Source organism: Streptomyces sp. NPDC085900, assembly GCF_044540925.1.
GTDB classification, from domain to species: domain Bacteria; phylum Actinomycetota; class Actinomycetes; order Streptomycetales; family Streptomycetaceae; genus Streptomyces; species Streptomyces gilvifuscus.
This window is the reverse complement of record NZ_JBITSP010000003.1, coordinates 673,256-729,712: the sequence shown is the minus strand read 5'-3', so window position 1 is coordinate 729,712 and position 56,457 is coordinate 673,256. Positions and strand designations below refer to the sequence as shown.

Annotated in this window: 48 protein-coding genes and 1 riboswitch (2 of these 49 only partly in view); of the genes, 30 read left to right on the top strand and 18 right to left on the bottom strand. The window is 72.6% G+C overall.

Annotated elements, in window-relative coordinates; all coding sequences use genetic code 11:
- Positions 1-1,497, top strand: the 3' portion of a protein-coding gene (gene guaA / locus ACIGDI_RS12770) for a glutamine-hydrolyzing GMP synthase (protein WP_399894618.1). It extends 78 nt beyond the left edge of the window; 1,497 of the gene's 1,575 nt are visible here — the last part of the coding sequence; the start codon falls outside the window, past its left edge; its stop codon occupies positions 1,495-1,497.
- A 15-nt stretch (positions 1,498-1,512) separates the two neighbouring features.
- Here the strand turns inward: guaA and ACIGDI_RS12765 are convergent, their stop codons facing one another.
- Together ACIGDI_RS12765 and ACIGDI_RS12760 are read right to left on the bottom strand one after the other, a co-directional pair.
- On the bottom strand, positions 1,513-2,001 hold the full coding sequence (locus tag ACIGDI_RS12765) for a pyridoxamine 5'-phosphate oxidase family protein (protein WP_399894615.1): 489 nt from the start codon (positions 1,999-2,001) through the stop codon (positions 1,513-1,515).
- Between the two features lie 97 nt (positions 2,002-2,098).
- A complete protein-coding gene (locus ACIGDI_RS12760; RefSeq protein WP_399894612.1) occupies positions 2,099-2,725 on the bottom strand; it encodes a hypothetical protein in 627 nt (208 codons plus the stop codon).
- 168 nt (positions 2,726-2,893) lie between these two features.
- Between ACIGDI_RS12760 and ACIGDI_RS12755 the strand changes: the two genes are divergently transcribed.
- Positions 2,894-3,703: a class II aldolase/adducin family protein gene (locus tag ACIGDI_RS12755; RefSeq protein WP_272175300.1), complete on the top strand. Its 810-nt coding sequence runs from the start codon at positions 2,894-2,896 to the stop codon at positions 3,701-3,703.
- On the opposite strand, the gene ACIGDI_RS12750 is transcribed toward ACIGDI_RS12755, so the two are convergent.
- Positions 3,704-4,597 (bottom strand): DUF4429 domain-containing protein, encoded by an 894-nt coding sequence (locus ACIGDI_RS12750; RefSeq protein WP_399894609.1) that lies wholly within the window; start codon positions 4,595-4,597, stop codon positions 3,704-3,706.
- A gap of 192 nt (positions 4,598-4,789) precedes the next feature.
- Between ACIGDI_RS12750 and ACIGDI_RS12745 the strand changes: the two genes are divergently transcribed.
- Both ACIGDI_RS12745 and ACIGDI_RS12740 read left to right on the top strand, forming a co-directional pair.
- Positions 4,790-6,079 carry a hypothetical protein gene (locus tag ACIGDI_RS12745; protein ID WP_399894606.1) on the top strand — a complete coding sequence of 430 codons (1,290 nt, stop codon included), beginning with the start codon at positions 4,790-4,792 and terminating at the stop codon, positions 6,077-6,079.
- Between the two features lie 151 nt (positions 6,080-6,230).
- Positions 6,231-6,758 (top strand): DoxX family protein, encoded by a 528-nt coding sequence (locus ACIGDI_RS12740; protein ID WP_399894603.1) that lies wholly within the window; start codon positions 6,231-6,233, stop codon positions 6,756-6,758.
- 38 nt (positions 6,759-6,796) lie between these two features.
- Here ACIGDI_RS12740 and ACIGDI_RS12735 read toward each other — a convergent pair whose 3' ends face one another.
- Together ACIGDI_RS12735 and ACIGDI_RS12730 are read right to left on the bottom strand one after the other, a co-directional pair.
- Positions 6,797-7,048, bottom strand: a complete 252-nt coding sequence (locus tag ACIGDI_RS12735; protein WP_399894600.1) for a hypothetical protein — start codon at positions 7,046-7,048, stop codon at positions 6,797-6,799.
- The gene (locus ACIGDI_RS12730) at positions 7,035-8,489 is read right to left on the bottom strand and encodes a PspC domain-containing protein (protein ID WP_399894597.1); all 1,455 of its coding nucleotides are present in this window, start codon (positions 8,487-8,489) and stop codon (positions 7,035-7,037) included. The genes ACIGDI_RS12735 and ACIGDI_RS12730 overlap by 14 nt, the downstream gene beginning before the upstream one ends.
- Positions 8,490-8,632: 143 nt before the next feature.
- On the opposite strand from ACIGDI_RS12730, the gene ACIGDI_RS12725 reads away from it, so the two are divergent.
- Complete coding sequence (locus ACIGDI_RS12725; RefSeq protein WP_399894594.1) at positions 8,633-9,958, top strand: PspC domain-containing protein; 1,326 nt, start codon at positions 8,633-8,635, stop codon at positions 9,956-9,958.
- Positions 9,955-10,674, top strand: a complete 720-nt coding sequence (locus ACIGDI_RS12720; protein ID WP_200703517.1) for a response regulator transcription factor — start codon at positions 9,955-9,957, stop codon at positions 10,672-10,674. Before ACIGDI_RS12725 ends, ACIGDI_RS12720 begins: the two co-directional genes overlap by 4 nt.
- Before the next feature lie 3 nt (positions 10,675-10,677).
- Here the strand turns inward: ACIGDI_RS12720 and ACIGDI_RS12715 are convergent, their stop codons facing one another.
- On the bottom strand, positions 10,678-11,751 hold the full coding sequence (locus ACIGDI_RS12715) for an NlpC/P60 family protein (RefSeq protein WP_399894591.1): 1,074 nt from the start codon (positions 11,749-11,751) through the stop codon (positions 10,678-10,680).
- 407 nt (positions 11,752-12,158) lie between these two features.
- On the opposite strand from ACIGDI_RS12715, the gene ACIGDI_RS12710 reads away from it, so the two are divergent.
- Entirely contained in the window at positions 12,159-12,512 is a 354-nt protein-coding gene (locus ACIGDI_RS12710; protein ID WP_200703515.1) for a hypothetical protein, read from the top strand.
- A 72-nt stretch (positions 12,513-12,584) separates the two neighbouring features.
- On the opposite strand, the gene ACIGDI_RS12705 is transcribed toward ACIGDI_RS12710, so the two are convergent.
- Complete coding sequence (locus ACIGDI_RS12705) at positions 12,585-13,751, bottom strand: NlpC/P60 family protein (protein WP_399894588.1); 1,167 nt, start codon at positions 13,749-13,751, stop codon at positions 12,585-12,587.
- 8 nt (positions 13,752-13,759) lie between these two features.
- Positions 13,760-13,931, bottom strand: a riboswitch (cyclic di-AMP (ydaO/yuaA leader).
- A gap of 254 nt (positions 13,932-14,185) precedes the next feature.
- On the opposite strand from ACIGDI_RS12705, the gene pcrA reads away from it, so the two are divergent.
- Positions 14,186-16,669: a DNA helicase PcrA gene (gene pcrA, locus ACIGDI_RS12700; RefSeq protein WP_399894585.1), complete on the top strand. Its 2,484-nt coding sequence runs from the start codon at positions 14,186-14,188 to the stop codon at positions 16,667-16,669.
- Positions 16,670-16,727: 58 nt separating this feature from the next.
- Here the strand turns inward: pcrA and ACIGDI_RS12695 are convergent, their stop codons facing one another.
- Positions 16,728-18,233, bottom strand: coding sequence for a M23 family metallopeptidase (locus ACIGDI_RS12695; RefSeq protein ID WP_399895283.1), 1,506 nt, complete (start codon positions 18,231-18,233; stop codon positions 16,728-16,730).
- A gap of 225 nt (positions 18,234-18,458) precedes the next feature.
- Positions 18,459-19,322 carry a lipase family alpha/beta hydrolase gene (locus ACIGDI_RS12690; protein WP_399894581.1) on the bottom strand — a complete coding sequence of 288 codons (864 nt, stop codon included), beginning with the start codon at positions 19,320-19,322 and terminating at the stop codon, positions 18,459-18,461.
- Between the two features lie 374 nt (positions 19,323-19,696).
- On the opposite strand from ACIGDI_RS12690, the gene ACIGDI_RS12685 reads away from it, so the two are divergent.
- Positions 19,697-20,113: a cobalamin B12-binding domain-containing protein gene (locus ACIGDI_RS12685; protein ID WP_095753645.1), complete on the top strand. Its 417-nt coding sequence runs from the start codon at positions 19,697-19,699 to the stop codon at positions 20,111-20,113.
- Positions 20,114-20,202: 89 nt separating this feature from the next.
- Here ACIGDI_RS12685 and ACIGDI_RS12680 read toward each other — a convergent pair whose 3' ends face one another.
- Together ACIGDI_RS12680 and ACIGDI_RS12675 are read right to left on the bottom strand one after the other, a co-directional pair.
- Entirely contained in the window at positions 20,203-21,822 is a 1,620-nt protein-coding gene (locus ACIGDI_RS12680; protein WP_399894578.1) for a DUF5691 domain-containing protein, read from the bottom strand.
- A 256-nt stretch (positions 21,823-22,078) separates the two neighbouring features.
- Positions 22,079-23,428: an SWIM zinc finger family protein gene (locus ACIGDI_RS12675; protein ID WP_399894575.1), complete on the bottom strand. Its 1,350-nt coding sequence runs from the start codon at positions 23,426-23,428 to the stop codon at positions 22,079-22,081.
- A gap of 133 nt (positions 23,429-23,561) precedes the next feature.
- Here ACIGDI_RS12675 and ACIGDI_RS12670 point away from each other — a divergent pair, with 133 nt between their 5' ends.
- The 7 genes from ACIGDI_RS12670 to sucD all read left to right on the top strand — a co-directional run bounded on the left by ACIGDI_RS12670 (position 23,562) and on the right by sucD (position 34,847).
- Entirely contained in the window at positions 23,562-24,701 is a 1,140-nt protein-coding gene (locus ACIGDI_RS12670) for an AAA family ATPase (RefSeq protein WP_399894572.1), read from the top strand.
- A gap of 106 nt (positions 24,702-24,807) precedes the next feature.
- The gene (locus tag ACIGDI_RS12665) at positions 24,808-27,360 is read left to right on the top strand and encodes a DUF5682 family protein (protein WP_399894569.1); all 2,553 of its coding nucleotides are present in this window, start codon (positions 24,808-24,810) and stop codon (positions 27,358-27,360) included.
- Between the two features lie 160 nt (positions 27,361-27,520).
- Complete coding sequence (locus ACIGDI_RS12660) at positions 27,521-28,687, top strand: VWA domain-containing protein (RefSeq protein ID WP_399895280.1); 1,167 nt, start codon at positions 27,521-27,523, stop codon at positions 28,685-28,687.
- Between the two features lie 271 nt (positions 28,688-28,958).
- Positions 28,959-30,257, top strand: coding sequence for a hypothetical protein (locus ACIGDI_RS12655; protein WP_399894566.1), 1,299 nt, complete (start codon positions 28,959-28,961; stop codon positions 30,255-30,257).
- A gap of 174 nt (positions 30,258-30,431) precedes the next feature.
- Complete coding sequence (locus tag ACIGDI_RS12650) at positions 30,432-32,063, top strand: hypothetical protein (RefSeq protein WP_399894563.1); 1,632 nt, start codon at positions 30,432-30,434, stop codon at positions 32,061-32,063.
- Positions 32,064-32,765: 702 nt separating this feature from the next.
- Complete coding sequence (gene sucC, locus ACIGDI_RS12645; RefSeq protein ID WP_200705137.1) at positions 32,766-33,944, top strand: ADP-forming succinate--CoA ligase subunit beta; 1,179 nt, start codon at positions 32,766-32,768, stop codon at positions 33,942-33,944.
- A gap of 18 nt (positions 33,945-33,962) precedes the next feature.
- Positions 33,963-34,847 (top strand): succinate--CoA ligase subunit alpha, encoded by an 885-nt coding sequence (gene sucD / locus ACIGDI_RS12640; protein WP_142142024.1) that lies wholly within the window; start codon positions 33,963-33,965, stop codon positions 34,845-34,847.
- A gap of 101 nt (positions 34,848-34,948) precedes the next feature.
- On the opposite strand, the gene ACIGDI_RS12635 is transcribed toward sucD, so the two are convergent.
- On the bottom strand, positions 34,949-35,818 hold the full coding sequence (locus ACIGDI_RS12635; RefSeq protein ID WP_399895278.1) for an RNA polymerase subunit sigma-70: 870 nt from the start codon (positions 35,816-35,818) through the stop codon (positions 34,949-34,951).
- Positions 35,819-35,875: 57 nt separating this feature from the next.
- On the opposite strand from ACIGDI_RS12635, the gene ACIGDI_RS12630 reads away from it, so the two are divergent.
- Positions 35,876-37,606: a DUF6350 family protein gene (locus ACIGDI_RS12630; protein ID WP_399894560.1), complete on the top strand. Its 1,731-nt coding sequence runs from the start codon at positions 35,876-35,878 to the stop codon at positions 37,604-37,606.
- 17 nt (positions 37,607-37,623) lie between these two features.
- Here ACIGDI_RS12630 and ACIGDI_RS12625 read toward each other — a convergent pair whose 3' ends face one another.
- The gene (locus ACIGDI_RS12625) at positions 37,624-38,406 is read right to left on the bottom strand and encodes a hypothetical protein (protein WP_200705138.1); all 783 of its coding nucleotides are present in this window, start codon (positions 38,404-38,406) and stop codon (positions 37,624-37,626) included.
- Between the two features lie 326 nt (positions 38,407-38,732).
- Between ACIGDI_RS12625 and purN the strand changes: the two genes are divergently transcribed.
- Complete coding sequence (gene purN, locus ACIGDI_RS12620; protein ID WP_399894557.1) at positions 38,733-39,362, top strand: phosphoribosylglycinamide formyltransferase; 630 nt, start codon at positions 38,733-38,735, stop codon at positions 39,360-39,362.
- Positions 39,359-40,930, top strand: a complete 1,572-nt coding sequence (gene purH / locus ACIGDI_RS12615; RefSeq protein ID WP_399894554.1) for a bifunctional phosphoribosylaminoimidazolecarboxamide formyltransferase/IMP cyclohydrolase — start codon at positions 39,359-39,361, stop codon at positions 40,928-40,930. Before purN ends, purH begins: the two co-directional genes overlap by 4 nt.
- A 70-nt stretch (positions 40,931-41,000) precedes the next feature.
- Here the strand turns inward: purH and ACIGDI_RS12610 are convergent, their stop codons facing one another.
- The 3 genes from ACIGDI_RS12610 to ACIGDI_RS12600 all read right to left on the bottom strand — a co-directional run bounded on the left by ACIGDI_RS12610 (position 41,001) and on the right by ACIGDI_RS12600 (position 42,527).
- Positions 41,001-41,183, bottom strand: a complete 183-nt coding sequence (locus ACIGDI_RS12610; protein ID WP_399894551.1) for a hypothetical protein — start codon at positions 41,181-41,183, stop codon at positions 41,001-41,003.
- Between the two features lie 8 nt (positions 41,184-41,191).
- Positions 41,192-41,632 (bottom strand): hypothetical protein, encoded by a 441-nt coding sequence (locus ACIGDI_RS12605; protein WP_399894548.1) that lies wholly within the window; start codon positions 41,630-41,632, stop codon positions 41,192-41,194.
- A 166-nt stretch (positions 41,633-41,798) separates the two neighbouring features.
- Positions 41,799-42,527 (bottom strand): RDD family protein, encoded by a 729-nt coding sequence (locus ACIGDI_RS12600; RefSeq protein WP_384815234.1) that lies wholly within the window; start codon positions 42,525-42,527, stop codon positions 41,799-41,801.
- A gap of 246 nt (positions 42,528-42,773) precedes the next feature.
- Here ACIGDI_RS12600 and ACIGDI_RS12595 point away from each other — a divergent pair, with 246 nt between their 5' ends.
- The 6 genes from ACIGDI_RS12595 (at position 42,774) to ACIGDI_RS12570 (ending at position 48,900) form a co-directional block, all read left to right on the top strand.
- Positions 42,774-43,628, top strand: a complete 855-nt coding sequence (locus ACIGDI_RS12595) for a bifunctional methylenetetrahydrofolate dehydrogenase/methenyltetrahydrofolate cyclohydrolase (RefSeq protein ID WP_200705143.1) — start codon at positions 42,774-42,776, stop codon at positions 43,626-43,628.
- A 223-nt stretch (positions 43,629-43,851) separates the two neighbouring features.
- Entirely contained in the window at positions 43,852-44,289 is a 438-nt protein-coding gene (locus tag ACIGDI_RS12590; protein WP_399895275.1) for a DUF3017 domain-containing protein, read from the top strand.
- Positions 44,290-44,510: 221 nt separating this feature from the next.
- Complete coding sequence (locus ACIGDI_RS12585) at positions 44,511-44,972, top strand: helix-turn-helix domain-containing protein (RefSeq protein ID WP_399894543.1); 462 nt, start codon at positions 44,511-44,513, stop codon at positions 44,970-44,972.
- A 284-nt stretch (positions 44,973-45,256) separates the two neighbouring features.
- Entirely contained in the window at positions 45,257-46,462 is a 1,206-nt protein-coding gene (locus tag ACIGDI_RS12580) for a DUF2690 domain-containing protein (RefSeq protein ID WP_399894540.1), read from the top strand.
- 339 nt (positions 46,463-46,801) lie between these two features.
- Positions 46,802-47,791, top strand: a complete 990-nt coding sequence (locus ACIGDI_RS12575; protein ID WP_389076717.1) for a malate dehydrogenase — start codon at positions 46,802-46,804, stop codon at positions 47,789-47,791.
- A 152-nt stretch (positions 47,792-47,943) separates the two neighbouring features.
- Positions 47,944-48,900 carry a hypothetical protein gene (locus ACIGDI_RS12570; protein ID WP_399894537.1) on the top strand — a complete coding sequence of 319 codons (957 nt, stop codon included), beginning with the start codon at positions 47,944-47,946 and terminating at the stop codon, positions 48,898-48,900.
- Between the two features lie 32 nt (positions 48,901-48,932).
- On the opposite strand, the gene ACIGDI_RS12565 is transcribed toward ACIGDI_RS12570, so the two are convergent.
- Positions 48,933-50,330, bottom strand: coding sequence for an MFS transporter (locus ACIGDI_RS12565; protein ID WP_399894534.1), 1,398 nt, complete (start codon positions 50,328-50,330; stop codon positions 48,933-48,935).
- A gap of 92 nt (positions 50,331-50,422) precedes the next feature.
- On the opposite strand from ACIGDI_RS12565, the gene ACIGDI_RS12560 reads away from it, so the two are divergent.
- Entirely contained in the window at positions 50,423-51,379 is a 957-nt protein-coding gene (locus ACIGDI_RS12560; protein WP_399894531.1) for a LysR family transcriptional regulator, read from the top strand.
- On the opposite strand, the gene ACIGDI_RS12555 is transcribed toward ACIGDI_RS12560, so the two are convergent.
- The gene (locus ACIGDI_RS12555; RefSeq protein ID WP_399894528.1) at positions 51,365-52,279 is read right to left on the bottom strand and encodes a GNAT family N-acetyltransferase; all 915 of its coding nucleotides are present in this window, start codon (positions 52,277-52,279) and stop codon (positions 51,365-51,367) included. The two genes, ACIGDI_RS12560 and ACIGDI_RS12555, sit on opposite strands and share 15 nt — an antisense overlap.
- Positions 52,280-52,417: 138 nt before the next feature.
- On the opposite strand from ACIGDI_RS12555, the gene ACIGDI_RS12550 reads away from it, so the two are divergent.
- From ACIGDI_RS12550 to ACIGDI_RS12535, 4 genes are all read left to right on the top strand, one after another.
- The gene (locus ACIGDI_RS12550; RefSeq protein WP_399894525.1) at positions 52,418-54,172 is read left to right on the top strand and encodes a hypothetical protein; all 1,755 of its coding nucleotides are present in this window, start codon (positions 52,418-52,420) and stop codon (positions 54,170-54,172) included.
- The gene (locus ACIGDI_RS12545; protein WP_399894522.1) at positions 54,162-54,536 is read left to right on the top strand and encodes a hypothetical protein; all 375 of its coding nucleotides are present in this window, start codon (positions 54,162-54,164) and stop codon (positions 54,534-54,536) included. Before ACIGDI_RS12550 ends, ACIGDI_RS12545 begins: the two co-directional genes overlap by 11 nt.
- A gap of 11 nt (positions 54,537-54,547) precedes the next feature.
- Entirely contained in the window at positions 54,548-55,849 is a 1,302-nt protein-coding gene (locus ACIGDI_RS12540) for a hypothetical protein (protein ID WP_399894520.1), read from the top strand.
- Positions 55,850-56,078: 229 nt separating this feature from the next.
- Positions 56,079-56,457, top strand: partial view of an aldehyde dehydrogenase family protein gene (locus ACIGDI_RS12535; RefSeq protein ID WP_399894517.1) — the 5' end (the start) only. Its footprint extends 1,151 nt past the window's final position; the window shows 379 of its 1,530 coding nt (coding positions 1-379); its start codon is at positions 56,079-56,081; its stop codon lies beyond the right edge, outside the window.

The following is a 56,457-nucleotide window of genomic DNA, read 5'->3' as shown; positions in this document are numbered from 1 at the left end:
CGTCGCGTCCGCGAGGCCCGGGTCTACAGCGAGATCGTGCCGAGCACCATGCCGGTCGCGGAGATGCTCGCCAAGAACCCGGCGGCGATCATCCTCTCCGGCGGCCCCTCGTCCGTGTACGAGGAGGGCGCCCCCCGCCTCGACCGCGCGCTCTTCGAGGCCGGCGTCCCCGTCTTCGGCATGTGCTACGGCTTCCAGCTGATGGCCCAGTCCCTCGGCGGCACGGTCGACAACACCGGCGCCCGCGAGTACGGCCGGACCGACCTGCACGTGTCGAAGGCGTCCTCCACCCTCTTCGAGGGCACCCCGGCCGAGCAGCACGTGTGGATGTCGCACGGCGACGCCTGCTCCGCCGCCCCCGAGGGCTTCTCCGTCACGGCCTCCACGGACGTCGTCCCGGTCGCCGCCTTCGAGAACGACGAGAAGAAGCTCTACGGCGTCCAGTACCACCCCGAGGTCATGCACTCCACGCACGGCCAGCAGGTCCTGGAGCACTTCCTGTACCGGGGCGCGGGCCTGACCCCGTCGTGGACCACCGGCAACGTGATCGAGGAGCAGGTCGCCGCGATCCGCGAGCAGGTCGGCGACAGGCGCGCCATCTGCGGTCTGTCCGGCGGCGTGGATTCGGCGGTGGCGGCAGCCCTGGTCCAGAAGGCCATCGGCTCCCAGCTGACCTGCGTGTACGTCGACCACGGCCTGATGCGCAAGGGCGAGACCGAGCAGGTCGAGAAGGACTTCGTGGCGGCGACCGGCGTGCAGCTGAAGGTCGTGGACGCGGAGGAGCGGTTCCTGACCGCCCTGAAGGGCGTCTCGGACCCGGAGGAGAAGCGGAAGATCATCGGCCGCGAGTTCATCAGGGTCTTCGAGCAGGCCCAGGCGGAGATCATCGCGGACGAGGGCCCGGCGGTGGAGTTCCTGGTCCAGGGCACGCTCTACCCGGACGTCGTCGAGTCCGGCGGCGGCACCGGCACCGCGAACATCAAGTCCCACCACAACGTCGGCGGCCTGCCCGAGGACCTGGAGTTCCAGCTCATCGAGCCGCTGCGCAAGCTGTTCAAGGACGAGGTCCGGATGGTCGGCCAGGAGCTCGGCCTGCCGGAGGAGATCGTCCAGCGCCAGCCGTTCCCCGGCCCGGGCCTCGGCATCCGCATCGTCGGCGAGGTCACCAAGGAGCGGCTCGACCTCCTCCGGGAGGCCGACGCCATCGCCCGCGAGGAGCTGACCGCGGCCGGCCTCGACCGCGACATCTGGCAGTGCCCGGTGGTCCTGCTCGCGGACGTCCGCTCGGTCGGCGTCCAGGGCGACGGCCGCACCTACGGCCACCCGATCGTGCTGCGCCCGGTCTCCTCCGAGGACGCCATGACGGCCGACTGGTCGCGTCTGCCGTACGACGTCCTCGCGAAGATCTCCACCCGCATCACGAACGAGGTCAAGGACGTCAACCGCGTCGTCCTCGACGTCACCTCGAAGCCGCCGGGCACCATCGAGTGGGAGTGAGCCCCCTGACGGGGCTCAGGTGCGCTTGATCGTGCGCACCGGCTCGCCGGGCTTCCAGACCTGGACGACGAGGTACTTGTCGTCCTCGACGTAGGTCCGCACGACCTCCGTCAGCTCGGCGCGGAAGAGGTGGAACGGCTCCGGCGGTTCCACCTCTTCGCCGTACGCGGCCTTGGTCGCGGCGTCCTCGACCTCGACCGCCCGGCCGGCGATCCGGACGTCGCCGCCTCCCATGGTCTGGCCTTCCCCCGGGTTCGCCTGGAGCGCGAACCGCGGGTCGCGGCGCAGGTCCAGGGCCTTGAGCGAGTCCGGCATCATCCCCAGCCACAGCTCCCCGTTCAGGAAGCGCACCTCCAGCCCCGTGGTGCGCGGGGAGCCGTCCTTGCGCAGGGTGGCCAGGACATGGTGCGTGAAGGCCCCGAAGCGCGCCTCGACGGTCCTCGCGAGATCGGGCTCGGCGGCGGCGAAGTCCGCCCAGCCCGCTGTCGTACGACTCGTTGTCATACGACGAGTGTGGCGCCGATACCCGACATCTTCTGTCGGGTATCCGAGGCCACGCCGGACGGGGCGCCGAAGGTCACGCCGGACAGGGGACCGGAGGTCACGCCGGATAGGGGACCGGGCGGACGAAGCGCTCCCGCCCCGCCTCGTCCCGCACCGGCGTGCAGCCCGCCGCCGTCAGCTGCGCGGCCAGCTTCGCCCGGCGGGCCGTGTTCACGCGGAGGGAGCCGAACATGAACGCCGGCGTCAGGACCGCGAGGGGCAGCAGGACGGCGTAGAGCCCGGTCACCACCGCCAGCAGCAGGAACAGCACCCCCGCGCCCACCCCGATGGTGCGCAGCTGCACGGGGTTGCCGGCCTCGGTCATGGCGTCGTACCGGATGACCTTCGTGAGCAGGTCGACGTCCGGCTGCGCCTCGGGCACCGGCGTGAGCGAGTTCAGGTGCATGCCGGGCACCGCGCCACCCGCGCCGACCTGCGGGAACGCGGCCGCGTTGGCCGCCGCGCGCTGCTGCGCCCAGGCCTCGCCGGAGCGGACCAGGTACACGTGCAGCACCTTGTGGCGGCCGACGAGGCGGACGCCGACGTAACGGAAGCCGAAGCACTCGGCGACGTAGACGAGCGCGGCGAAGCTCTTCAGGTCGGAGAAGGGGTGGACCAGCTCGACCCGATCCTGGTTCGCCAGCTGGCGCACAAGGCTGGCGAGGTGGCGTTCGGCTGTGCTCATGAGGGGCTCCGGTGGCTGAAAAACTAAACTGAATCTGTGGTTCCGCACCCCAGACCCACGAGCACCCGAAACGGTTGCGCGCGTCATCTTTACAGAACATGACTGTTCTCCTGAGCTGACCGACGGTAACTTCCGCCCCGTAAAGCAACCCAGTGCTGGAGGAAGAACATGCACGGGACCCCCGGCGCCGGACCCACCCCGCCCCCGCCGCTCCCGACCGACCGGCTGCGGTTCGCGATGCCGCCCATGCACGACTCGGTCGACGACGAACGCCGGCACCGCAAGGAACGCCTCGCCGGCGCGCTGCGGATCTTCGGACGCCTCGGCTTCGAGGACGGGGTCTCCGGGCACATAACCGCCCGCGACCCCGAGTTCTCGGACTGCTTCTGGGTCAACCCCTTCGGCATGCCCTTCAAGCACGTCACCGTGAGCGACCTGGTGCTCGCCAACTCCGACGGCCAGGTCGTCGAGGGCCGCTACCACGTCAACCAGGCCGCGTTCACCGTGCACTCCCAGGTCCACGCCGCCCGCCCGGACGTCGTCGCCGTCGCCCACTGCCACTCGGTGAACGGCCGCGCCCTGTCCGCGCTCGGCGACCTCCTGGACCCCATCACCCAGGAGAGCTGCGCCTTCTACGAGGACCACGCCCTCTACGACGCCTACACCGGCGTCGCCGTCGACGCCGAGGAGGGCCGCCGCATCGCCACCGCGCTCGGCTCCCGCAAGGCGCTCGTCCTGCGCAACCACGGGCTGCTGACGGTCGGCGACTCCGTGGACGCCGCCGCCTGGTGGTTCGTGTCCATGGAACGCTCCGCCCAGGTCCAGCTCACCGCCAAGGCGGCCGGCCGGCCCCTGCTCATCGACCACAAACTGGCGGCGGCCACCCGCGAACAACTCGGCGGCGACCTGGTCGCATGGATCAACTACCAGCCGATGTGGCAGGACATCAGCCGCAGCGAACCCGACCTGCTGAGCTGACTACTGGGCCTGGAACCCCCGCAGTACGGCCGCCTTCGTCATCGCGAACTCCTCGTCCGTGAGCACCCCCTCCCGGTGGAGTTCGCCCAACTCCCGCAGCCTGCGCAGGAGTACGTCGTGGTGGTCGGCGGACGGCGGCACGGCGCCGGCGAGCCGCGGCCGGTCGGCCCGCTCGCCGACCCCCCGGGTGGAGGGGTGCGGCAGACGGGCGGTGACCGCGGTGGCGACCAGCGCGGTCAGCAGATCCCGGCGCGAGCTGCCCCACAGGTCCAGGGCGTACGGGTCCTTCTCCGGCGGCAGCTTGGAGAACACCGTCTCCCGCGTCACGAACCGCAGGAAACCGTCCTCGTAACCGGAGTTGGGCAGCCACTCGACCTGCACCAGATCGCCGAGGGCGATGATCCGCGGCCCCGTCGCCCGCTTGACCCGGTCCGAGGTGTCCGCCCAGTCGATGCGCACCTGGGTGCCGTCGAAGGAGACCGTCCCGTCGGAGGAGCGGACCGAGACCGGGACCGGAGGCCCCGGCAGCAGATACGCCTTGGTCGGCTCCTTGGGGATCTGGTCCAGCAGCAGCGCCCTGCGGATCTCCTCGGCGACGTACTCCGCGACCCCCGCCCGGTCGACGTCCACCACCAGGCGGTAGGGGTCGGCCGGGTCCGGCAGCCGTCCCCCCGTCGCCTGCAGCAGCGGATCCGCCCCCTCACGCAGCCGTACCCGCAGCCGCCCCCGCTTGCGTTCCGGCTCGAAGACCACGCCCGCGATCGCCTCCAGGGGCACGGAGACCTCGCCGTACGTCTGCCGGAACAGTGGCACGGAGCGGTGCAGGCCCGGCGTGATCCTGACCGTGGTGCCGTCGAAGGCCCAGGTCCCGTCCCGCTGGATGATCTCGGCCATAGGGAAATTCTCGCAGCCGGGTCAACACGGCGGCCCCCGCTTCACCCGCGCTGACCAGACCTGGCGGACGCGGGCCCGGCGGGGTAGGGCACAATTCGCTGTCATCACAGGGGAGTTGCAAGGCGGCGGACGACTGCTGGGCAGGGGCGCCGGTCGACAGGCGATGGGTCGTGCGGAAGGCGGGCGGCGGGCGTGGCGGTGCAGGAGGCGAGAGGGGGCGCGGAGACGGGCGCTCACGGCGGGGCGCACGCGGGTGGCTGCACCTGCGGGGACTGCCCGCACGGGGCGCGCGAGGGGCACCGGCGGGCGGTCGCCGAGTTCCTGCTCCTGCGCGACGGGTTCGCCGCCGGACAGGGCGTGCCCGCCGCCGTGGCCCACTCGGCCCAGGCCTCCCGCCAGTGGGTCTCGGAGGAGCTCACCCAGTCCGCGGAACTCGTCGCCGAACGGGGCCGCGCCGAGGGCGAGGCGTGGCTGGCCCGCCTGTGGCGGTACACCGCCGTCGCCGTGTGGGCGCTGGTACTGGTGCTGCTCCTGGTGCAGTCCCTGACGGCGATCGGCGCGGGCTGGACCTCCGCGCGCACGGCCGGGCTCCTGGCGGCCCTGCTCGTCGCCGCCGCGCTCACCGCCGCGTCCTGGTTCCACCGCGCCCGCGGCGGCGCCCTGGCCCCGGTGATCGGCGAGGACCACCGCCTGTCCACCTCGCGCACCGTGGCGGCGGCCTGGGTGCTCTTCGTCGCCTACGCCGTCCTCGTGCTGGCCGGCCGCCTCGCCGCCGCCTCCGACCACGCCGAGCGCGACGCCCTGGTCTCCGGCCTCGAACTCGCCCGCGGCGCCGGCGTGGTGACCGTCCTCGCCGTCGTGTGCGGCATCGCGGTCCTGGTGCGGCGCGTCGTCGGGCTGCGGGTCCTCGGCCAGCGGCTGCAGAAGGTACGGGCCGACCGGCCGAGGGCGGCCGACCTGCTGACCGACGACGCCGGGCGCGGCTCCTTCGCCGACATCCAGTACGTCGCGATCAGCGCCGTCGCCCTGCTGTTCTCGGCGGTACGGCTGGCCCGCCGCCCCGACCAGCTGCCCGACCTGCCGTGGGGCCTCGCCGTCGTGGTGCTGGTGTCGGCCGCGACCTACCTGGCCGGCAAGTACGCGGAGGGCGGCCGCCCGGTGATCCTCTCCGTGGTGCGCGCCCGGGAGGCCGGTGACCTGGACGGCCCGATCCGCACCGGCGACGACATCGAGATCCGCGGCGCGGGCTTCGTCCCGCCCGGGGCGCAGGGAGCCGACCGGCTGTCCCGGATGGTCGTGCGCATCGGCGCGGTCAACGTGCACGTCCCGCTCGTCCCGGTCACCGGCGGATTCAGCAACCCGACCGACGCGGTGCTCACGGTGCCGGTGCCGGCCGACGTGGAGCCCGGCCGGGTCGAGGTGCAGGTGGTGACGGCGGCCGGGGTGGAGACGAACCGGTATGCGATCGATGTGACCGACTGACGTCAATGTGGCCGACTGGCATCAATATGGCCGGTTCTGCCGACTCGTCGGGTCCTGGACGGAAAACTCCTCGAACAGTTTGAGCGCCTCCGGCCTTGCGTACGTATCGTCTGTCAAGGGGTCCCGGCCCGACGGGCGAGAGGCGACAGCGATGACTCACGGCATGCGCACGGACACGTACACCCCCCATCTCGGCGAAGAACGCGGCTGGCGGGACAACCTCGGCCGCTACGCCCTCCTTCCTCTGCGCGTCTTCCTCGGCGTCACCTTCATCTACGCCGGGTTGGACAAGCTCACGAACAGCGCCTTCATGAAGTCCTCGGGCGCGGGCTCGATCGGCGAGACGATGCGCTCCGTCCGTGACTCCTCGGCCATCCCGGCCCTGGTCGACCTGGCCCTGAAGAACCCCGTCGGCTTCGGCTACGCCATCGCCTTCGGCGAGCTGGCCGTCGGCATCGGCACCCTGATAGGCCTGCTGGCCCGTCTCGCGGCGCTCGGCGGCGCGCTGATCTCCTTCAGCCTGTGGATGACCGTCAGCTGGGCCAACGACCCGTACTACTACGGCAACGACCTCGCCTACCTGATGGCCTGGCTCCCCCTGGTCCTCGCGGGCGCGCCCATGTTCTCCCTGGACGCCGCCCTCCGCACCCGGCGACGCAGGCGGGCGGGAGGGTACTGACGGGTCGTTCTCCGTCGGTGGGCCGAGCAGGCGGAGCGCTACTGCGGCGTTTCCGCCCCCGTGCCCACCGGCGCCGTCTTCCCGCCGGCCGACACCGCCCGCCGCCGGCGTATGCCCCGGCCGATCAGTCCGACCACGCCGGCGAGGCACAGCCCGCCCACCACGAGCGGTATCAGCGCGAACCACGGCGTCTCCCAAGCCCCGCCCGCGTCCCCGGCGTAGACGACGCCCGCCAGGGCGAGGAAGCAGCCGGCGACCAGCCTTCCGGGCTGGAACTCATGACGCAGCACGGCTCACCTCCGCCTGGCCGAGGCCGACCTGGAGATCGAGGTCGAGGGTGCCGGCGTTCTTGCCGCCCTTGACCGGTGTCAGGGTCACGTCCTTGTGCTTGCCCGGCTGCACGTCCACGTCCTGCCTTCGGTCCCCCGGCAACTGGATGTCGCCCACGCCCACGTCGATCGACAGCCGCACGGTCACGTCCTTCGGCACGATCACCCACAGCCGGCCCGCCCCGACCTCGGCCCCCGTGCTCACCGTCTGTCCCTTCGTCAGCCGCAGCCGGCTCAGGTCCAGGGTGCCGACACCGCTGCCGAGGTGGTACCTGCCCTGCACCTCCGCCACGGCGGCCGGCTGCCAGGTCGTGCGCGTCCAGTGGGTGCCGATGTCCTTGGGCAGGGCGGCCGACGAGGCCAGCAGCGCCGCCGTGACGACGGCCAGGAAGACCGACCCCGCTCCCGTGCGCCCCAGGAACGCACTGACGGCTATGCCGAGGCCGAAGACGACGAGCGCCCAGGCGAGTCCGGTCTGCAGGCTGGTGCCGAGCGCGTGGTCGTGCCAGGTGGCGGCGGTGCCGAGGCTGCCCGCGAGGAGCGCGAGCAGGAAGATCCAGCCACCGATCCAGCGGGGGCCGCGCGGCTTCGGCGCCGGGACGCGCGCGGTGCGGGTGTCCGTGCGGTTGATCCAGGAGTTGCCGAGGCTGATGTTGACGGCCGCGGCGATGTCCCGGTCGCGGGATTCCCGGGGACCCCACAGATAGCCGGTGCCGCCGACGTGGGTGCCGTCCTTGACGATGGGCTCGCGCCACCAGGAGGGGTAGAAGGCGGGCACGGGCGGCGCCTGGGCCTCCGGCGGGGCGTCGGCGGCGGCCTGGGCGGCCAGCGGGTCCGGGTCGGGTGCCCCTCGCTGGCGCGACCAGTAGCCGGCGCCCGCCAGCAGCAGCGAGAGCACGACGGCGAAGGCCAGCACGCTGCCGTTCCTCAGCATGGTCAGGAACACTCCGCAGCCGACCAGCGCGAACAGCACCGCGGTCAGCGCCTGCCCGTCGACGCGGCCGGTGAGCAGCTTGCGGACCTCGTTCTCCTCGTCGTCCTCGAACGGGACGAGGAGCCACACGAAGCCGTAGAAGATCAGGCCGATGCCGCCGGTCGCGGAGAGCACGACGAGGGTGATCCGGAAGATCACCGGGTCCATGTCGCACTGCCGCCCGAGCCCGGAACACACTCCGGCGAGCATCTTGTACCGCCGGTCGCGGCGGAACCTCTCCGGGGCGCCGGAGTCCGCCGCCGCGCCGGGGGCCGTGCCGGTCTCCGTACCGCTGTCCGCCCCGGCTTCCGGGCCGGTGGCAGTCGGGGCGTGCGCGGCGGGCGCGGCATCCTGCGGCCCGGCGCCCGGGGAGGGGCGCGGGCCGGGGCCGGGTCCCGGACCCGTCGCGGCGCGCTCGTGATCTGTCATGGCTCCATGGTGACGGGCGGGCCGCCCCGGCGGGAGTCGGGACGACCCTGGACCGACCCTGATATCGCCCCCGAGCCGGCGCCCGGGAAGCGTTCGACGGGCCACGCCGCCGAAGATCAGGGGAGTCTCGGGGGCCGACCCTGATGTCCTCGTCCGCCGGCCGTGTGAGGATCGGTGGCATGCCGGAAGCCGCAGCGCCCCTCGTCGAACCGCGGCCGCCGCGCAAGCTCTACCGCAGCAGCGACGGACGCTGGCTGGGTGGCGTGGCGCGGGGGCTCGCCGGGCACCTCGGACTGCCCGTCATCTGGGTCCGGCTGGTCTTCGTCGGCCTGTTCATGGCGGACGGCCTCGGCGCTCTGCTGTACGCCGCGTTCTGGTTCTTCGTACCGCTGGGCGTCGGCGGCGTCGGCGGGCAGAAGCCCCCCGCGATCGTCAGTACCGAGACCTCGCCCGACGGCCGCCGGCGCCTCGTGGCCCGCAAGCCGGACCGGGGCCAGATCGTCGCGCTGCTCCTCATGGTCGTGGTGGCCCTGGTCTTCGTGGGCAACGTCAACCTGAGCGGGGGCGTCAAGGCCTACCTGTGGCCCGCCGTCCTCGTCGGCGCCGGCGTCGCACTGGTCTGGCGCCAGGCGGACAACGCCCGCCGGGCCCGCTGGGTCGAGGTCGGCAGCCGCCGCCGCACGCTGACCCTGCTGCGCGCCGCGGGCGGCGTCCTGCTCGTCACCGCCGGCGTCTCCGGCATCTTCGTCCTCCAGGGCTCCGCCGCCCACCTCGGCTCCGTCCTGCAGGCGGCCCTCGCGGTCCTGGTCGGGATAACGCTCCTCGCCGGGCCCTACCTCGTCCGCATGACCCAGGACCTGTCCGAGGAACGCCTGATGCGCATCCGCGCCCAGGAACGCGCCGAGGTCGCCGCCCACGTCCACGACTCCGTGCTGCACACCCTGACCCTGATCCAGCGCAACGCGGAGAACGCCGGCGAGGTGCGCCGCCTGGCCCGTGCCCAGGAACGCGACCTGCGGACCTGGCTGTACAAGCCGGAGGGCACCGGCAAGGACGAGGCCGACGAACCCGTTGGCCTCGCCGACGCCGTCCGGCGCAACGCCGCCGAGGTCGAGGACAAGCACGGCGTCCCCATCGAGGTCGTCGTCGTCGGCGACTGCCCGCTCGACGAGAGGATCGCCGCGCAGATGCAGGCCGCGCGTGAGGCGATGGTCAACGCCGCCAAGTACGGTGGCGAGGGAGGCGCGGTGCAGGTCTACGCCGAAGTGGAGGGGAAGAAGGTCTTCGTGTCCGTGCGGGACCGCGGACCCGGCTTCGACCTCGACTCGATACCCGCCGACCGCATGGGCGTCAGAGAATCGATCATCGGCCGCATGGAGCGCAACGGCGGCACGGCGCGGCTGCGCGCGGTGCCCGACGGCGGCACGGAGGTCGAGCTGGAGATGGAGAGGGCGGAGAAGACGTCATGAGCGATCCGACCGAGGCGAACGAGTCCGTGGAGCCGACCGGCGGGAGTGCCGGTGAGCGGCACGTGCGCGTGGTCCTCGTCGACGACCACCGCATGTTCCGTACCGGAGTACAGGCCGAGATCGGCCGTACCGACGAGACCGGCGTCGAGGTCGTCGGCGAGGCCGCGGACGTCGACCAGGCGGTCACGGTCATCACCGCGACCCGCCCCGAGGTCGTCCTCCTCGACGTCCACCTCCCGGGCGGCGGCGGCGTCGAAGTGCTGCGCCGCTGCGCCCCGTTGATGGCCGACGCCGAGCGGCCCGTCCGCTTCCTCGCCCTGTCCGTGTCGGACGCGGCGGAGGACGTGATCGGTGTGATCCGCGGCGGCGCCCGCGGCTACGTCACCAAGACGATCACCGGCACCGACCTCGTCAACTCCGTCTTCCGGGTCCAGGAGGGGGACGCCGTGTTCTCCCCGCGGCTGGCCGGCTTCGTCCTGGACGCCTTCGCCTCCACCGACGCCCCGCCGGTCGACGAGGACCTGGACCGTCTCACCCAGCGCGAGCGCGAGGTGCTGCGGCTGATCGCCCGCGGGTACGCCTACAAGGAGATCGCCAAGCAGCTGTTCATCTCGGTGAAGACGGTCGAGTCCCATGTCTCGGCGGTCCTGCGGAAGCTGCAGCTGTCGAACCGGCACGAGCTGACGCGGTGGGCGACGGCCCGGCGCCTGGTCTGACACTCACACCACCCGCGTCGCCCCCGCGAAGGGCATCTCGTCGATCGGCGCGATCCGCACCGGGGCCGAGGGGTTCGGGGCGTGGATCATCTGGCCGTTGCCGATGTAGATGCCGACGTGGCTGATGCCGGAGTAGAAGAACACCAGGTCGCCCGGGAGCAGTTCGGAACGGGAGACGCGGCGCCCGGCGTCGATCTGGGCGTACGTCGTGCGGGGGAGGGAGACGCCCGCGGAGCGGTACGCGGACTGGACCAGGCCGGAGCAGTCGAAGGCGTCCGGGCCGGTGGCGCCCCACACATAGGGGCTGCCGAGCTTGGAATAGGCGTACTGGACGGCGGCCGCGGCACGGGAGTCGGGCGCCTGGGCCGTGGCCGGGGCGGGGGCCTGGAGGCCGACGCGGCCTTCCGTGCCCGACCGGGACGCGCGGCCCGTACCGCCGCCGTCCAGCCCGAGCCGTGCGCGCTCCTCGGACGACAGGCCGGACAGCAGCCGCCGCGCCGCGTCCAGCTTGCCGGTGATCGTCTTCTTCTGCCGCGCCAGTTCGGCCTGCCGTGCCTTCAGCGAGGTCAGCTCGACGCGTGCGGTCCCGCGCAACTGCTGGATGTCCCGCAGCTGTTCGCGTACGTCCGCGACGGCCGCCGCCTGCCGGGTGCCGACCCGGTCGACGAACTCGGCGCCGTCCAGGTACCGGTCGGGATCGCTGGAGAGGACGAGCTGCAGCGCGGGGTCCAGCCCGCCGCCCCGGTACTGCGCCGCCGCGATCGAACCCAGCGCCTCCCGCGCCGAGTTGAGCTTCTCCGTCTTGCGTGCCGCCTCGTCCCGCAGGGTCGACAGACGGCGCTCGGCGGCCTGCGCCTTCTCCTTCGCGCCGTCGTACTTCTGGGTGGCGGTCTCGGCCTCCTGGTAGAGCCGGTCCACCTTCGCCTTGACCTGTGCCGGGGTCAGCCGCGGCTCGGCGTGTCCGGTCCCGTCGAAGGCCGTCGCGGTCGCGGCGCCCGCCAGGGCGATCGTGAAGGCCGTACGGGCGGTGCTGCCGCCCAGTGATGCTCGCCGACCGGGCTTGCGATGCGCTGCCACCTGGACTGCACGTCCTTTCGTACGACCACCCCGTCCGGGGCGGCTTACGCGTCCGGCGGCGGCTCGCACAGGGGGAGCGGCCGCCGCCGGACCTTCTCGGCGGTGGTGGCCGACTGCCGCCCCTGGCCCGGGCGGCGGTGGGGAGCCGGTCACCTGGGGAAGGACGCTAAACCTGGCTGTGTCGGTCCGGTAACGCGTTGTGCGGAAGTGCCGTGAGTGCGGCGCCGGGTGACCGGATGCGACCGTGATCCAGGCCCTGCCTCGTCGGGTTCACGCGGTGCGGTGACCGATGTGACGGTTCTCGGGTGCCCCCGGGGGGCGGGGTGCTATGGCGCATATATGCGGCCGACGGATGGAGGAGGGCCGGTGTCGGGTGCCCCTGGCGCCCCTGTCTAAGCTCCGGCCTCATGGACGTACTCATCCATCTCTTCGTCGGCCTGCACATCGTCGGCATCGCCGCGCTCCTCGGCGGCTTCCTCACCCAGATGAAGGCGATGGGGCAGGGCACGGCCCGCTTCGTCCCCGCCATGCTGCACGGGGCGCTGACCATGCTGGTCACCGGCGCGATCCTGGTCGGCCTCAACCAGGCCGACGACCACCACGTCAACAACGTCAAGATCGGCCTGAAGCTGGCCCTGCTGATCGTGATCCTCGGCCTGGTCTACGTGAAGCGGGACGAGGAGAAGGTGGACAAGAGCATGTTCGGGCTGGTGGGCGCGCTCACCACGGCGAACATCTTCATCGCGGTGCTGTGGACCTGACGCGGGCGAGTGGTGGCGCGATGGGGCGCACGGTGATTGCCGTGCGCCCCTGTTGTCGCTGACGCGCCGGGCTCACGCCGGTCTGACCACGCTGTGGATGATGGACTCGCCGCCGTAGTAGATCGACTCCTCGCGGACGTAAGCGCCCGGCTTCGGGGCGTGGATCATCATGCCGTTGCCGATGTAGATGCCGACGTGGCTGATGTCGTCGTAGAAGAAGATCAGGTCTCCCGGCTGGGCGTCGGTGAGGGAGACGGTGGTGCCGGCGTTCACCTGGTCGTAGGTGGTGCGCGGGAGCGTGACGCCGGCGGCCTTCCAGGCGGCCTGGGTGAGACCGGAGCAGTCGTAGGAGCCGGGGCCGGTGGCGCCCCAGACGTACGGCTTGCCGATCTGCGCGCGGGCGAACGAGATCGCCTTCGCGGCCTTGGTGGCGTACGAGGAGTCCGAGGTGCCCGTACCGGTACCGGTGCTGGTGCCGGACGTGGACGTGGAGCCGCTGTCCTGGGTCGCGGCCGCTGCCTCGGCCTGCGCGGCCGCCTGCTGCTTGGCCAGCTCGGCGGCCTTGCGGGCGGCCTCCTCCTGCTTCTGCTTCTCGATCTGAGCGAGCCGCGCCTTCTCCTGGGCCGTCAGCTTCGACAGCAGCTCGCGCGCGGAGCTGAGCTTGCGCTGCACCGTGGACTTGGCGGTCTGCAGGTCGCTCTGCGTCCGGGTGAGCGTCTCCAGACTCCGGGAGGCCTCTTCGCGCTTCTTCATCGTCGCCGACTGCTCGGCGAAGTAGTCGTCGACCGCGGTCTTCTGACGTGAGGTCAGCCGGCCCATCAGCTGCGTCTGGTCGAAGTAGTCCTGCGGGGAGTCGGCGAGCAGGAAGGTCGCCGTGTCGGGTGCGGCGGCCCCGGTGCGGTACTGGGCGGCGGCGAAGGAACCGAGCTGCTCGCGCTCCTGGTTGAGCTTCTGGGCGCGCTTGGCGACGTCGTCGAGGAGGGTGTCGACCTGCTTGCGCTGCTTGGTGGTCTTCTCCTTGGCCGCGTTGTACTTCTCGGTGGCCGACTCGGCCTGGCGGTAGAGGTCGTCGACCTTCTTCTCGACCTCCTCGAGGCTGGGCCGGCCGTCGGTGGAGGGTGTTGCGTCGGCCGTCTGGGACAGCAGTGCCACGGAGGTGAGGGCGGCCGTGGCGAGAGCGGGGGTGCGTATGCCTGGTACACGCGTTCCCGCGGGGCGCGACTTGCGGTGCGACGCCAAGGGAGGCGACTCCTTCCATGCTCCGCCTACCGAGTTAGCTGTCGGGTTCGGGCGGGTGGTTCGGAAGGGTTGCCCTACGGTCCGCTCCCCGCGAGGGGGTCGGGCCGATTCACCCCAAGGTCGGTTGGGTCCCCGGCTCCGGACGGCGCGGCGGCGCCCCGGACTCGGCGGAGGCCACGCGGCCCGGCGACGTTCGCCGGTGGGGGTCGTATGGCCTGCGCGGAACGGTAGCCAACTCGTGTGGCCTCTGTGAAGGATGATGTTCGATATGCCCGATACATTTTCGTGACCTTTGGTCAACCGGTCGCCGCTGGTCACAGACCGTGGCGGAGGGGTGCGGCAGCGTGTGCGGCGGTATCGGATCCGGTCCGGATCCGGCGATGTTCTCAGGGCGGCGGCGGGCTGTCAGTGGGGCCCCCTAGACTCGGAGAGCGATGAGCAGCCTCTTTGACGACAGCTTCCTGGCGGACCTCCAGGCCCCCCGCGGCCACGAGGAACCCCCGCCACCGCCCGAGGACGATCACGTACCGGAGCCCGTTCCGGACGATCTGTTCGGCGGGAAGTTCGACGTACCGCCGGACCGGGACTCCTACTACCGCGACGGCGCCCCGCGTCCGGCGATCGACCCGGCCGCGCTCCTCGACGGGCTGAACGAGAACCAGCGCGCGGCCGTCGTGCACGCCGGCACCCCCCTGCTCATCGTGGCCGGCGCCGGCTCCGGCAAGACCCGCGTGCTCACCCACCGCATCGCCCACCTCCTCGGCTCGCGGAACGTGCACCCCGGCCAGATCCTCGCGATCACCTTCACCAACAAGGCCGCCGGTGAGATGAAGGAGCGTGTCGAGCAGCTCGTCGGCCCACGCGCGAACGCGATGTGGGTGATGACCTTCCACAGCGCGTGCGTGCGCATCCTGCGCCGCGAGAGCAAGAAGCTCGGTTTCACGTCCTCGTTCTCGATCTACGACGCCGCCGACAGCAAGCGCCTGATGGCCCTGGTCTGCCGGGACCTGGAGCTCGACCCCAAGCGCTATCCGCCCAAGTCCTTCAGCGCCAAGATCAGCAACCTGAAGAACGAGCTGATCGACGAGGAGGACTTCGCCGCCCAGGCCACCGACGGCTTCGAGAAGACCCTCGCCCAGGCGTACGCCATGTACCAGTCGCGGCTGCGCGAGGCGAACGCCCTCGACTTCGATGACCTGATCATGACGACGGTCAACCTGCTGCGCGCCTTCCCGGACGTCGCCGAGCACTACCGCCGCCGCTTCCGGCACGTCCTGGTCGACGAGTACCAGGACACCAACCACGCGCAGTACGCGCTGGTGCGCGAGCTCGTGGGCACGGGCGCCCACGACGAGGACGTCCCGCCGAACGAGCACGACGTCCCGCCCGCCGAACTGTGCGTCGTCGGCGACGCCGACCAGTCGATCTACGCCTTCCGCGGCGCGACGATCCGCAACATCCTCCAGTTCGAGGAGGACTACCCGGACGCGACGACGATCCTGCTGGAGCAGAACTACCGCTCCACCCAGACGATCCTCTCCGCGGCCAACGCCGTCATCGAGCGCAACGAGTCCCGCCGCCCGAAGAACCTGTGGACCAACGCCGGCGCCGGCGCGCGCATCACCGGCTACGTCGCCGACACCGAGCACGACGAGGCGCAGTTCGTCGCCGACGAGATAGACCGTCTCACCGACGCGGGCGACGCGAAGGCCGGCGACGTCGCCGTCTTCTACCGCACCAACGCCCAGTCCCGTGTCTTCGAAGAGGTCTTCATCCGCGTCGGCCTGCCCTACAAGGTCGTCGGCGGCGTCCGCTTCTACGAGCGCAAGGAGGTCCGGGACGTCCTGGCCTACCTTCGGGTCCTCGCCAACCCCGAGGACTCGGTGCCGCTGCGCCGCATCCTCAACGTCCCCAAGCGCGGCATCGGCGAGCGCGCCGAAGCGATGATCGACGCCCTCTCCCAGCGCGAGAAGATCAGCTTCGCGCAGGCGCTGCGCCGCGTCGACGAGGCGTACGGCATGGCCGCGCGGTCCACCAACGCCGTCAAGAAGTTCAACACGCTGATGGAGGACCTCCGTACGATCGTCGACTCCGGCGCGGGCCCCGCGACCGTCCTGGAGGCGGTGCTCGAACGGACCGGCTACCTCGCCGAGTTGCAGGCCTCGACCGACCCGCAGGACGAGACCCGGATCGAGAACCTCCAGGAACTCGCCGCCGTCGCCCTGGAGTTCGAGCAGGAGACCGCGGAGGGCGAGGCCTCCGGCGGACTCTCCGACTTCCTGGAGCGGGTGGCCCTGGTCGCCGACTCGGACCAGATCCCGGACGAGGAGGAGGACGGCTCCGGAGTCATCACGCTGATGACCCTGCACACCGCCAAGGGCCTCGAGTTCCCGGTGGTCTTCCTCACCGGCATGGAGGACGGCGTCTTCCCGCACATGCGCGCCCTCGGCCAGGCCAAGGAGCTGGAGGAGGAGCGGCGGCTGGCGTACGTCGGCATCACGCGCGCGCGTGAGCGGCTCTACCTGACCCGCTCGTCCCTGCGCAGCGCCTGGGGCCAGCCGTCGTACAACCCGCCCTCCCGTTTCCTGGAGGAGATCCCGGCCCACCACGTCGACTGGAAGCGCACGGGCGCCACGGCACCCATGTCCTCCGGTCCCGCGTCCGGAGTGGCCGCATCCCTGTCGTCCTCCCGCTCGCGGTCCTCGGCGTCGGGCGCGTCGGGCTTCGCCACGCGCCGGACGTCCGAGAAGCCGGTGGTCTCCCTGGCCGTCGGCGACCGGGTCACGCACGACCAGTTCGGGCTCGGCACGGTCGTCGCGGTCAAGGGCACGGGTGGGAACGCGGAGGCGACGATCGACTTCGGCGACGCCAAGCCCAAGCGGCTGCTGCTGCGGTACGCGCCGGTCGAGAAGCTCTGACGCGAAACGGCCCCCGCTGCTCCTCAGGAGCGGGGGCTCGTACGGCGGCCGGTGGCGCCTACGTCGGGTTGAGACCGTGGCTGCGCAGCCACGGCAGCGGGTCTATGGCCGAACCGCCCGCCGGGTGCACCTCGAAGTGCAGGTGCGGGCCGGTGGAGTTGCCCGAGTTGCCGGAGTACGCGATCGGCTGGCCGGCCTTCACCGTCGTACCGGAGGCGACGCGGTAGGTGGAGAGGTGGCAGTACCACGTCTCCGTGCCGTCCTTCGCGGTCACGATCATCATGTTGCCGTAGGCGCTGTTCCACTGCGTGCGGACAGTGCCGTCGGTCGCGGCCATCACCGTCGTGCCGTAGGAGACCGGGAAGTCGATGCCGGTGTGCACGGACATCCAGTTGATGCCGGCCTGGCCGAAGTAGGCGCTCAGCCCGCGCTGGGCGACCGGCAGGGCGTACTTGGGCCGCAGCCGCTCCTTGCGGGCCGCCTCCGCGGCCGCCTTCTTCTTCTCGGCCTCCTGCTGCGCCTTGAGGTCGATGCGTTCCTGCGTCCGGCTCGCCCGGTCGGCGAAGTCGTCGGCGCCCGCGGACAGGCTCTCGAGCTGGGAGTCCAGCTTGTTGTTGGCGGCGGCCGGTTTCACCGGCTGCGCGGCCGAGGCGGTCGTCGAGGTGTCGTCGGAGGAGAAGGTGCCGACCGAGGCCGCCGCGATGCCCGCGACCCCCATCACACAGGCCGAGGGGACGGCGATGGTCAGCAGCGCCGAGCGCTTGGCGGGTGTACGGCGGCGGGAGCGGGACGCGTTCCGGGCGGCCGCGCGCGACGCCGGAGCGGGCGTCGTCTCTTCCTGGTCGTCCAGCAGGGGCGTTACGGCAGGCAGCTCGCCCGTGGCGGTCAACTCGCCGTCGTCCTGCGACTGTTCCTCGTACCCGTCCTGAGGGTGTTCCGCGTAGTCGTCCTGCGGGTGTTCCTCGTAGCTGTTCTGAGGGTGTTCCTCGTACGCGCCGTGCTCGACCTGGTCGAAGACGGCAGTGGCCTGCTGCCCGAACGGTTCGCCTGCCGCGGGTGTCCCGCCGTCGGAGTTCCACTGCGTGGCGTCGTACGCACCGGTGTCGAAGGCCTGAGTGCCCCACTCCCAGTGCTGGGTCTGGTCATTGGCGGCGCCGGCCTGGTCCGGCTGCAGCCAGGCGCTCGCGTCCCAGTGGCCGGAGGTGTCGTTCCCGGTGGCCTGCGGCGGGATGGCGGAGAGCTGCTGGTACTCGCCGGTCCAGGCGGTCGTCTCGTAGACGCCGGTGTCGTAGGCGGCGTGGTGCTGGGCCGCGTAGGCGTCGTAGTGCGGGGTCTGGTGATCGCCGGTGGACCAGTGGGCCGTGTCGTACGAACCGGTGGCGTCGCCGGGGAGGTTGCCGAAGAGGGGGTCCGCGGCGAAGGTCGTCGTCGCGTGCGCGCCGGTCTGGAAACCGCTCGCGTCGTAACCGCCGTAAGTGGTGAAGTCGCCGTACTGGGCTTCCTGGGTGCCGTACGACGCGTAGTGCGCCGAGGCGGCGTCGGAAGCCGGAGCCGGGGTGGTCATGGTCCCCGACGGGTGACGGTCGTTCACCAACTTCTCTTTCGCCTCGACAACAGGGGCTGCCAGAGCAGTGCGGCGACTGTACCCGGCGGTACGCGGGCGCGACAATCTTCAACTGGTTTCGGGCGCGCAGGAAACGGGCATTCGGCCGTGTTTCGGGGGAGTGCGGGCGCGGCTTTGGCCTTGTGTTCGAAGTGCGTTCGATCTCGGTCGGCTGTCAGCGGGCTCTCAGGCCACGGTCAGACCGCCGGAACGGGCGGCGGCTTCGTCTCCCGGCAGCTCCGTGTCGAGGGCCTGGCGTATCCCGGTGGCGACGGCGGGGTGCACGGGCAGGGCGAGATGCCCGACCCCGCTCACCTGCACGTTCTGCGCCATCAGATCGGGGTGGTCGATGCAGGCCGTCTCCAGCGGGTTCATCAGATGGTCCAGATCGCTCCAGAAACTGATGAAATGCGTACGGCAGCCCGGCGCGGGCCGCTTCAGCTCCTCGATCAGCTCCGAGCCCGGGCGCATCTGCCGCACGATCGGGTGCGCGTTCGCCAGCGGCACCACGCTGGTGCCGGAGTGCGGGGTGCCCAGGGTCACCAGCGTGCGGACCCGGCTGTCACCGCCGAGCCGCTGCACGTAGTACCGGGCGATCAGCCCGCCGAGGCTGTGCCCGACCACGTCGACCCGGTGGCTGCCGGTGCGCTCGCAGATCTCCTCTATGTGCCGGCCGAGCAGCTCGGCCGCGCTGCGGATGTCGCAGGTCAGCGGCGAGTAGTTGAGCGATTCGACGTGCTGCCTGCCGTTCTGGGCGAGGCTGCGGCGCAGCAGCACGAAGACCGAGCGGTTGTCGATGAAGCCGTGCAGGAGCACGACCGGCGGCCTGGTCCCCGTCGGCAGCTGCGCGGCGCCGTCGGGTGAGGGGAGCAATGCCGGTACGCGGCGTTCCTGGGTGATGCCGGAGGGATAGAGGAGGAGGTGACCGGCGAGGATCGCGAATTCCAGGGCGGTCGCCTTCAGCAGGGCCACGGAGAGTCCCGCCAGTCTGATGGGGAGCAACCGCTGGCAGAGCGGAAAAAAGGGCTGCAGTGCCCTGGTGACCTTCATGGCCGACCTCCTGTCGAGACACAGGAGTACGGCTCCGACCCCCGTGTGCCCTCATGGGAAGTCGCGGCGAAGTCGGTGATGCCCTCCGGGCAACACCGACGCACCGCACCGCCACGGCGCGCGGCCTGCGGCGCGGTGGTGCGGCGACCTCGTTGCGGCTCCCGTTGCGCCTGCTCCCGCTGCGGCCCTTGTGCCGCAAAGACTCGGAACGGTGCGCTGCGAACGTGTCCCACCGTGTGATTTCCCCCTCGGTCCGCACCGTGAAACGGCCGGTTGCGGGATGCTGGCGATAACGTTCGTTCACTTCCCCAGCCGATGTGGGTACGGCAGTACCTGTCGGTAGGGATGAATGCAGTCGCTTCATGGAGGCAGTGATGGGTGTGGCAGCCGGTCCGATCCGCGTGGTGGTGGCCAAGCCGGGGCTCGACGGCCACGATCGAGGGGCCAAGGTGATCGCGCGGGCGCTGCGCGACGCCGGTATGGAGGTCATCTACACCGGGCTCCACCAGACGCCCGAGCAGATCGTCGACACCGCGATCCAGGAGGACGCCGACGCGATCGGGCTGTCCATCCTGTCGGGCGCCCACAACACGCTCTTCGCCGCGGTGATCGACCTGCTCAAGGAGCGGGACGCGGAGGACATCCTCGTCTTCGGCGGCGGCATCATTCCCGAGGCGGACATTGCGCCGCTGAAGGAGAAGGGCGTCGCGGAGATCTTCACGCCGGGTGCGACGACGCAGTCGATCGTGGACTGGGTGCGCGCCAACGTGAGGCAGCCGGCGGGGGCGTAGACCGCCGTCGCGAGCCGCGGGTGGCTGGGGGTGGCCGGCCCCGGAAGCCGAGGGTGGCTGGGGGTGGCCGGTCCCGAAGACCTGCCGCCCTACGCCCCCAGCTCCTCCGCCATCGCCGCGCGCAGGCGCAACGTCGTACCCAGGCGCTGGAACGCCTCCGCCCAGTAGCCGCCCGCTCCCGGCGAGGAGTCCTCCGTCTCGGCCGGGACCGCCAGCAGGCCGTCGAGACGGCCGGCCTCGGAGGGGTCGAGGCAGCGCTCGGCCAGGCCCATCACTCCGCTGAAGCTCCATGGGTAACTCCCCGCGTCACGCGCGATGTTGAGTGCGTCGACCACCGCCCGCCCGAGCGGTGCGGACCACGGCACCGCGCACACCCCGAGCAGCTGGAACGCCTCGGACAGTCCGTGGGCCGCGATGAACCCGGCCACCCAGTCGGCCCGTTCGCCGGCGGTCAGTGTGCCGAGCAGCTTGGCGCGCTCGGCCAGGGACACCGCCCCCGGCCCGCCCGCCTCCGGCGCCGAGGGAACACCGAGCAGGGCTTGCGCCCACTCGGGGTCCCGCTGCCGTACGGCGGCCCGGCACCACGCCGCGTGCAGTTCGCCCTGCCAGTCGTCCGCCACCGGCAGGGCCACGATCTGTGCGGGTGTCCGCCCGCCGAGCCGGCCGGACCAGGTCGCGAGCGGTGCCGCCTCGACCAACTGCCCGAACCACCACGACCGTTCGCCCCGCCCCGCCGGAGCCTTCGCCACGACTCCGTCCCGCTCCATGCCCGCGTCGCACTCGTGCGGCGCTTCGACGGCGATCGTCGGTGTGTCCCCGGTGCGGTCGACGGCCACGCAGGCCCCGGCCCGGACCGCCATCCGCGCGGCGAGAGCCGATCCGGGCAGCGCCGAGAGCAACTCGGCGGCCGTCGCCCTGACGTTGCGGCTGCGGTCGGCCAACGCCTGCTCCAGGAACGGCTCGTCCTGCGGGCCGAGGCCCGTCCGCAGCGAGTCGAGGAACATCAGGCGGTCCTCGGCCCGCTCCGTCGGCCAGGTCGTCGCCAGCAGCTCACGCGCGGCGGCGGGCTCCCGGGCGCGCAGTGCGGACAGCAGGGCGACGCGTTCCGCGAACAGACCCTCCTGCCACAGCCGCCGGGTCCGCTCCTCGTCCTCGAGCCGCGGCAGCGCCGCGCCCCCGCCGGGGGCCGCTCGCAGGGCGAACCGCCAGTCCGGGTTGAGCCGGGCGAGCCACATCGCGCGCGGTCCGGCGAACGCCAGGGCCGCCGGCCGCAGGTCCGTACGCCCCCTGGCCGCGTCCAGCAGCGCGGGCAGCATCTGAGGGGGTGCGGCGAAGCCGCGGGCGTTCGCCGTCGCGAGCCACTGGGGCAGCAGCTCCATCAGGTCCGGTGCCGTGCCTCTGCGGCCGCCGCCCGTGCCGGGGCGGTCCGCGAGCAGCAGCGCCAGCCTGCGGGCCGCCGCCGCGGGCAGCGGGGGGCGCGGGTCCTCGGCGGCCGGCTCCGGCCGCGTGGCGGCGCGGGCCGGCAGCAGTCCGGCCCGCCGCCTGAGGGTCTGCACGGCCGCCGCGTCCAGCAGCGCCACCGGCGCTTCCCGTCCCGGCGTGCCGCCCGGCGGCGTACGCCGCTCGGTGCCGAGCAGCGCCACCGTCACGAGCTCCTCCCAGGCGCCCGGCGCGGGAGTATCCACAGCTGTGGATGTCCTGATCGTCATGCGCTTCCTCTCCGTGAGGCGCCCGGGAGTCGTTGAAGACTCACAGGAACCGGGTGTCCCGTCGGGCCGGACAAATGCATAGATCCGGTAAGAAAGGGGCCTGTGATTACTGTGAGTGGCGAGTGATGGGACGGTCTCCTGGGGTCTGTGATCGCAGTGGGCCTGTGGCGGGGCGGCCGCGGTGGACGCCGGTGGCGGGTGAGGTGCGTGCCGTCCCCCTCCGCCGCCGTACGGCGCCGCTGTCCGGCCGGGTGGCTCAGCACAGGGGCACCGCCTCGCCGGCCGCCTCGGACCAGGCCGTCAGCGGGGTGAAGCCGCGGTGACCGCACTCGCCGAAGACCGTCACGGGGGCTCCGCCCGAGAGGGCGACCAGGCGCCACAGGCCCGGGCGGGACCTGGCGGCGGGCGTGAGCGGCAGCGCCGTGTCCTCGTCGGCGTCCGTGAGCTGCCACGAGTCGCCGTCCGGCGTCGGTACGACCCGGTCCAGCGTCACCGGTACGGACTCCAGCCAGGGGTCGTCCCGCAGCGCCGAGCCGTACCGGGCGGCGGCCTGCGAGGTCGTCACCCCCCGCGGTCGTATCGCCGCCGGCGCCGGGGGTGCGAACTGCTCACCGAGCGCCGCCCGCGGCTGCCCGGTGCCCGGATAGGCCGACACCTCCGCGTCCAGAACCAGTCCCACCGGCAGCGCTAGCTCCGGGGCCCGGCCCGCGGCACCGTAGGACAGCAGCAGCACCGTGCGCTCCGAGTCGGCGCCGTGGAGCCAGATCCGGCGCGTCGTCAGCCGGGAGTCCGCCGTGTCGTGCTGCGCGAGGACCAGCCAGCGGTCGCGCAGCGGCGGACCGTCCGCGTTACCCGGCAGGCCCACGCGGGACCGGACCGTCGCCGCCAGCCCCTCCGGCAGCCGCTCACGACCCAGCCACCCCTGGTCCAGCAGGTGCAGCAGCGCGCACTCCTCCAGCAGACGCACCGGCCAGCCCGGCCCGGACGACGGGATCACCCCCAACTCCCGCACACGCGCCGCCAGTCCGGGCGCCTGCGCGTCCACCATGCGGGCCGCCGTCTCCTCCCACAGCCCGTACCCCGCCTGCTCCGCGCCCGCCAGACCGCCGCGCAACAGGTCCGCCAGGCGCTGTTCGAGCTCGGTCGCCCCCGCGGTGACCCGCTCGGCCCGGCGGTCCGCCCGGCGCCGCGCCGCCTCCGGATCAGTGGCGCCCGACGAACCGGCGGCTCCCGCCTCCCGCTTCTGCTCGGCGCGCTGCCTTCTCCCCTCTATCCACTGCACCGCCCAGTCCGGCGCCTGCCCGGCCGGCACCGCCTCGTCCTCCGCCCACAGCAGCAGCAACCCGAGCGCGTGCTTGCACGGGAACTTGCGGCTCGGACAACTGCACTTGTACGCCGGGCCCGCCGCGTCCGCGAGGTCGACGACCGTTTGATACGGCTTGCTGCCGCTGCCCCTGCACAGCCCCCACACCGTCCCCTCGTCACAGCTGCCCGTCTCGGACCACGGCCCCGTCGCCCCGAGTTTGCTGCCCGCTTTGCGTGACGCGGCGTCAGGCGCCAGCGCCAGCACCTGGTCCGCGCTCCAGCGCATCCCCTGCTGAGTCATGTCTTCGACGGTAGATCCCACCACTGACAATCGACCCCGCGAACACGTTTCCGCAGGTCAGAACGGATTGTCAGTGGCGTGGTGCACGGTTGGTGGCAGATCCGAACCGGCCGAGCTGGAGGGAGCCTCAGCCATGTCTGTGTCCGTGGAACCGACGACCGTCGAAGCGGCCGAAGCACGTGCGAAGGAGCCGGCCGAGGCGTTGCGGCCGCACGCCGAGGACGCCTTCGCCGGTGAACTCGCCGCGCTGGCCGCGCAGGACGACCGCCCGCGCCCGGTCCGCTGGAAGCTGTCGCCGTGGGCGGTGGCGACGTATCTGCTCGGCGGCACCCTGCCGGACGGCACCGTGATCACACCGAAGTACGTGGGCCCGCGCCGCATCGTCGAGGTGGCCGTCACCACGCTCGCCACCGACCGCGCACTGCTCCTGCTGGGCGTGCCCGGCACGGCCAAGACCTGGGTGTCGGAACACCTGGCGGCGGCGGTCAGCGGCGACTCGACGCTGCTCGTGCAGGGCACGGCGGGCACGCCGGAGGAGGCGATCCGCTACGGCTGGAACTACGCGCAGCTCCTGGCACACGGCCCGAGCCGCGACGCCCTGGTGCCGAGCCCGGTCATGCGGGCCATGGCGGAGGGGATGACGGCGCGGGTGGAGGAGCTGACCCGCATCCCGGCCGACGTGCAGGACACCCTCATCACCATCCTGTCCGAGAAGACGCTGCCGATACCGGAACTGGGGCAGGAGGTGCAGGCGGTCCGCGGCTTCAACCTGATCGCCACGGCCAACGACCGCGACCGCGGGGTCAACGACCTCTCCAGCGCCCTGCGCCGCCGCTTCAACACGGTGGTGCTGCCGCTGCCGGAGAGCGTCGAGGCCGAGGTCGACATCGTCTCGCGGCGCGTCGACCAGATCGGCCGCTCCCTCGACCTGCCGTCGGTGCCCGACGGCGTCGACGAGATCCGCCGCGTCGTGACGGTCTTCCGTGAACTGCGCGACGGCGTCACCTCCGACGGCCGGACCAAGGTCAAGTCCCCGAGCGGCACGCTGTCGACGGCCGAGGCGATCTCCGTCGTCACCAACGGGCTGGCCCTGGCGGCCCACTTCGGCGACGGCGTCCTGCGGGCCGGCGACGTCGCCGCGGGCATCCTCGGCGCCGTCGTCCGCGACCCCGCGGCCGACCGTGTCGTCTGGCGCGAGTACCTGGAGGCGGTCGTCCGCGAGCGGGACGGCTGGACGGACTTCTACCGGGCCTGCCGAGAGGTGAGCGCGTGACGGACCGGGGGAGCGGGACGGCGGGGAGCGGCGGGGGCGGGCGCCGTGAGGGAGGTGTCCTGCGCGGGCAGGCGGTGGATTCGAGGACGAGGGCGAGGGGGACGGTGTGACGGGGCTTGAGAGGGACGGGGGCCGGACGGCCGGGGGCGGGCCGCTGCTGCTCGGCGTGCGGCATCACGGGCCCGGTTCGGCACGCGCCGTGCGGGCGGCGCTGGACGCGGCCCGGCCCCGGACCGTGCTGATCGAGGGGCCGCCCGAGGCCGACGCGTTGATCGCGCTGGCCGGCGAGGAGGACATGCGGCCGCCGGTCGCCCTGCTCGCCCACGCCGTAGACGAGCCCGGCCGATCGGCCTTCTGGCCGCTCGCCGAGTTCTCCCCGGAGTGGGTCGCGATCCGCTGGGCGCTGGAGCACGAGGTGCCGGCCCGTTTCATCGACCTGCCGGCGACGCACACGCTGGCGTGGGGGCGGGACGAGACCGACCGAGCCGTGGGGGAGGAGGGCGACGGGTCCGCGGACGCGGGCGCGGGCGCCGACGGCGAAGGGGCTGAGGGCAGTGGGGCCGCGGGGGCCGAGGACGACGGTGGGGAGGCCGGTGACACCCGGGGCGGTGCGGGCCCTTCGGACGCCGACCTCCGTGTCGACCCCCTCGCGGTGCTCGCCGAAGCCGCCGGGTACGACGATCCCGAACGGTGGTGGGAGGACGTCGTGGAGCACCGGGGAAGCGGCGAGGGGGACCCCTTCGCGCCGTTCAGGGTGCTCGAAGAGGCGATGGGGACGCTGCGGGAGACGTACGGCGACGGAGGGCATGACCGGGACCTCGTGCGCGAGGCGTACATGCGGCTCCAGCTGCGGGCGGCACAAAGGGAGTTCGGGGACGAGGTGGCCGTCGTGTGCGGTGCCTGGCACGTACCCGCGCTGCGGCGGAGGACCGCCGTCACCGTCGACCGGGCGCTGCTGAAGGGCCTGCCCAAGGTGAAGGCGGACATGACGTGGGTGCCGTGGACGCACCGGCGTCTGTCCCGGGCCAGCGGCTACGGCGCGGGAATCGACTCCCCGGGCTGGTACGGGCATCTGTTCGGCGCACCGGACCGGCCGGTCGAGCGGTGGCTGACCAAGGTCGCCGGACTGCTGCGCGAGGAGGACCGGCTCGTCTCCTCCGCGCACGTCATCGAGGCGGTACGGCTGGCCGAGACGCTCGCCGCGATGCGCGGCCGTCCGCTGCCGGGGCTCGGCGAGACGACCGACGCCGTGCGCGCGGTGATGTGCGAGGGCTCGGACGTGCCGCTGGCGCTGGTGCACGACCGGCTGGTAGTCGGGGACGTGCTGGGGGAGGTGCCGCGGTCGGCGCCGGCGGTGCCGTTGCAGCGGGATCTGGACCGGATCCAGCGCCGGTTGCGGCTCAAGCCGGAGGCGCTCGAACGGGAGTTGGAGCTGGACCTGCGCAAGGAGACCGACGCCGGGCGCAGCAGGCTGCTGCACCGGCTGCGGCTGCTGGGCGTCGCATGGGGCGAGCCGGTGGCCTCGCGGGGGAGCACGGGGACATTCCGGGAGACATGGCGGCTGCGCTGGGAGCCTGAGCTGGCCGTGCGGGTGGCGGAAGCGGGGGTGTGGGGCACGACCGTGCTCGCCGCCGCGACGGCCAAGGCGGAGGCGGACGCGGTCGCCGCCCAGGGGCTCGCCGAGGTCACCGCGCTCGCCGAGCGCTGCCTGCTGGCCGAACTGCCAGACGCGCTGCCCGTGGTGATGCAGGTCCTCGCCGACCGGGCCGCGCTCGACGCTGACGTCGGCCATCTCGCCCAGGCCCTGCCGGCCCTGGTCCGCTCCCTGCGCTACGGCGACGTGCGCGGCACGGACACCGGGGCGCTGGCCGGGGTCGCGGCGGGACTCGCTGAGCGGATCTTCGTCGGCCTCCCGCCGGCCTGCGCGGCTCTGGACGCGGACGCGGCCGAGGAGATGCGGCGCCATGTGGACGCGGTGCAGGGGGCGGTGGCGCTCCTCGCCGACGCACCGGAGTCCGCGGGACGGCCGGCGGACGACCTGCGCTCCCGTTGGCAGGCGGTCCTGCACGTGCTGTCCGTGCGCGACACCGTGCCCGGTGTGATCCGTGGGCGGGCCGTACGACTTCTGCTGGACGACGGTGAGTTGGCCCAGGACGAGGCGGCCAGGCTCATGGGGCTCGTGCTGTCGCCGGGAACGCCTCCGGGCGACGCGGCGGCGTGGATCGAGGGCTTCGTCGGCGGAGGCTCGGGCGGCGGGATGCTCCTCCTGCACGACGAGAGGCTGCTCGGGCTGGTCGACGCCTGGCTGACCGGGGTTCCGGCGGAGGCGTTCACCGATGTACTGCCGCTGCTGCGGCGGACGTTCTCGGCGTACGAGCCCGGAGTGCGGCGCACGCTGGGCGAACTCGTGCGGCGGGGGCCGGGGCAGCGGGCGAGTTCCGTGGCGGCCGGTTCCGGCCTGCCCGGCTTCGCGGCGGAGCTCGAGAGCGAACGCGCCGACGCCGTAATGCCGGTGGTGCGGCTGCTGTTGGGGCTCGGTGGGGCGGACGCTTCGGAGCGGGCGGAAGAGAGTCTCGAACCGGATCGGGCGGAAGCGGACGTCGAGCCGGAACGGGCGGAAGCGAACGTCGAAAACGACCTTGCGGGGGTGACGGGATGACGAACGACCGGCCGAGGAAGACACGAGAGGGCGCCGGAAGAGCGGCCGTCGGAGGGATGGCGGCCGGAGTGAACGGCGAAGGCGGCGGCACGCAGGACCGACCCAAGCACGCCATCGCCGTCGTTCCGCTGTGGGACAGGACCCGTACGGCGGTGCGGCGATGACGGCCGAGGCGACGGAGCCGGCGCAGGAGCGGCTGCGGCGCTGGCGGCTGGTCCTCGGGGGCGACGCCGCCGACGGCACCGGGTGCGCGCTGTCCGGTCGGGACGCCGCGATGGACGGGGCGTTGACCGCGCTGTACGGGAAGGCGGACAGGCAGGGGCAGCGGGGACGGGACCGTTCCGCGGGGCTCGGCGCGTCGGCGCCGTCCGTGGCGCGGTGGCTCGGGGACATCCGGACCTACTTCCCCTCCACCGTCGTCCAGGTCATGCAGCGCGACGCCATCGACCGGCTCGGACTGTCCACGCTGCTGCTGGAGCCGGAGATGCTGGAGGCGGTGGAGGCCGACGTGCACCTCGTCGGCACGCTGCTCTCGCTCAACAAGGCGATGCCGGAGACCACGAAGGAGACGGCGCGGGCCGTCGTGCGCAAGGTCGTCGAGGACCTGGAGAAGCGGCTCGCCTCCCGCACCCGGGCCACGCTCACCGGCGCCCTGGACCGCAGCGCCCGGATCAGTCGGCCGCGCCATCACGACATCGACTGGAACCGCACCATCGCGGCCAACCTCAAGCACTACCTGCCCGAGTACCGGACCGTCGTGCCCGAGCGGCTCATCGGATACGGGCGGGCGTCCCAGTCCACGAAGAAGGAGGTCGTGCTCTGTATCGATCAATCGGGATCCATGGCGGCGTCGGTGGTGTACGCCTCGGTGTTCGGGGCGGTGCTCGCCTCGATGCGGACGATCTCCACGCGACTCGTCGTCTTCGACACGGCGGTCGTCGACCTGACCGACCAGCTCGACGACCCGGTCGACGTCCTCTTCGGCACACAACTGGGCGGCGGTACGGACATCAACCGGGCGCTCGCCTACTGCCAGTCGCAGATCAGCCGGCCCGCCGAGACGGTCGTCGTACTGATCAGTGACCTCTACGAGGGCGGCATCCGCGACGAGATGCTCAAGCGGGTCGCCGCGATGAAGGCGTCCGGCGTGCAGTTCGTCGCGCTGCTCGCGCTCTCCGACGAAGGGGCCCCGGCGTACGACCGTGAGCACGCGGCCGCGCTCGCCGCGCTGGGGGCGCCGGCGTTCGCCTGCACGCCCGACCTCTTCCCGGAGGTGATGGCGGCGGCGATCGAGAAGCGGCCGCTGCCGATACCGGACAAGGCCTGACGGCCACCGCCTGAAGGCCCGTCAGGCAGATGGGTCGGATGACGATTTGTCGACCAGTCGTCGTCCGACTTGGCCCAGCAAAACGGACATGACTACCCATCGGTAACAGGGGGCTTGCGCTACCTCGGGAGGGCCGTGCAAGTATCGACGCCTCATCGGCGGGGCGACGCGCTCCGCTCGTCCGCACGGCGTCGTGCCGCCTCATGGCTCACCACGGCCCCACCCCGCGGAGTTCGTCCGCACCGTTCCGCCGCACGAGAGGACTCCCCTCTTGACCTGGCCGGCAGCCTTGCCCGCCGCCGCTCTGCGCGTGATGCGCACCGCGGCCGGTCGGCGTGCGCTGCGGGTGATGGTGCTGGTCGGCGGGCTGTTCGCGCTCGGGTTCTTCTGCGGGGAGCAGGCACACGCGGCGGACGAGACGCCGGGGACGACGTCTTCGGCGCCCGGGCAGGTGGCGCCGGTCGCTCCGATGGTCTCGGCGGCTTCCACGGACGGCGTGGAGGCGTCGCTGCAGAACGCGGTCGGGCGCCTCGTGTCCGCTCCGGCCACCCTGGTCTACGCCCTCACGGCCTCCCCCGGACGCATCGAACCCGATGCTCCGGGCAAGCCCCGGCCGCACGCGCCGGCCGGGCACGTCCGGCCAGGGGACTCCTCGCGGCCGAAGCCCGCCGGCTCCACTCAGCGGAGCCCGAAGCCGAAGCCGACGTCGCCCGCAGCGACGCCTCCCGCCGAAGCCGGCCCTGCCGGTTCCGGCATCCCGGCCGGTTCCGGCATCCCGGCCGGTTCCGGCATCCCGGCCGGTTCCGGCATCCCTGCCGGTTCCGGCATCCCGGCCGGTTCCGGCATCCCGGCCGGTTCCGCCACCCCCGTCGGCTCCAGCACCCCCGCCGGTTCCGAGGCCACCCCCGCCCACAGCACCACCCCCGCCCACAGCACCGCCCAGGGCGTTCCGGTGCTCGGCTCTGTGGTCGAAGGTGTCGTGCGGACCGTGGACGAAGCGGTTCTGCGGCCCGTCGGCGACCTGGTCGTGACGGTGACGGGCGGACTGGCCGAGGCGACCGCGCCGATACCGGGGCTGCCGCAGTTGCCTTCCCTTCCATCTCTGCCGTCGGTGCCGCAGCTGCCGGGCACGCCGTCCCTGCCCGGTCTGCCGGGCCTGCCTTCCGTTCCGGGGCAGACCCTGCCCGCGCCGGTGACCCAGCCGGACGGGCCGGGACACTCGGCGGCCACGAGTGAAGGTTCCACCGGGAAGCGGGCGCGGGCGGCGGCGTCCGGGCCGCGTCTCGACGTGGTCGGCGGCACCGCTCACGCCCCCGCCCGGGGCGAGGCACGGCGGGCAGCCGACGGTGCCGGGCACGTCCAGGTCCCGCAGGCTCCCGGCGGCGGCGACCCGACCGGCGTACTGAGCAACCGGTCCGCCGTCGACGGCGGCACACCGAGGCACGGTGACGCGCAGGCCGTCGCCCTGAACCAGCGGGCGCCCCTGCGTCTGCTGTCCGGCGCCGCCGCCCGTGCGAACGGCGACGCGACCCGGGACAGGCACCGGGACATACCGGTTTCCCCCGCCTGAGGCGGCTCCTCCGTCCGGACAGCCTTCCGAGGGCCGCCGGACGCACCGGAAATGTCCCCAAGCCTCCCGAAGAAGACCGAGCTCCCCCGAGCTCCGCGGCCCGCTTGCACGGCAGGGCCCGGGCCTCCGCGAACGCCTCGGCGCTTCCATGGATCCGAAGGATCTGACGCACGCATGAACAAGAACATCCGTCGCTCGATCGTCATAGCCGCCGGTGTGTCCGGCGCGTGGGCACTCGGTTCCGCTGTCGCCAGCGCGGACGAGCTGCCGTCCTCGTCCCTGTCCACGTCGGACACGGCCACCGACAGCGCGACTGACGCCCAGAACACCCTCGGCACGCTGACCGGCACCGTCACCGACACGGTCACCGGCACCGTCGACGGCGTCGTCACCGGCGTGCAGGACACCGTCTCGGGCGTGACCGGGACCGCCGCGGCGGCCACCTCCACCGCGCCTGTCACGACCGGCACCGCCGACCAGGTCCGCAAGGGCGCCGCCGCTGCCGCCACCGCGTCGAAGGCACCGGCTGCCGTGACCTCCAGGGCCGCGAGCATCAAGGGCGCCGCGGCCATCCAGGGCGCCAAGGCCGCCCGCGCCGCCCAGGCGAAGGCACGGGCCACCGCCGACAAGGCCACCACCGCCGCCGACACCACCGTCTCCGAGCCGGCCCACGCCCCCCAGGACGGCGTCGACTACCTCTTCGGACCGCTCTCCGTCTTCGCGCCGGAAGTCGAGGAGGCGCTCGCCGCGGCGCAGACGAAGCTGCAGGGTGCGCAGGCGGCGGCCCGTTCCCGGGCGGACGGCGTCGACGGCGTCGTGCGGACGAAGGCGCGGCACACCATCGCGGGCGCGGGCCGTGCCGCGGGCATCGTCACCTCCGCGGGCCGTGCCGCGAGCACCGTCACCTCCGCGGCCCAGGCCTCCGTCTCCGCCGTCCCGGGCCATGTCACGGGCACCGTCGGCGGAGCCGAGCAGCAGGTTCTCGGCACGGTCGGGAGCGTGCCCGGCACGGTCGTGCCGGTCGTCGACGAGACGGCCGCGTCGGTCGTCCCGCCGCTCGCCGATCACGCGGTGGCGGGCGCCGTACCGGTCGTCGGCGGCACCGTCTCCGGCACGCTGCCCGTCGCCGCCGGTGCCGTGACCGGGGTGCGGGGCGTTGCCACGGAGGCCGTCGGCGGGGTCGCGCCCGTGGCGGGCGGTGTCGTCGCGGACGTGCCGCCTTACGCCACCGGGCTCGTCGGCGAGGTAGCCCACGACGTCACCGGCTCCGTGCTGCCGCCGGTGGCGGACACCGCGGTGCACGGGGTGCTGCCCGTCGCCGGGCAGGCCGTCGGGGATGTCGGCGGTCTGGCGTACGGCGTGACCGGGGACGTGCACGGCTTCGCCGGCGGGGTCGTCGCGGACGTGCCGCCGCTCGCGCAGGGTGTCGCCGGCGGCACGACCGGTCTGGCGTACGGCGTCGGCGGCCAGGTCGACCCGTTCGCGCAGGACGTCGTCCGGGCGGTCCAGCCCGTCGTCGGGCTCGTCCGGCCCGTCACCGGCAGCGCGACCGGACTGGCGTACGGCGTCGCGGGTGACGTCACGCCGTTCGCGGGCGGTGTCGTCGGCGAGGCCGGTTCCTTCGCCGACGGCGTCACGGGCCGGACCGCGCCGTTCGCCGAGGACCTCACCGGCACGGTCGAGGCCACCGGCGGCCCGCTCGCCGGGCACGCGGTCACCGGCGTCCGGGGCGTGGCCGAGTCGGTCGCTCCGGGCCACCTCCGGGACGCGGCGGACGTGCACCAGGCCCGCCCGTACAGCATCTGACCCTTTCGCGGCCGGCGTCGTACGACGACCGACCGAACGCCGCGACGACCGCACCCCGCGGGCGCGTCCGCTGAACGCGCCCGGCGGCCGGGTGGGGGCACACGCGGCGAACGACCGGTTCCGTGAGGACGAGGGACCCGGACGGCCGAAATCCGTCGGCCGGCCCACCCGACGCCTCGCGGAACGGGCCGGGCGGTCCCCATTGGGGTGGGGACCGCCCGGCCGGGCCCCGTGACACGGCGCTTTCGAGCGACCTCGGGGCCGTACCAGGGGCCTCACCGGGCCAACCCCAGCCCGGTGGGGCCCCGCCTCGTCCTCAGCCCCCACTTTGGCCGATTTCCGGCTGCTCACAGCCCTTTCCCCGATCTCTCCCCGGTTGCTCCCCGCCTCCTCCCCGGCCTCTCCCCGCTCGTCTGCCGCCCCCTCACATCCGGCACGTCACCCCCGCACGTGGAGCACACCGCCGCCTCACGCGCGGCACGCCGTGCCAGTGAGCACGGCATCATGTGACAGGTATCACCGCTCAGGTGTGACCCTCGATTTAGGGCACCCCCGCAAGCGGCGATAACCTGCGAGACGGACATGCCGCGCGCTCGGACACCGTGTGCGCTTCCCCTGTGACCCAAGCGGACGTCACGTTGCCCTTCGCGGCACGCCCACGCATCCAACGAACCGCGAGATCACTGATAGGGACGGAAGCGCGTGGACCTGTTCGAGTACCAGGCGAGGGACCTCTTCGCCAAGCACGATGTACCGGTGCTGGCCGGTGAAGTCATCGACACGCCTGAGGCGGCGCGCGAGATCACCGAGCGTCTGGGCGGCAAGTCCGTCGTCAAGGCGCAGGTGAAGGTCGGTGGTCGCGGCAAGGCCGGTGGCGTCAAGCTGGCCGCCACCCCGGACGAGGCCGTCGCCCGTGCGACGGACATCCTCGGCATGGACATCAAGGGCCACACGGTCCACAAGGTGATGATCGCCGAGACCGCTCCGGAGATCGTCGAGGAGTACTACGTCTCCTTCCTCCTCGACCGTGCCAACCGCACGTTCCTCTCGATCGCCTCCGTCGAGGGCGGCATGGAGATCGAGGAGGTGGCCGCCACCCGTCCGGAGGCCGTCGCCAAGACCCCGATCGACGCCAACGAGGGTGTGACCGAGGAGAAGGCCCGCGAGATCGTCGCGGCCGCCAAGTTCCCGGCCGACGTCGCCGACAAGGTCGTGAACGTCCTCGTCAAGCTGTGGGACACCTTCATCAAGGAGGACGCCCTCCTGGTCGAGGTCAACCCGCTGGCGAAGGTCGCCTCCGGTGACGTGCTCGCCCTCGACGGCAAGGTGAGCCTGGACGAGAACGCCGAGTTCCGTCACCCGGACTTCGAGGCCCTCCACGACAAGGACGCGGCCAACCCGCTGGAGGCCGCCGCCAAGGAGAAGAACCTCAACTACGTCAAGCTCGACGGCGAGGTCGGCATCATCGGCAACGGCGCGGGTCTCGTCATGAGCACCCTGGACGTCGTCGCGTACGCCGGTGAGGCGCACGGTGGCGTCAAGCCCGCCAACTTCCTCGACATCGGCGGCGGCGCCTCCGCGCAGGTCATGGCCAACGGCCTCGAGATCATCCTCGGTGACCCGGACGTCAAGTCCGTCTTCGTCAACGTCTTCGGCGGCATCACCGCCTGTGACGAGGTCGCCAACGGCATCGTGCAGGCCCTGAAGCTTCTGGAGGACCGCGGCGAGGACGTCACCAAGCCGCTCGTCGTCCGTCTCGACGGCAACAACGCCGAGCTGGGTCGCAGGATCCTCACCGACGCCAACCACCCCCTGGTGCAGCGCGTCGACACCATGGACGGCGCGGCCGACAAGGCCGCCGAGCTCGCGGCTGCGAAGTAAGGACGAGGGAACACAGCCATGGCTATCTTCCTCAACAAGGACTCCAAGGTCATCGTCCAGGGCATGACCGGTGCCACGGGCATGAAGCACACCAAGCTCATGCTGGCCGACGGCACGAACATCGTCGGCGGCGTGAACCCGCGCAAGGCCGGCACGTCCGTCGACTTCGACGGCACCGAGATCCCGGTCTTCGGCACGGTCGCCGAGGCGATGGAGAAGACGGGCGCGAACGTCTCCGTCCTCTTCGTGCCGCCGGCCTTCGCCAAGGCCGCCGTCGTCGAGGCGATCGACGCCGAGATCCCGCTCGCGGTCGTCATCACCGAGGGCATCGCCGTGCACGACTCGGCCGCGTTCTACGCGTACGCCGGGTCCAAGGGCAACAAGACCCGGATCATCGGCCCCAACTGCCCGGGTCTGATCACCCCCGGTCAGTCGAACGCCGGCATCATCCCGGGCGACATCACCAAGCCGGGCCGCATCGGCCTGGTCTCGAAGTCCGGCACGCTGACGTACCAGATGATGTACGAGCTGCGTGACATCGGCTTCTCCTCCGCCGTCGGCATCGGTGGCGACCCGGTCATCGGCACCACCCACATCGACGCGCTCGCCGCGTTCGAGGCCGACCCCGACACCGACCTGATCGTGATGATCGGTGAGATCGGCGGCGACGCCGAGGAGCGGGCCGCGGCCTTCATCAAGGAGAACGTGACCAAGCCGGTCGTCGGCTACGTCGCGGGCTTCACCGCGCCCGAGGGCAAGACCATGGGCCACGCCGGCGCCATCGTCTCCGGCTCCTCCGGCACGGCCGCCGCGAAGAAGGAGGCCCTCGAGGCCGCCGGTGTCAAGGTCGGCAAGACCCCGACCGAGACCGCCAAGCTGGCGCGCGAGATCCTCGCCGGCTGAGGCACCCGACCGTATGCCCGTGGGCCCGCTCCCCTGGTCGGGGGGCGGGCCCACGGGCGTGTACGGGGGTCACGGGGGCGCGGCCGACCACGCGAACGCCGTCAACGTTCGAGTGGCACCAGCCGCTCCGGGCCGTTCGCCGTCTCCCTGCGCAGCTTCGCCCGCAGCTCCGCCTCCTCGTCCGACAGCGCGCCCTGCGACACCCGCGGCGGCAGACCCTCGATCGCCCGTCCCGCGGCCACCGGCGGCTCGTAGTGCGTGGGAGCCGTGCGCAGGGCGAACGAGGTCGTCCCGATCAGGGCGACGGTGAAGGCGATGGCGGCATGGGTCCAGAACCGGGTCCGCCTCTCGCTGCCCGTCCGCACCCGCGGCGGCTTCGCCGCGCGCAGCCGCTCCGTCGCGGCCAGCGCGGCGAGGCGGCGCCGCAGTTCGGGCGGATCGGCCAGATCCGGAAGGCGCGCCGCGACGACCTCGCGGGCGTGCAGCAGGCGGCCCGCCGCGGCCGGGGTGCTGGCCTCCGTCTCCGCCGCCGTCTCCGGCAGGTCCAGGCCCACACCGTCGTACAGCAGGAGCGTGCGGCGGTAGGGCGGCGGGAGTTCGAGGAGCGCGGCGAGCAGGGTGCGGTCGGACGGGTCGGCCGGTGGCGCTTCCGGGTGACGGTAGCGGGGGCGGAAGCGGTGCCAGGGGGAGAGGGCGCAGTCGTACGCCGCCGCGCGCACCCACCCGGCCGGATCCCGGTCCCGGGCCACCTCGGGCCAGCGCTGCCAGGCGAGTTGGAAGGCCCGCTCGACCGACTCGCGGGCGAGCTCGCGGCGGCCGGTGAGCAGATAGGTCTGCCGTACGAGGGCGGGGGCGCAGAACGCGTACAGCGCGTCGAAGGCCTGAGCGGGCGTCAGCGGCGCGGACGGCTCCGGTTCCTGAGGCTGCGTCACGGACGGCCCTTTCGTACGGAAAAGTACATAAACATATATTGAGCGACACTTCGGTGGTTCGCCTGTTACGACGGGAAAGCGCGTGTCGTTGGGAGCATGACGGTCGTGATCCAGATGACCGCTCGCCGACCGCCCCTGTCGTCCCTGCTCGTCCGTCTGCGCGACCACTCGCCCGGACTGGCCGCCGGCCTGCTGGGTGGCGCCGTGGCCGCCGGGCTGGGGCTCGGATCGCTCGCCGTGCTCGTGACCATGCTGTGGATCAGCTCGCCCTATCCCGACAGCGGACCGGGCGGCGTGCTGCATGTCGCGGCGGCGCTGTGGCTGCTGTCGCACGGCGCCGAACTCGTCCGCACCGACACGCTCTCCGGGACCCCCGCCCCCGTGGGCGTGACGCCGCTGCTGCTGCTCGTCGTGCCCGTGTGGCTGGTGCACCGGGCGGCGCGGGACGCGGTGGACGGCGGTGAGGAGGAGGCGCCGGACACGTCGGGCGGGACGGCGTGGGCGGGCGTCGTGCTCGGGTATCTCGGCGTCGGCGCCGCCGCCGCGCTCTACGCGTCCGGAGGTGAGCTGCGGCCCGACTGGGCGTGGACGGCGGTGTGTCCGCCGCTGCTCGTCATGGGGGCGGCGGGGCTGGGGGTGTGGACGGCGTACGGGCGTCCGCGCGAGGCGCTCGACGGGGTGCTGGTGCTGCTGCCCGCGGGGCTTCGGCGACTGGTCCTGGGGGCTGAGGGGCGGGCCCGCCTGGGGGTCGCCGCGCGGGCCGCGGGGACCGGGGCGACGGTGCTGGCCGTGGGCGGGGCGCTGCTGGTGGGGGTGTCCCTGGTGTGGCACGGCGGAGCGACCCGGGCGTCCTTCCTGCATCTGACGGAGGGCTGGTCGGGGCGGTTCGCGGTGCTGCTGCTGTGCGCGGCGCTGGTGCCCAACGCGGCGGTGTGGGGGGCGTCGTACGCGCTGGGCCCCGGATTCGCGCTCGGTGCCGGTCACATGGTGACCCCTGTGTCCTCGGCGCCGGCGTCGCTGCTGCCGCCGTTCCCGCTCCTCGCGGCCGTGCCGGAGGCGGGCGCCGGGGGATGGGTGAACTGGGCCGCGGTGGCGGTGCCGGTGGCGGCCGGGGTGACGGTGGGATGGCTGGTGGGGCGCGCGGGAGCGGCTGCGGGAGACCCGCCGGCGGCGACGGACGCGTGGTCGCGGGGCAGAACCGCCGGTGTCGCCGGGCTGGCGGCCCTGTTCTGCGCGGCCGTGATCGCCTTGCTCGCCGCGCTGGCCGGCGGGCGGCTGGGGGTCGCGGTGCTCGCCCGGTTCGGGCCGGTGTGGTGGGAGGTGGCCGGCGCGGCGTTCCTGTGGATCGCGGCGCTGTCGGTTCCGACGGCGCTGGGACTGCGGACCTGGGGACGCCGGGAGAGGAGAAGGCGCGGCGAGCGGGCCGTAGGCCCGGGGACGTGGGTGTCGGAAGGCGGGCGCCGGCTGTCCCGGCCGCTGTACGCCGCGGGAGCCTGGCTCGGCATTCAGAAGGGGGCCGGGGGAGGCGGGACGGAGACGCCCGCCGACACCTCGTCCGTGCCGCCCTGGGGCGAGAACCCCGGCCAGACCTCGGGCCAGTCCTTCGGCCAGGCATACAGCCAGTCCTACGACGAAGATGACGACGTCTACCGTCCGCTGCTCGCGCAGCGCGACACGACTTTCGAGCCGTACGAGCGGTACGACCTGCTGCCCGCCGAACCTCCACGGCCGCAGCAGCCGCCGTCGCCGCCGTCGCACTCACCGTGGTGGCCGGGGATCCTCCCCGACGACGACGACGCCGACGGGGAGGATCCCCCTCGGCCCTGAGCGGTGCCGGTGCTCGGCTAGCCGTTCGTCCCCAGCAGCCCCCGCAGCTCCGTCGGCAGCAGATGGCTGCAGGACTGCTTGGCCTCGTTGGTGAGGGCGTCGTTCGTGCAGGTGTAGTAGTCGCGGTAGACCAGCTGGGCCGTGAACGTCGCGGCCACCAGGGCGATGGCCAGGGAGGCCGTGACCAGGCCGCTCACCGCCGCCGTCGTCTGCGGGCGGTAGCCGGCGTCGGCGGACGGGGCGTTGTTGTTGTCGCCGGGGCGGGTCTTGGCGCGCAGGGCGCTGCCACCCCAGTACAGGGCGAGCGCGCCGAGCAGCAGGGACACGTACGGCCAGCTGAAGAGGGCGAAGAAGAAGGCCCACATGCCGCACAGGAGGGAGTACCGGGCACGGCGCTGCACCGGGTCGGTCGGGTCCCAGCGCATGCCCGTGCCGGGCGTGGGACCGTCACCGGGACCCTCGGGGCCGGAGGGCGGGCCGCCCGGGCGCTCGCCGAAACCGCCGGAGGAGCGGCCCGGCTGGCGGTCGCTCCACTGGCTGCCCCAGGGGGAGTGGCCCTCTGAGCCCTCGCCGTCCTCGCCGCCCGCCGGACGGCGCGGCTGCCACGGTCGGTCGGGCGTGCCCTCCGGCGGAGGGGCGAAGGGGTTGTCGTCCTGGGTGCCGCCCGACTCGTCGTCCTTGCGGTCCGAGGGCGCGTCGGGCGGTGAGGCCGGGCGCTCACGCAGCAGCGCGGCGCCGCGCTCCCCTCCCTGGGCCGGGAGCGGGGGGAGCGTGAGGAGTCGCAGACTGCGGTCCGACATCAAGAGAGCGTCTTCCCCTTGGTGAACGTGTTCGTGAACCTGGCGAACTTGCTGGGTACGGCTGATCCTGCGGAAGCCGTCACACGGTCAACGCACCGCACGACAGGCGCGTTCCCGAACCGGCTCCTCCCAGACGCTACCTTCCGGCCACGCCCCCGTCCCGTGGGGGCCGCCCCGTGTGCCGGTATCGTTGCTGACGGTCGGCCGCTTCGTAGACTTCCCCGTATCCCGGGGCGCGAAGCATTCGTACGAATGTACAAAGCGCCACGTCACCGCGTACGGCGGTCCGGCCGCCGAAGAACGCTCCCCCGAGAAAGGGCCCCACCGTGGCCACCAAGCCCGTGGTCAAGCGCCTCGTCGTGCTGGTCTCCGGATCCGGCACCAACCTGCAGGCGCTCCTCGACGAGATCGCGGCCACCGGGACCGAGGTCTACGGGGCGGCGGTCGTCGCCGTCGGCGCGGACCGCGACGGCATCGAGGGGCTCGCGCGCGCCGAGCGGGCCGGGCTGCCCACCTTCGTGTGCAGGGTCAAGGACTACGAGACGCGGGACGAGTGGGACGCCGCCCTCGCCGAGGCCGTCTCCGCCCACGAGCCGGACCTCGTCGTCTCCGCCGGGTTCATGAAGATCGTCGGCAAGGAGTTCCTGGCCCGATTCGGCGGCCGGTTCGTGAACACCCACCCGGCCCTGCTGCCCAGTTTTCCCGGAGCCCACGGTGTGCGGGACGCGCTCGCGTACGGCGCCAAGGTCACCGGCTGCACCGTCCACTTCGTCGACGACGGCGTCGACACCGGACCGATCATCGCCCAGGGCGTGGTAGAGGTCCGGGACGAGGACGACGAGAGCGCTCTGCACGAGCGCATCAAGGAAGTCGAGCGAAGGCTGCTCGTCGAGGTCGTGGGGCGGCTCGCCCGCAACGGCCATCGCATTGAGGGACGAAAGGTAGTTATCCAGTGACCGCCACCGCCGGGACCAGTAAGCGGCCGATCCGCCGGGCGCTCGTCAGCGTCTACGACAAGACGGGCCTCGAAGACCTCGCGCGCGGCCTGCACGAGGCGGGCGTCGAACTCGTCTCCACCGGGTCCACGGCCGGCCGTATCGCCGCCGCCGGTGTTCCCGTCACCAAGGTCGAGGAGCTGACCGGCTTCCCCGAGTGCCTGGACGGCCGGGTCAAGACCCTGCACCCCAGGGTGCACGCCGGCATCCTCGCCGACCTGCGCCTGGAGAGCCACCGCGAGCAGCTCGCCGAGCTGGGCGTGGAGCCGTTCGACCTGGTCGTCGTCAACCTCTACCCCTTCCGTGAGACCGTCGCCTCCGGCGCCACCGCGGACGAGTGCGTCGAGCAGATCGACATCGGCGGCCCCTCGATGGTCCGCGCCGCCGCCAAGAACCACCCGTCCGTCGCGGTCGTCACCAGCCCCGAGCGTTACGCCGACGTTCTCAAGGCCGTCGCCGACGGCGGTTTCGACCTCGCCTCCCGTAAGCGCCTGGCGGCGGAGGCCTTCCGGCACACGGCCGAGTACGACATCGCCGTCTCCTCCTGGTTCGCGTCCGTCTACGCGCCCGCCGAGGACGGCTCGCAGTTCCCCGAGTTCATCGCCACCAGCCTGGACCGCGCCCACACCCTGCGCTACGGCGAGAACCCGCACCAGCCCGCGGCCCTCTACACCTCGGGCACCGGCGGCCTGGCCGAGGCCGAGCAGCTGCACGGCAAGGAGATGTCGTACAACAACTACACGGACACGGACGCCGCCCGCCGTGCCGCGTACGACCACGACGAGCCGTGCGTCGCGATCATCAAGCACGCCAACCCCTGTGGCATCGCCATCGGTTCGGACGTCGCCGAGGCGCACCGCAAGGCGCACGCCTGCGACCCGCTGTCGGCGTTCGGCGGCGTGATCGCCGTCAACCGGCCCGTGAGCCGGGAGATGGCCGAGCAGGTCGCCGAGATCTTCACCGAGGTCATCGTCGCGCCCGACTACGAGGACGGTGCGCTGGAGGCCCTCGCCAAAAAGAAGAACATCCGCGTGCTGCGCGCACCCGGCCGCCCCGAGTACCCGGTCGAGGTCAAGCCGATCGACGGCGGCGCCCTCCTCCAGGTCACCGACCGCCTCCAGGCCGACGGCGACGACCCGGCCAACTGGACGCTGGCGACCGGCGAGGCGCTGTCCGCGGACGAGCTCTCCGAGCTCGCCTTCGCCTGGAAGGCCTGCCGCGCCGTCAAGTCCAACGCGATCCTGCTCGCCAAGGACGGCGCCTCGGTCGGCGTCGGCATGGGCCAGGTCAACCGCGTCGACTCCGCGAAGCTCGCCGTGGAGCGGGCCGGCGAGGAGCGCGCCCGCGGCTCCTACGCCGCCTCGGACGCGTTCTTCCCCTTCCCCGACGGCCTGGAGATCCTCACCGCCGCCGGCGTCAAGGCCGTGGTCCAGCCGGGCGGTTCGGTCCGCGACGAACTGGTCGTGGAGGCCGCGAAGAAGGCGGGCGTGACGATGTACTTCACGGGGACGCGGCACTTCTTCCACTGACGTCCGGACCCACCGCAGCACCACGGCGCCCCCGCACAGCCGCAGCTGTGCGGGGGCGCCGTGGTGTCGGTCAGGCGTCCGGCCCGAGCGAGGCCAGGTCGTAGGCGTTGCTGATGGCGCTGTATCCGTCGGACGTCAGATTGACGTGGTCGCCGGAGTCGAAGTCCAGCGGGGCCGTGTCCGCGTCGAGCACGAGCGGCGGCACGTCCTCGGTGCTCGCCGGGTCCGGGACCGCGACGACCGCTTCGGCCACTCGGCGGGCTAGTTCCCGTCGCGTCGCGCCGCGTAGGCCGCTGCCTCCGAAGCACAGTCGGTCTTCGGTTTGCCGCTGGGAATCGAGGCTTCCAGATTTTGCAGAACGCCGAACTCGTCCTCGTCGGTGATGCCCTTTTTCTTGAGGGACTTGAGGGTCGTGTCGACGACCGCCGCGAGACCGGCGAGGTCTTCCTTGCAACGGGGTGCCAGGGCGGTAAGGACCTGCTGGTACTGGTCGGCGGGGCGGAGGCCACCGTCCAGGGCGGCCAGTTTCCCGGCGGGGCCGGGTGCGGCGGAGGCGCCGAGGTGCGGCACCGCGGATTTCGCGGCCGCCGTGGGGGTGGCATGAGCCCCGGATTCGCCGGAACCGCCGCACGCCGTGCACGCCAGGAGCAACGAAGCCGCGATCAGCGTCCCGACAGTGACAGTGGTCGTTCTTCTGCTCATGGTCCCCCTTGTACCGGCCCCGGTTGTGGCATGGACCGTACAACGAAGGGAGGCGTCGCGACGATGTCGTGCGAGGTGCGGGCGAACGCGCCGGGGCCGTGTCTCCTCGTGCGAGTGAGACACGGCCCCGGGAGGCGAATGGCGTGGACGGGACGCCGCGCGTCGGTCAGTTCTGGACGACCATCGTGCTCGCGGCCTTGTCGTGCCAGCCCTGCTGGCGGCCCGACTTGTCCCAGAACGGGGACAGGTAGACCAGCAACTGGCCGATACCGCACAGGAAACCGCCGACGAGCGGGATGATCCAGCGGATGAACGCCGAGCCCAGGCCCGGCTTCTGGCCGGTGTCGGCCTTCACCACGCGGATGCCGACGGCCATCTTGCCCAGGGTCGCACCGACCAGGCCGGTCATCAGCCACTCGTAGAGCAGGCCGAAGAGGGCGAGGATGCCGATGACGGCGAAGACCTTGGCGCCCATCGACGAGCCGGCGTCGTTGATGCAGGTGTCGTAGTCGGCGGAGTTCGGGTCGCAGTTCTGGGCGGAGCTGATGGAGCCCGCGACACCGGCGAACAGCAGGACGACGTAGACGACCGTGTAGATGATGCCGTCGATCAGGCGGGCGCCGAAGCGGCGGCCCATCGAGGCGAGGTTCGGTACGGGACCGCCGGGGTAACCGGGCTGCTGCGGGTAGCCGTAGCCCTGCTGGGGGTAACCCGGCTGCTGCGGGTAGCCGTAACCCTGCTGCGGCGGCACGCCCGGCGGGGGCTGCTGCGGGTAGCCGTATCCGGGCTGGCCCGGCTGACCGGCCGGGGGCTGCTGCGGGTAGCCGTAACCCTGCTGCGGGTTCTGCGGGTTCTGCGGCTGACCGTAGGGATTGTTGGGCGAGCCGAAACTCATGGCCGGTTTTCCTCCGTTGCACAAGCGGGGACGATGCGGATTGCGCGGAGGAATAACACGATGTGAGCGGTTTGCCCCCCGAACACGAACCGCGATACTGCGCCGTTCATCGTTCTTCACCCCCGACTGGCTTGTCCAGTGGCATTTCGCATGTGTTGTGCAAGTGCAATGTGGCTGATCATGGGCGTTCGCCCGCGCGGCACCCGGATTGGAACCAGGGGGCGGTCATCCGCGAGGATGGGGACCATGACCGCCCAGATTCTCGATGGCAAGGCCACCGCAGCCGCGATCAAGTCCGATCTGACCGCCCGCGTGGCGGCGCTGAAGGAGAAGGGCGTCACGCCCGGCCTCGGCACGATCCTGGTCGGGGACGACCCCGGCTCCCAGAAGTACGTCGCGGGCAAGCACCGCGACTGCGCCGAGGTGGGCATCGCCTCCATCCAGCGCGAACTGCCCGCCACGGCCACGCAGGAGGAGATCGAGGCGGTCGTCCGGGAGCTCAACGAGGACCCGGCGTGCACCGGTTACATCGTCCAGCTGCCGCTGCCCAAGGGCATCGACGAGAACCGCATCCTGGAACTGATGGACCCGGACAAGGACGCCGACGGCCTGCACCCGATGAACCTCGGGCGGCTGGTGCTCAACGAGCCGGCGCCGCTGCCCTGCACCCCCAACGGCGTCCTCACCCTCCTCCGCCGGTACGGCGTGGAGATCAAGGGCGCCGAGGTCGTGGTCGTCGGCCGCGGTGTCACCATCGGCCGCCCGATGCCGCTGCTGCTGACCCGGCGCAGCGAGAACGCGACCGTGACCCAGTGCCACACCGGCACCCGCGACCTCTCGGCGCACCTGAAGCAGGCCGACATCATCATCGCCGCCGCCGGTTCCGCCCACCTGATCCGGCCCGAGGACGTCAAGCCGGGCGCGGCCGTCCTCGACGTCGGCGTCTCGCGCAGCGCCGAGGGCAAGATCGTCGGCGATGTCCACCCCGGGGTCGCCGAGGTGGCCGGCTGGATCTCGCCGAACCCCGGCGGCGTCGGCCCGATGACCCGCGCCCAGCTGCTCGTCAACGTGGTCGAGGCGGCGGAGCGCAGTGTCGGCTGACGCGAAGCGCCCCGAGAGCGGCGCGGGCGACACCGGTACCGGCGTGAGTGACACCGGGACCGGGGTGGCGGGCGCCGAGCGTCCGGCCGTCGACCTCCGGCGCCCGGCCGTCGACCTCCGGCGCCCGGCCGTGGACCTCCGGCGGTCGGCGGCGCATTCCGGCCGCGCCGGGGCGGACCCGGAGCACGAGGCCAAACACCCCGAGGAGCAGGCCGAGGAGACCGTGCGGGACGCGATCAGCGCGCCCGACGCACAAGGCGTGCCGCGCCGGGTGACGCGCCGCTTCCCGCTGTTCACACGGGACACCGCGCGCCCCGAGGGCGGTGGCCGGGCCGCCTCCGGCGACGCCCCGGCGCCCGCCCGGCAGTGGCCGATCCTCGCCGTCCTCGGCCTGGTCGCCGTCGGCCTGCTGCTGACCGCGCTGGACGTCTTCCGGGTCGGCACCCTGCTGATCGGGGTCGCCCTGGTGGCCGGAGCCCTGCTGCGCTGGACCCTGCCGGACGTCGGCATGCTCGCCGTGCGCTCCCGCTTCACCGACATCGTCACCTACGGCGTGCTGGGTCTCGCGATCGTGCTGCTGGCGATGATGGTGCAGCCCCACCCCTGGCTGCAGATCCCGTTCCTGAAGGACACGCTGCACTTCACGGTGAGCAGCGGCTGACCCCGCCCGACGCGGTGACGACGGCCCGTCCCCTCCCCCGGGACAAGGACGGGCCGCCGCCAGGACCACCCTCCAGCACGCCGAAGCCGCTGTTCAACGGCTGTCCGCGCGCTGTGGCACGGAGGTGACCGTTCCGCAACGCGGGAACCATCGGCGGGCCGGCTTCGTCACCTGCTCAGACGAGCAGGACGAGCAGGACGAGGATGCCGTGGAGGTGGGCGATGGGCGGCTGGCAGCCGCTGCCGGACGATCTGCCGCCGGAGGTGCGGCACTTCGTGGAGCAGTTGCGGCTCCTGAAGGACGCGACCGGGCTCAGCCTCGTCGCGCTCGGCGCCCGCACCGCGTACAGCAAGTCCTCCTGGCACCGCTACCTCAACGCCACCCAGCCGCCGCCCCGGCAGGCCGTCGCGGCCCTGTGCCGGATCGCCGGCCTCGACGGCACGGAGGCCGAGCGGTTCGGGGTGCGCTGGGAACTCGCCGTCCAGGCCTGGCCCCGGCCGGCGAAGCCCGCGGGGAGCGAGGAGACCGACGGCTACGAGGACGACCCGACCCTGCCCTGGTGGGACACGCCGGAGGAGGGGAAGCAGGGGCGCGTACCGGGCGGGCGGCTGCTGCTGTACGCCGTCGTGCTGCTGCTCCTCACGCTGCTGACGGCGGTCGTCGGTGCCGTCGCGCTCGGGTGAGTCGCCGATGGGACGGGGTGAATACGTCCGTGACGGGTGGGGTTGTCCGTGTGTGGCTGCGGTGTCGATGTATCGGCGAGTTCGCGGATTTGACACAGAGTTGTTCGACGGGGGAGCTAGCGTGACGAGTCCCACCGGGGGCGCACCAGTGCGCCCCCGCCCTGGGAACTGAGACCCTGATGGGGCGCACTCCGGTGGGTAACCAGGGACGGGGACCTGGCCCGCGCCGGGCACGCGCGAGGTAGGGAAGAAAAGCACCAAGCGGGGGGAAGAGGGGGGAAGCAATGCCTCGTTGGAGGGCCTTGCCGGACGAACTCGATCCGCAGGTCAGGGAGTTCGCGAGCCAGCTGCGGCGGCTCGTGGACCGCAGTGGCCTGAGCATCGCGTCGGTGGCCGACCGTACGGGCTACAGCAAGACGTCATGGGAGCGCTACCTGAACGGCCGGCTGCTCGCGCCCAAGGGCGCGATCGTGGCGCTGGCCGAGGTCACGGGCACCAACCCGGTCCATCTGACGACCATGTGGGAGCTCGCCGAACGCGCCTGGAGCAAGTCGGAGATGCGCCACGACATGACCATGGAGGCGATCCGGATCTCGCAGGCGCGTGCCGCGCTCAGTGAGTTCGGGGCGCCCCCGGCGAACGTCAAGGGCGGCAAGACGGCCCGCAAGTCCGGCAGCGCGACGGCGACGCCGGGGATCGCGGGACCCGCGGGGGTGGCACCGACGGTGCCCCCGCAGCCGACGTCGTCGCCGGAACCCCGGGAGCCGGAAGGCGCCTCGGGGGGATCGTCCGGCGCCAACTCCTGGAAACTGGCCGGATATCAGGGACCGGCGCCGACGAGCGGACGCGCGCAGCAGGCGGCCTCGCCCGCACCGGCCACCGCGCCCGACGCGACCGCGCCCGGCGCCTCCGCCCGGACGCCGCAGCCGCAGGGTGCCTTCGGCGACGCCCCGCAGGGTCCGCGGCCGGGGGGCCCGGACACCGCCTCCGGGGGTGCCGCCAGGCGGCGGCTGACGATGTTCCTCGCGGGCGTCGTGGGCGTCCTGGTCGTGATGGCGGCCGTGTTCTACCTGACCGACGGCGGCGGCAAGAAGAACGAGGGCGGGCACGCCTCGCCGTCGCCCTCGGTCAGCTCCGTCGACCTGCCGGCCGGCGTGAAGTGCGCCGGCGCCTCCTGCACCGGCAAGGACGCGGAGGCCATGGGCTGCACCAAGGACGCCGCCGCGGTGACCACCGCCAAGACCGCCACGGTCGGCACGACCACCGTCGAGGTCCGCTACAGCAAGACCTGCGGTGCCGCGTGGGGCCGTATCACCGCCGCCGCGCCGGGGGACGCCGTCCAGGTGACCGCGGGCAAGGCCAAGGAGAGCGACAGCATCACGCAGGCGGGGGACACCATCGCGTACACACCGATGGTCGCCGTGAAGGACGCGGGTGAGGCGAAGGCCTGCGCGACCCTGTCGTCCGGCGTCAAGGGGTGCACGCCCTAGGTTCGCCGACACACAAAGGCGACATGGAAAGCCGACACACAAAGGGGGCGGCCGCCCGTCCGGGAGAGGTGAGACGAAGGCGGCCGCCGTTGGGGGGTACCGACGGTGCCGGACTCCCGTGGGGGTACGGTTCGCGTGCCCGGGATGGGGGCGGCTATGCGTGCCGTCCCGCATTTCTTTCCCGCCGCTCACTCTGTGGGCTGGGCCACACGGACCCGGCCGTCCGGGATCCCGGATGCGCGATAGCCTGACCGGTGGATCTCTCTTGATACCAAGAGATCGATCATTTGTACGTCCCACCCGGACGACACCACCGCCAGCTGTCCTACGGAGAACGCCATGACCCGCACTCCCGTGAACGTCACCGTCACCGGCGCGGCCGGCCAGATCGGTTACGCCCTCCTCTTCCGCATCGCCTCCGGCCAGCTGCTCGGCGCGGACGTGCCGGTCAAGCTCCGCCTCCTCGAGATCACGCCCGCGCTGAAGGCCGCCGAGGGCACGGCCATGGAGCTGGACGACTGCGCCTTCCCGCTGCTCCAGGGCATCGACATCACCGACGACCCGAACGTCGCCTTCGACGGCACCAACGTCGCCCTCCTCGTCGGCGCCCGCCCGCGCACCAAGGGCATGGAGCGCGGTGACCTGCTGGAGGCCAACGGCGGCATCTTCAAGCCGCAGGGCAAGGCCATCAACGACCACGCCGCGGACGACATCAAGGTCCTCGTCGTCGGCAACCCGGCCAACACCAACGCCCTGATCGCCCAGGCCGCCGCCCCGGACGTACCGGCCGAGCGCTTCACCGCGATGACCCGCCTGGACCACAACCGCGCGCTGACCCAGCTCGCGAAGAAGACGGGCTCGACGGTCGCCGACATCAAGCGTCTGACGATCTGGGGCAACCACTCCGCCACCCAGTACCCGGACATCTTCCACGCCACGGTCGCCGGCAAGAACGCCGCCGAGACCGTGAACGACGAGAAGTGGCTGGCCGAGGAGTTCATCCCGACCGTCGCCAAGCGCGGCGCGGCCATCATCGAGGCCCGTGGCGCCTCCTCCGCCGCGTCGGCCGCCAACGCCGCCATCGACCACGTGTACACGTGGGTCAACGGCACCGCCGACGGCGACTGGACCTCCATGGGCATCCCGTCGGACGGCTCCTACGGCGTCCCGGAGGGCCTGATCTCCTCCTTCCCGGTCACCACCAAGGACGGCAAGTACGAGATCGTCCAGGGCCTGGACATCAACGAGTTCTCCCGCGCCCGCATCGACGCCTCCGTCAAGGAGCTCGAGGAGGAGCGCGAGGCGGTCCGCGGCCTCGGCCTCATCTGACACCGCCGATGACGCCGGGCCCGCCCGGCTTCACCGTTTCGTCACGACCCTGCACGGGCCCCGTTCCGGTTCCTTCCGGAACGGGGCCCGTGGCCGTTTTCGCCGCTACCGTCTAAAGCGTTGCTCAATGGGGTGATTCGGGGGACGTCGGCATGAACGGATGGGACGGACACAGCTCCGGTTCCGGGGCGGAGCACGAGCCGAGCGAGGAGAGAGGCCGGGCGGCCTGGTCCGACGGCGGGACGGGACAGGTGCCCCCGTGGGCCTCGGCGGAGACCCAGACGGGCGGGACGCTTCCGCCGCCCTGGGTGCCGCCTCCGCCGGACCCGGTCTACCCCGCGCCCCCGGCACCGCCGTACGGCGGGCACCCCACTCCGCCGTACACCCTGCCCCCCGCCCCACCGCCGGCCCCCCGGCACCGGGTCGGCCGGATCGTCGGGGTGATCGCCCTGATCGTCGCGGTCGGCGCGGGGACCGGCGCCGGGACCTGGTACCTCGTGCGGGAGCACCGCACGGACACCGGCGCGGGCCCCGCGAGCGTCAGCTCCACCTCCTCCACCTCCGCCGACCCGACGCCTTCCGGCTCGCCTCCGCCGAGCACGCCGCCGGACACACCGGCCGCGACCGCGTCGGCCTCGCCGCTGAACTCGCCCTCCGCCGGTTACCGCCGTGCCCAGGACCCCGTCGGCTACTCGATCGACGTCCCCCAGGGCTGGAATCGCCGCGAGAAGCAGGGCAAGCTCGCGCCGATCGTCTACTACGACGCCCCCGCCGACGGCCGCCAGCTGCAGATCTTCGAGGTCACCGAGTCCACGCCGTACGAGTCCCTCACCCTCGCCGAGACCGACCCCGGCTACGGCTTCGCCGCGCAGCCCGGCTACCAGGTCGTCGAGCGCGACCACGGCGACACCTGGGCCGAGTTGTCGTACCGCTACACCGACGCGGACAAGGGCGCCCGCCAGGTCATCGACCACCGCTTCGAGGCCCCCGACGGGACCCTGTACGCGATCCGCGCCAGCGGCCCCGCGAGCCTGGACCCCGAGCGGGTGCGGGAACCGCTGAGGATGGCGGTGCGGTACTTCTGCCCGACGGGCACGGAGTGCGCCTAGGGACCGAGCTGATCCAAACGACAGGCCCTGGGTCAGCCCACGGGCTCCTTCGCGGGCGCCGAGGACGCCGCCGTACGGGCCGGGCCCCCGTCTCCGCGGTAGCCGGTGACGACCGCCGCCGTCGCCGCCAGGACCAGGACGGCGACCGTGCGCAGCGCCGGGCCCATGCCCTCGGCGAAGCCGGGGTGCGAGGCCAGGACGGTGCCGGTGACGGCGACGCCGAGGGCCGCGCCGATCTCGCGGGCCGAGGTGCCCAGGCCGGAGCCGAGGCCCGCCCGGTCGGCGGGGAGGGAGGTGACGACGCCTAGGGTGAGCGCCGGCATGGACAGGCCCGTGCCCGCGGAGATGACCAGCAGCCAGCAGGCGTACAGCGGGTAGGGCGTGCCCGCGTCGACGGTGGACGCGCCGAGCAGGCCGAGGCCGATCAGGGCCAGACCGGCGCCGACGACCGGGCGGGGGCGCGAGGCCCAGCGGGCCGCCAGCTTCGGGACGACCGCCATGCCGACGATCAGCGGCAGGATCGCGACGCCGGTACGGGCGGGACCGTAACCCTTCACCCCTTGCAGGTACTGGGAGTTGACGAAGAAGAGGGCGAACAGGCCGAAGAAGCCGGTCGCCATGCCCAGGGTCGTCGCGCGCAGGCGCGCGGAGGCGAAGACGCGCGGGTCGAACAGGGGCGTGCGGGAGCGCAGGGCGTGGCGGGCGAAGGCGGCCACGAGGAGGGCGCCCGCCGCGAAGACGCCGAGGATGCGCGGGGACGTCCAGCCGTAGGTCGGGCCCTCGATGATCCCGAACAGCAGGGCGACCAGGGCCGCGGTGAGCAGGAGGGTGCCGACCGGGTCCGGGTGGTTGTCCGGGGCGCGGTCGGTGCGTGGCGTGGTGAGCGCGACGGCGAGGGCGAGCAGCGCGGCCAGCGGCACCATCGCCCCGAACAGGGCCCGCCAGGTCAGGAACTGCCCGACCAGACCGCCGCCGAGGTTGCCGAACATGCCGCCCAGCCCGAGCGCGAGCGTCCAGGACGCCATGGCCTGCGCCCGGCGCTCGGGACCGGCGAGGCGCATCAGGATCGACATCGTGGCCGGGGTGATCAGCGCGGCACCCGCGCCGGAGACGCCCCGGCCGGTGATCAGCACGGCCGGTGACGTGGCGAGCGCGCTGGTGGCGGCGCCCGCGGCGAACAGGGCGAGGCCGGTCAGGAGCGCGCCCTTGCGGCCCCGACGGTCGCCGAGGGCGCCGGCCGGGACCAGCAGCGAGGCGAAGACGATCACATAGGCGTCGACCGTCCACAGGATCTCGGTGTGCGAGGGGTGCAGGGACGACGAAGTCAGTTGCGGGATCAGGAGGTTGATGGCGGCGACCATGCTCTGGGCGACCAGGACGCAGGCGCACAGGGCGAGCAGGGTGGACCGTTTCAGGGCGTGCGGGGGCATGGCTCCTCCCCGGGAGCTCGGTGGTGTGGGATGCGCTGTCACCGTAGGCTCGGACCTGTCCTGCACTCCAGTGCAAGCTTTGCAAGGGATCGATGCGCGTGACGCAATCAAGTGGTCTGGATCTGAATCTGCTGGTCGCCCTGGAGGTGCTGCTGGAGGAGCAGAGCGTCGGCGGCGCCGCCCGGCGGCTGCACCTCTCGGAACCGGCGATGAGCCGCACCCTCAGCCGGATCCGCAAGGCGCTCGGCGATCCCGTGCTGGTGCGGGCCGGGCGCCAGATGGTGCCGACGCCGCGCGCGCTGGCCGTGCGGGCCGAGGTGAGCGCGGTGGTGGAGCGGGCGAGGGCGCTGTTCGCCCCGGACCGGGACGCGGACCTGCGGACCGTGCGCCGGACCCTGACGATCATCGGCCACGACTTCATCGCCGCGGCCTGCGGTCCGGCCCTCTTCGAACGTGCCGCGAAGGAGGCGCCCGGAGTCCGCGTCCGGTTCCTGGCCGAGAGCCATGTGGACGTGCCGTTCCTGCGCGAGGGAACGGCCGATCTGGAGGTCGGGGTGCTGGACACGACCGCGCCCGAGGTGCACGTGGAGATGCTCCACGAGGACCGGATGGCGGGCGTCGTACGGGCCGGGCATCCGCTGCTGGAAGGGGAGTTGACGGCCGAGCGGTTCGCGACCGAGGCTGACCACCTGGTCGTCTCGCGGCGCGGCCGGCTGCACGGGCCCGCCGACGCCGCGCTCGCCGAACTCGGCCTGCGGCGGCGGGTGGTGGGGACCGTGGGGACGTTTCCCGCCTCGCTCTTCGTGCTGCGGGACACCGATCTGGTCGGGCTGATCAGCGGATGGGGGTTTCCGCTGGCGGCGGCGCTCGGTCTGGTGACCTTCGAGATACCGCTCCCGCTGCCGCCGCTGCCGCTGGGCATGGCCTGGCATCCCCGGCACGACGCCGACCCCGCGCACGCGTGGCTGCGGCGGACCCTGCGGGAGGTGCTGGCCCGGTGGTCGGCGGCCGACCGGGCGGCGGGGCAGGGCCCGTCAGACGGCCCATAGCCGCTTCTCGAACCAGTGGCTGGCGTAGACGTGGTCGAGGTAGGCCGGGATCTCGCGGTAGCCCGCCGCCCGGTACATCGCCTGCGCCTCGGTGAGGCTCGCGTGCGTGTCGAGGCGTACGACGGTGAAGCCGCGGGCCGCCGCCTCGCCCTCCAGAGCGTCCAGGATCCGGCCGGCGAGGCCGAGGCGCCGGGCCTCCGGGTGCACCCACACGTGCTTGATCTCGCCCACGCCCGGCTCCAGGGTGCGCAGCGCCCCGCAGCCCACGGCCCGCCCCTCCTCGTACGCCACGAAGAACGCGCCGGCCGCCCCGGACACCTCCTCCGGCCGCACCAGGTCGGACTTGTCGAAGCCCTCCGGGAAGCGCGCGTCGATGTCGTCCGCGTAGGCGTCGAGGCAGGCGCGGGCGTCCGGGGAGGCGCCGTCGACGAGCTCGACGGTGATCGCGGCCAGCCGCAGCAGGCGCTGCGCGGTGGTCATGGCGTCGACCAGCCGGTCGCGCTGGTCGGGGGTGAGGGTGTCCAGCAGGCCGGCCGCGAGGGCGTTGGCCCGGCGGTTCTGCTCCTTGACCTCCAGCCGCCCCGTGTCCGTCGGCTCGATCATGCGCAGCCGGTTGTCCCGCGGGTCGACGCTGATCCGGACCATGCCCTCGGCCTGGAGCGCCTTGGTCATCCGGCTCAGATACCCCGCGTCCAGACCGAGCCGGCTCCTGAGCTCGCGCAGGGACACTCCGCCCGGCGTCCCGGCGATCTCGAACAGCAGCCGGGCCTCGCCGAGCGGGCGGTCCTGGCCGAGGTAGTGGTCGTCCAGCGCGCCGATACGGCGGGTGAAGTACCGGTTGAACCGGCGCAGAGCGGCGACCTGCTCCGACGGCACCGGCCCCGTACGTCCTGGCTCCATAACCTTTGACCTTAGTCAAAGAACTCCGAGGCGTCCATCCCTCGGCATTCCGGTTTCGTCGCCCCAACGGCCCCTCTATGCTGATGGTTTGTCAACTGAACGTCTGACAACGGTCACTCCACGCATCGGGGGAGCAGCGTGAGCACCGCGTACGTGCCGCAGCAACCACAGCCGACGACGCCCACAGCGGCCCCGCCGGCACCACCCACCCCACCGCACGCCAGTGAGGCCACCCGGCTGCTGTGCGCGGGCACCTACCTGGATTCCGGTTACCGGGACCGGGTCATCGAGGAACTGCACCTCAACGAGCAGCGGATCGCGGCGCCCTCGCTGGGCTTCGACGCCGCCCGCGTCCTCGCCCACGCCCTGCGCGCCCGGCGCCACGAACTGCTGTGGGCCGGCGCGATCGCCGGTCTGTGGCTGATCGGCACGGCCGTCGGCGGCATGCTGCTGTTCTTCTTCTGGCCGAGCGTCCTGCTCGCCCTCGCGCCGTGGATCAGGGGGCGCAGCGAACACCCGTCGCGCTACCGCCGCGTCGCCGCCTTCCTGCTGCGCTGGTGGGGCCGGATCGTCCTCACGGGTCTGCTGGCCCTCACCGTCGTCGCCGCGTTCGGCGGCTTCTCCGACGACAGCCCCTCCTACAACTCGTACGGCTCCGACTACGGCTACTCGGACTCGCCGAGCGTCACCGACGCCTTCTCGCCGAGCGACATCGCCGACGCGGTCGAGCCTTGGCAGGCCTGGCTCACGCTCGCCTTCCTCGCGCTCATCGGCTGGTGCGTGTACGCCCAGCGCAACCAGTTCAGCCGCGCGCTGGCCGCCGAGCTGTCCCCGCAGCGCTTCCCGGACGCCGCCGGCGATCCCGCCGAGCAGGCCGACAACCCGCGCTTCCAGCGGCTGAAGCAGCGCATCCGGCTGGAGCAGCACGCGCCGCTGGTCATGTACCACGAGGCGCGCCCGTTCTGCGGGGCGGGAGCGGCGTACGACACCTGGGTGCTGGCCGTGGAACTGCGGGCGGACGAGGAGCACAAGGAGCAGCTGCCGCTGAGCAACCGCACGATCCTGGAGCGCATCCGCCCCATGCTCGAACAGCTGCGCGTCCCGTCCGAGTACGCGGGCCCCGGCGTCCGCGACCGGCTGCGCTGGCTGGAGATCGACGAGTGCGTGTTCCTGCCCGTCGAGGGACTGCTCACCCGCGACCAGGCCCCGTACACCCCGCAGGCCTTCGAGGAGCACCGGGCCCGGGCCGTGGAGGAGGGCGCCGAGAAGCGGCGGCACTTCCTGCGCATCCGGGTCGGCGGCTGGGAGGAGGAGCTGGTCGTCACGGTGTTCGTGCGCATCCACACGCAGGGCCGGATGCTCATGCTGGAGATCGCGCCGCACGTGCTGACGCCGGTGCGCGCCGACTTCAAGGACGCCGACCGTACGGCGCACCGGTTCCGGAACAACAGCGCGCTGGGCAAGGCCGCCGGGGCGCTCGTCCTGGTGCCGGGGTCGGCGGGCCGCTCGCTGGGCCAGCTCGGCCGGGGCGCGGTCTACCTCTGGCGGCTGCTGACCGGCGGCTACGCGGGCGCGCTGCCGGACGGGCCGGCGCTGTCGGTGCGCGAGCTGGGCTCGACGCCGGCCGGATCGCTCTTCCAGGAAATGGACGTGGCCCGCTACCTGCGGAGCGTGCAGGACCGGGTGGCGAACGGGGTACGGGCCGCGCTCGCCGAATCCGGTTACGAGACCGGCGAGTTCGTCCAGAAGATCGTCAACATCAGCAACGGCGACGTGAACATCGGCCGCGTCGAGGGTTCCACCTTCGCGGTCGGCAGCCACGCGTCCGCCTCCTCCACCGTCTCGGGCGGCGCGGCGCCGCAGCAGAAGGGAGCCGACAGCAATGACCGGTAACGAGCCGAGCGTCAACTTCGGGAACATCTCGGGCAACAACACCTTCGCCGTCGGCAGCCACGCACACGCCGAGAGCCACCATCACCACGGCGCCGCCGGGGAGGCTCCGCAGCTCGACGAGGCGACGCAGCAACTCCTCGCCGCGGTGCGGGAGTTGCGGGCCGACCTCGCCGAGCGGGTGCGCGGCACCGACCAGACGGCCACTCTCGACGAGGCCCTCGCCGAGACGGAGTCGGAGATCACCAGCACCGGCCAGGCGGGCCGGACCCGCCGCGAACGCCTGCGCGAGCTGCTGTCCGACTCGCAGGCCCTGGTCACGTTCCTCGCCTCGGCCGGCGCGCTGGCCGGGCTGCTGGGGATGTGAGGAGTACCGGCATGAGCGGGGGACCGAGGTACTGGAACGAGGACACCCAGCGCTGGGAGGACGGCGGCGCGGAGAGCCCTTCGACGACCCAGCCGACTTCACCGCCACCGGCGCGGCCACCGGTCGCGCCGACGGCGCCCGACACGACGCCCGACACGGCGTCCCACACCGAGCCGACCACCGAGCCGACGCCACCGGCACCCGCGTCCGGGGCGGACGAGGCCGGCGTGGCCGGAGAGGCGGCCGGTGCCGGGTCCTCCGCCGTCGGCGGTGACGGCGGAACCGAACCGTCGCCGCCCGCCGCGGGGCCGGGGGGCCGGCCCGTCGCCGGCGGGGAGAGCGTCTGGCACGGTCCGGCGGGCGCCGGCAACACCGTCGTGGACGGCGGGGGAGGCGCCCCTGCCGCGCAGTCCCGGCCGGTCGGTCCGGAGGGTGGAGCCCGGCCTCCGGACTCCGGACCTACCGGTGCCGCCGGGTGGCCGCCTGTCGGCGGTGACGTCTCCGCGCCGACCGGCGCCCCCGCCCCCTGGTCCGCGCCCGAGTGGTCCAGCGGCGCCTCCTGGCCCCCCGTGGAGCCGGTGACCGCCCCCGCTCCCTCCGGTGGGCTCAGCCGGCGGCTCGTCTGGTCCGTCGTGGTGGGGGCCGCCGTCGTCGGTGTCGCCGTGAGTCTCGTGCTGACGCTGGTCGTCGGCAAGGGCGGCGACGACGGGAAGCAGCCGGTCGCGGCCGGGTCGTCGTCGGCGCCGGTCTCCTCGCCGGTGCAGTCCCCGTCGCCGTACGCCGAAGGCACCGCCTCGCCCTCGCCCTCCCTCTCCACGCCGCCCGACGGCTACGAACTGCGCGACGACGCCGAGGGCTTCCGGATCGCCGTGCCCAAGGGGTGGACGCGCAGCACCGTCCCCTCGCAGTACGGCATAGCCGTCGTCAACTACCGCAGCGCCGACAAGGAGCACCGCCTGCAGGTCTACCAGGTCCAGGAGGAGTCCCCGGACGCCTCCTTCAAGCTGTACCTGTCCGCACAGACCCGTAAGCCCGCCGGCTTCGAGAAGCTCGACCTGCAGCGTCTCGACGACGGCGAGTTCACCGGCTCCCGCCTGGAGTACCTGGCGGGCTCGATCTCCGGCGAGCCCGACGTCGGCACCTGGCACGTGTACGACGAGCGCTTCGTGGCCGCCGACGGCAACATCTACGCCATCGCCTCCTACGGGCCCGACTCCGACGGTCGCGACGACGAACTCGGCTACCTCGCAACGGCGTTGGACTGGTTCTGCCCGCCGTACACCACCTGCGACGCCGACCCCGGCATCGACTAGCCCGGCCCTCCCCCGGCTCGGGAGGGCCGGGGACACGGCCGACTCCGTGGCTCAGATCACCTTCCGGCGAGCGTTTTGCCCCAATTCGCCCGCATCTTCAGTGACACAGCGCACTTTCGGCCATGAATTGCGCATGCAACGACGGCCGGGGGGCATGTGCTCACGGTCCCGAAGGGTGACATCCGTGTGACTCACGGGATCTGGACAGCAACGGAAGGCAATACCGATCATGTCGGACCGAGCAGAAGCCCTGGAGCTCGACGCGCAGGCGACCATCCACGTGGCGGGAGAGTGGCGGGAAGCCGTCTCCGGCGCCACGCGCGAGATCCTCGACCCCGCCGACGGCCAGGCCTTCGCTCTGGTCGCGGAGGGCGACGAGAAGGACACGGACCTGGCGGTCGCGGCCGCCCGCCGGGCCTTCGACGAAGGGGACTGGCCGCGCACCCCCGCCGCCGACCGCGCCGCCGTGCTGCGCCGCGTCGCGGACCTGCTGATACGCGACCGCGAACGTCTCGGCCGGCTGGAGAGCCGCGACGCGGGCAAGACCGTGGAGGAGGGCCGCATCGACATCGACTGTGTCGCCGACGCCTTCCGCTACTTCGCCGACC

Excerpts from the sequence above, each read along its gene's own strand:
- ACIGDI_RS12765 (WP_399894615.1), bottom strand. The coding sequence starts at position 2,001 with ATGACAACGAGTCGTACGACAGCGGGCTGGGCGGACTTCGCCGCCGCC.
- ACIGDI_RS12760 (WP_399894612.1), bottom strand. The coding sequence starts at position 2,725 with ATGAGCACAGCCGAACGCCACCTCGCCAGCCTTGTGCGCCAGCTGGCG.
- ACIGDI_RS12755 (WP_272175300.1), top strand. The coding sequence starts at position 2,894 with ATGCACGGGACCCCCGGCGCCGGACCCACCCCGCCCCCGCCGCTCCCG.
- ACIGDI_RS12750 (WP_399894609.1), bottom strand. The coding sequence starts at position 4,597 with ATGGCCGAGATCATCCAGCGGGACGGGACCTGGGCCTTCGACGGCACC.
- ACIGDI_RS12740 (WP_399894603.1), top strand. The coding sequence starts at position 6,231 with ATGACTCACGGCATGCGCACGGACACGTACACCCCCCATCTCGGCGAA.
- ACIGDI_RS12730 (WP_399894597.1), bottom strand. The coding sequence starts at position 8,489 with ATGACAGATCACGAGCGCGCCGCGACGGGTCCGGGACCCGGCCCCGGC.
- ACIGDI_RS12725 (WP_399894594.1), top strand. The coding sequence starts at position 8,633 with ATGTCCTCGTCCGCCGGCCGTGTGAGGATCGGTGGCATGCCGGAAGCC.
- ACIGDI_RS12720 (WP_200703517.1), top strand. The coding sequence starts at position 9,955 with ATGAGCGATCCGACCGAGGCGAACGAGTCCGTGGAGCCGACCGGCGGG.
- ACIGDI_RS12710 (WP_200703515.1), top strand. The coding sequence starts at position 12,159 with ATGGACGTACTCATCCATCTCTTCGTCGGCCTGCACATCGTCGGCATC.
- pcrA (WP_399894585.1), top strand. The coding sequence starts at position 14,186 with ATGAGCAGCCTCTTTGACGACAGCTTCCTGGCGGACCTCCAGGCCCCC.
- ACIGDI_RS12695 (WP_399895283.1), bottom strand. The coding sequence starts at position 18,233 with ATGACCACCCCGGCTCCGGCTTCCGACGCCGCCTCGGCGCACTACGCG.
- ACIGDI_RS12690 (WP_399894581.1), bottom strand. The coding sequence starts at position 19,322 with ATGAAGGTCACCAGGGCACTGCAGCCCTTTTTTCCGCTCTGCCAGCGG.
- ACIGDI_RS12685 (WP_095753645.1), top strand. The coding sequence starts at position 19,697 with ATGGGTGTGGCAGCCGGTCCGATCCGCGTGGTGGTGGCCAAGCCGGGG.
- ACIGDI_RS12680 (WP_399894578.1), bottom strand. The coding sequence starts at position 21,822 with ATGACGATCAGGACATCCACAGCTGTGGATACTCCCGCGCCGGGCGCC.
- ACIGDI_RS12675 (WP_399894575.1), bottom strand. The coding sequence starts at position 23,428 with ATGACTCAGCAGGGGATGCGCTGGAGCGCGGACCAGGTGCTGGCGCTG.
- ACIGDI_RS12670 (WP_399894572.1), top strand. The coding sequence starts at position 23,562 with ATGTCTGTGTCCGTGGAACCGACGACCGTCGAAGCGGCCGAAGCACGT.
- ACIGDI_RS12660 (WP_399895280.1), top strand. The coding sequence starts at position 27,521 with ATGACGGCCGAGGCGACGGAGCCGGCGCAGGAGCGGCTGCGGCGCTGG.
- ACIGDI_RS12650 (WP_399894563.1), top strand. The coding sequence starts at position 30,432 with ATGAACAAGAACATCCGTCGCTCGATCGTCATAGCCGCCGGTGTGTCC.
- sucD (WP_142142024.1), top strand. The coding sequence starts at position 33,963 with ATGGCTATCTTCCTCAACAAGGACTCCAAGGTCATCGTCCAGGGCATG.
- ACIGDI_RS12630 (WP_399894560.1), top strand. The coding sequence starts at position 35,876 with ATGACGGTCGTGATCCAGATGACCGCTCGCCGACCGCCCCTGTCGTCC.
- ACIGDI_RS12625 (WP_200705138.1), bottom strand. The coding sequence starts at position 38,406 with ATGTCGGACCGCAGTCTGCGACTCCTCACGCTCCCCCCGCTCCCGGCC.
- ACIGDI_RS12605 (WP_399894548.1), bottom strand. The coding sequence starts at position 41,632 with ATGAGCAGAAGAACGACCACTGTCACTGTCGGGACGCTGATCGCGGCT.
- ACIGDI_RS12600 (WP_384815234.1), bottom strand. The coding sequence starts at position 42,527 with ATGAGTTTCGGCTCGCCCAACAATCCCTACGGTCAGCCGCAGAACCCG.
- ACIGDI_RS12595 (WP_200705143.1), top strand. The coding sequence starts at position 42,774 with ATGACCGCCCAGATTCTCGATGGCAAGGCCACCGCAGCCGCGATCAAG.
- ACIGDI_RS12585 (WP_399894543.1), top strand. The coding sequence starts at position 44,511 with ATGGGCGGCTGGCAGCCGCTGCCGGACGATCTGCCGCCGGAGGTGCGG.
- ACIGDI_RS12580 (WP_399894540.1), top strand. The coding sequence starts at position 45,257 with ATGCCTCGTTGGAGGGCCTTGCCGGACGAACTCGATCCGCAGGTCAGG.
- ACIGDI_RS12575 (WP_389076717.1), top strand. The coding sequence starts at position 46,802 with ATGACCCGCACTCCCGTGAACGTCACCGTCACCGGCGCGGCCGGCCAG.
- ACIGDI_RS12570 (WP_399894537.1), top strand. The coding sequence starts at position 47,944 with ATGAACGGATGGGACGGACACAGCTCCGGTTCCGGGGCGGAGCACGAG.
- ACIGDI_RS12565 (WP_399894534.1), bottom strand. The coding sequence starts at position 50,330 with ATGCCCCCGCACGCCCTGAAACGGTCCACCCTGCTCGCCCTGTGCGCC.
- ACIGDI_RS12560 (WP_399894531.1), top strand. The coding sequence starts at position 50,423 with ATGCGCGTGACGCAATCAAGTGGTCTGGATCTGAATCTGCTGGTCGCC.
- ACIGDI_RS12555 (WP_399894528.1), bottom strand. The coding sequence starts at position 52,279 with ATGGAGCCAGGACGTACGGGGCCGGTGCCGTCGGAGCAGGTCGCCGCT.
- ACIGDI_RS12545 (WP_399894522.1), top strand. The coding sequence starts at position 54,162 with ATGACCGGTAACGAGCCGAGCGTCAACTTCGGGAACATCTCGGGCAAC.
- ACIGDI_RS12540 (WP_399894520.1), top strand. The coding sequence starts at position 54,548 with ATGAGCGGGGGACCGAGGTACTGGAACGAGGACACCCAGCGCTGGGAG.